The organism is Paenibacillus sp. DMB20, from assembly GCF_000987955.1.
GTDB lineage: Bacteria > Bacillota > Bacilli > Paenibacillales > Paenibacillaceae > Paenibacillus_AQ.
Genome location: NZ_LAZU01000028.1, coordinates 1 through 57671, shown reverse-complemented (window position 1 = coordinate 57671; position 57671 = coordinate 1). Strand labels below are relative to the sequence as shown.

The following is a 57671-nucleotide window of genomic DNA, read 5'->3' as shown; positions in this document are numbered from 1 at the left end:
ATCATCGGTCTGCGGCGGGTTTGCTCATAAAGGAACCGTCCCAGCGCGTCTTTTACGCTTGTTTTCAGGGACGCCCATTCGTTTACGTTCTCGCTCATCAGCTTCTGCAAGGTGCTGGAGACAATCCGGTTGCTCTCTTCCAAAAGTCCCTCGGATTCCCGCACGTATACAAATCCGCGGGAGATGATATCGGGACCGGATACGATTGCGCCGTTCTGCTTGCTAAGCGTAACGACGACTACCAGAATGCCGTCCTGCGACAGCAGCTTGCGGTCGCGCAGCACGATGTTGCCGACGTCGCCAACGCCAAGTCCGTCAATCAGAACGTTCCCTGCGGTAACCTTGCCGGCTTTGCGCGCCGATCCGCCCTGAATTTCAACAACCTCTCCGAGATCGGTAATAAAAATGTTGTCAGGATCCACGCCGACGGATTCGGCAAGCAGAGCGTGTCTGCGCTGCATGCGGAACTCGCCGTGTACCGGAATGAAAAATTTCGGTTTCATCAGGTTGAGCATAAGCTTCAGTTCTTCCTGGCTTCCGTGTCCGGATACGTGTACGCCGGAGTTGGAACCGCTGTATATAACGTCCGCTCCGAGCCGGAACAGCTCGTCAATCGTCCGTCCCACATATTTTTCATTGCCGGGTACCGGAGTTGCCGCAATGATGACGGTATCGCCCGGAAGAATATCCACTTTGCGGTGCGTCGAGCGGGCCATGCGGGTAAGCGCCGACATCGGCTCGCCTTGGCTGCCCGTACACAAAACCACGACGCGGTCCGCGGCCATTTTATTGACCTCTTCAGGTTCGATCAGCATTCCGTCCGGAATGTGCAAGTACCCGAGCTCCGAAGCGATGGAAACCACGTTAACCATGCTGCGGCCGATCACGGTTACTTTGCGCCCCGTAGATTCGGCTGCGTTAACGACCTGCTGAATCCGGTGCACGTTCGAAGCGAACGTGGCCACCACGACGCGCTGCTCCGCCTTGCGGAAAATGTCCTCCAAAACAATGCCGACATTTTTCTCCGATGGCGTAAAGCCCGGCTTCTCTGCATTCGTGCTGTCCGACAGCAGGGCCAGGACGCCCTTGCTTCCGATTTCAGCCATACGCTGCAAATCGGCATACTGGTCATTGACCGGAGTATGATCAAACTTGAAGTCGCCCGTATGAACCACGCTGCCTTCCGGCGTCTCGATGCATACCCCTACGGAATCCGGGATACTGTGGTTGGTCTTAAAGAACGTGGCTCTCATTGTGCTGCCCAGTTGAATCTCGGAGTCCGCATGAATAAGGATCCGCTTGGTTTCGCCCAGCAAATTCGCTTCCTTCAGCTTGTTCTCCACGAGTCCCAATGTCAGCTTCGTTCCATACACGGGAACGTTCAAATGCTTCAATACGTAAGGGAGGCCGCCGATATGGTCCTCATGACCGTGAGTAAGCACGATTCCTCTCACTTTATCACGGTTTTCCGTCAGGTAGGAAATATCAGGAATAACGATATCGATGCCAAGCATGTCCTCTTCCGGAAACTTCAAACCCGCGTCCACGACAACGATGTCGTTGGCATATTGGATGACATACATGTTTTTCCCGATCTCACCGACGCCGCCCAAGGCAAAAATCGATAGTTTATCGCTGTTTATTTTTTTTGACAAATGAATCTAACCCTCCTATGGTTTTGGACGTCGACCAATGTTATATTAAATTTCAAAAATATACCGCACCCAGTCACTTGAACCCATTATACATGATGAAAAACTGAAAACACAAGTCAGCCACCCGGTAGGCCTAGGATACCCCTATCGACCTACCTTTTATAATTTCCTATATACACAAAACGCCGCCGTCCCAAACAGGACGGCGGCGTTCATATCTGACTTCCGAATTATTTTGGATGGTGGCCAATCATGCCATTATAAACCGTTCAACACGTTTCGGATAAATTCGGCTTCGCTCTCGCTTGGGGAAAGGAGCGGCAGGCGGACCGATCCGACCCGGTATCCTCTTTCTTCAAGCGCAAATTTCACCGCGGACGGGTTGGGAAGAGGACTCGGGCACTCAAAAAGTCCTTTAAAGAGGGGAAACAGCTTCTGGTGCAGCCTTGAAGCTTCCGCCACATGGCCGTCCAAAAAGGACTGGATCATATCCTTCATGACGGATCCGGCAACATGGCTTGCCACGCTGACAATGCCGTAGGCACCAACCGACAGGGCCGGCAGAGCGGCAGAATCGTCTCCGGAGTATACGATGAACCCTGGGGGAGCCGCGGCTGCGATTTGGGTCACCTGATCCAATGAGGCGCACTCTTTGGTCGAAGTCACGTTCGGGATTTCAGCCAGCCGCAGCGTCGTTTCGGCACTTAGGCTGACCCCGGTTCGTCCGGGTACGTTATACAGCATAACCGGAAGCGAAGTGCTTTCGGCAATGGCTTTGAAATGCCGGTAAAGCCCTTCCTGGTTGGGCTTGTTATAATAAGGCGCCACGAGCAAAATTCCGTCCACGCCGCACTGCTCGGCTTTTTTCGTCAGCTCGATGGAATGTTTCGTGTCATTGCTCCCTGTACCGGCAATAATCTTGCATCTTCCGGCCGCCTTTTCCACCGAGAACGTAAACAGTTTCAGCTTCTCGTCCTCGCTCAAGGTCGGCGATTCTCCGGTCGTTCCCGCGATGACCAGGGAATCGGATTGCTGCTCATCAATCAAGTAGTCGATCAGCCTTCCGGTCTCGTCCCAGTTGATCTCGCCGTCGCGATCAAAAGGGGTTACCATGGCCGTAATCAATCTTCCGAAATCCACAATGTTTCCTCCTTGCTTTGTTCCGTTAAACCGGGTCCAAAGCCCGATTTACCGGTGAAGTTCAAATTTGCTGTGCAGCGCTCGCAGCGCTTGCGCCATGTCCTCTTTTTTCACCAGAACCCAAATCGTCGTGTTTGAATCCGCGGACTGCAAAATCGGAATATCGTGTTCGCTGAGCGCCTCGACAATTTTAGCCATGATTCCCGGAACCCCGTTAATGCCCCCGCCGATAACGGAAACCTTCGCACAGCCGGATTGGCTTTTCGGTTTCAAGCCGAGCGCTTGCAGCGCGGATATCGCTTTCTCCGAATCGCTGTCGAATACGGTGTACAGAACGCCGCCAGGAGTAACGTTAATGAAATCAACGCTGATCGAGTTATCGGCCATCGACTTAAACACTTGCAGCTGAAGCTGCTCCGTCCGATCGCATTCCACGGAGATTTGGGTAACATTGCTTACGTAGGCTACCCCGGTCACATACCTGTCGATAATTCCCGCCGGAACATCCCTGAAACCGTCCGGCTGGGTAACAAGCGTCCCCTCGCTGTCGGAAAAAGTTGAGCGTACGCGAACGGGCGTCAGCGACTGCATCGCGATTTCGACCGCGCGAGGGTGTATCACCTTGGCCCCCTGATGCGCCATATTGCAAATCTCGGTATAGCTTACATAACTGAGAGGTTTGGCATCTTCCACAATCCTGGGATCCGCCGTGAGGATCCCGTTCACATCCGTATAAATATCGACCATTTCCGCGTGCAAAGCAGCTCCCAAGGCGGTAGCCGACGTATCGCTTCCGCCACGTCCGAGGGTAGTCAAGTCCCCGGACTCCGTCTGTCCCTGAAAACCGGTTACAATCACAACCTGGACTTTATCAAGCTCAGCCAGGATTCGCTCGGGGTTGACATTCAGGATTCTGGCGTTTCCAAAATGGGTATCTGTTATAAACCCGGCCTGAGGCCCTGTCAGTACGGTAGCCGTTATTCCTTCGCGATGAAGAAGTCCGCACAGCGTTGCCGCCGATATGATTTCACCGCAGCACAGCAGTAAATCCTTTTCGCGCGGGGGCAGGTCACCGCAATGAAGCTCGCTCCAATCGAGCAAGCTGTCGGTTGCATAGGGCTCGCCTCGCCGGCCCATGGCGGATACGACGACAACGAGCCGATACTGCTGTTCCAGTTCACGACGGATATGGTCGATTACGCGTGCTCTTGCCTGTGGCGTTGACAATGAGGTGCCGCCGAATTTCTGAACCAGGATGCGCATGAGAATTCCTCCGTTTAATATCCGAAAGACTCAAACCAGGCGCCGAGCGGCTGAAACGGCAGGCGGTAGGCCTAGCCGTTTCGTTTGGAAGCGATGACTTCTGCAATTTGCACAGCATTCCAGCTGCGCCCTTAAGCAGGTTATCCGATACGATCCACATGTTCAAACCGCGCTTATGCGTAAGGTCGCGACGCAGTCGTCCGACAAACACGTCCGGTTTGCCGGCTGCGTCCGTTGCAAGCGGGTAAGACTGTGCCGAAGGATCGTCAACCAGCGTAATCCCCGGTGCGTTTTCCAGAAGGCGCTTAACCTCTTCGATTTCGTAATCATTCTTGAACTCCACATAGACGGATTCGGAATGACCATATACGACCGGGATGCGGACACAAGTGGCTGTAACTTCAATGGTTTCGTCGCCCATGATTTTTTTTGGTCTCGCGGACCATTTTCATTTCTTCCAATGTATATCCATTTTCTGTAAATTTATCGATTTGAGGTATGGCGTTAAAGGCGATTTGATGTTTCACGGGAAGCGAGCCGACAGGCAAAATGTCCGGCCGTACTTCATTCCCGGCAAGAACCTCCCTGCTCTGACGCAGCATTTCCTCTATCGCTTTATGTCCCGCCCCGGACACCGCCTGATAAGTCGACACGATAATGCGCGAAATTCCGAAAGCATCGTGCAGCGGCTTCAAAGCGGCTACCATTTGAATGGTGGAGCAGTTAGGATTGGCAATAATGCCGTTATGTTCGTCAATTTTTTCAGGATTTACTTCGGGTACGACAAGCACTTTATCCGGATCCATACGGAATGCATTCGTGTTGTCGATACATACTGCCCCGTGCCGTACAGCATGAGGAGCCAATTCCTTGCTCACGTCACCGCCGGCACTAAAGAGCGCAATGTCGATACCTTTAAAGCTGTCAGGGGTGGCTTCTTCTACGGTTACGTCCTGTCCTTTGAACTTAAGGACTTTTCCTGCGGATCGCGCTGAGGACAACAGCTTCAGCTCGGCAATCGGAAAATCCCGTTTTTCCAAAAGCCCCAAAATCTGTTCTCCTACCGCTCCCGTTGCTCCCACAACGGCCACATTAAACTTTTGCTCGCTCATCTGTCATGTCTCCCCTCATGAAATAAACTGGTTCTGTTTCTTTTTTTTGAACTGCGTCGGTTGGCAAAAATTATGCTGAATGAAACCGTTCAATAATCATGGGCTGCAGCTGCTTCCCTTCCAGAGCCGAATAACAAGTTTCCGGCACGAGCTCCATCCTGGCGACAAGCGAATTCGGTTTCTGCTGGGGATTATCCTGCCCGAAAGGAACAAAATAAATATTTTTCGTGACCAGCAGCTTGGCGATATTGGCAGCGTTCAGGCCAAGACCGTCATTCGTCGAAATCGCCAGTACAAGCGGCCGGCAGTTTCTCATTTGCGCTTTGGCTGCCATCAGCACCGGACTGTCCGTCATGGCGTTCGCCAGCTTGCTGATCGAGTTGCCTGTGCAGGGGGCGATGACCAGAACGTCCAGAAGCTTGGAAGGGCCTAGCGGTTCCGCCTCAACAATTGTAGAAATAATATCATTACCGGTTATATCTTTCAACTGTTTCTGCCAATTTTCCGATGTGCCGAATCGGGTATCCGTTGTCATGATCGTATGGGAAACGATCGGAACGACGCTTGCCCCCCCATCCTTAAAGCGTTTTATCTGAGGCATTACCTCTTCGAGCGTGCAGTGCGAGCCGGTCAAAGCATAGCCGACGGTCTTTCCCTTCCAGTTCATTTGACATCCCCCCGAATCCTGATTTCCTCCGAAATCAACTCCACCAACGTGTTGGCCATGATGATTCCGGCGGTTTTAGGCGCTACGATCCCAGGCAATCCCGGAGCAAGCATGGCTTTGATCCCTCTTTTTTCCGCATAACGGAAATCACAGCCGCCGGGAGCGGAGGCCAGGTCGATAATGACGGCCTGCCGGGGCATTTTGGATATGATCTGTGCCGTAACAATCATGGTCGGAATGGTGTTGAACAGCAGGTCAATGTCCGAAACCTCCGCTCCCAGATCTTTAATCATGAATGGTTTCCAGCCCATTTCCTCCGCCCTTGCAAAATGGTCGCTTTTCCGGACGCCCATTTTGATCTTGGCTCCGAGTCCCTGCAGGCTGCGTGCCATGGTAAAGCCGGTTCTCCCCATCCCGAGCACCATGCTGGTCGAACCGTGTATGGTGAAATCCGTATTTTGAATAGCCATCATCAGAGCACCTTCGGCGGTCGGAATCGAGTTGTAGATCGCAACGTCATCACGGTCAAGCAGCTCGACCAACTTAATGTTGTGCTTTTCGCACAAAGACCTGAGGTAGCTCTTGGCCATGCCGGTATACACAACCCCATGCTTCGGCATGGCCTTGATATGCTCTTCTTCCAGCTTCAGCGGTCCCTCTGCGAACAATGCGCCGATTCGGCCTTCGTCATCGCAGCCAACCACGGGCAAAACCAGGGCATCCGCTTCGGTGAGCAAATCCGCTGTGAGCGGTTCCCGGGTTACCCCCTGAAAGGAATCCTGCAATTTGTCAAAGCCGGCTATCGATACAGCGGCATCCATCTCGGCACATTTCCGTATCACCTCGATCTGCCGCGCGTCACCGCCGATAAAGACGGTCCGGACTCCTGTCAGCATGCAAGGCCTCGCTCCTTTCCCAACCAATGTATAGGACCATCTTATGCGGCGGCCCAAAAAGAGGTGAGCGGGGGAATGCAAACTTTTTTCTTTAGTTAGTCGGCGCACGAACTTTCATCCTGGAATGGCCACCATGCATGCTGGACGAACCTAAAAAAAACCGTTCCGGCTAATGCCGGAACGGTTAACAGGCTGTCGATATTGGTCTTATCTTCCGGTATGGCCGAATCCGCCAGCTCCCCGGACGGTGTCCGATAGTTCTTCCACTTGAACGAACTCAACCTTCGGAACCGTTTGAAAAACCATCTGCGCAATTCGTTCATTGCGCTCGATCGTAAACGGTTCTTGGCCCAGATTGATGAGTAGCACCTTGATTTCCCCGCGGTAATCGGCATCGATCGTTCCCGGAGAGTTCAGGCAGGTAATTCCATGCTTAAAAGCCAGACCGCTGCGCGGGCGGATCTGGGCTTCCAGCTCTCCCGGCATGGCAATGGCAAATCCCGTCGGGATCAGCTTCCGCTCTCCCGGCGCCAGCACCACCGGTTCCTCCACCGCCGCATGCAGGTCAAAGCCCGCCGCAAGCTCGGACATCTTGAGCGGAAGTTTTATATCCTCATTTCCGGATAATCTGTTAATTTGAACGTAATGCAACAAATTCGTCCCTCCTCATTCCTTGAAGCGCCTTGTCCGTCGTGCCCACCATGGCAAGTGCATACGGCACGGCAAACATGCGGTCAAGAACGGCGTCGATATGGCCCATCTCGACCTTTTCGATCCGCTCGATCATTTCATCCAAACTGTAATGGCGGCCGAGCATCAGCTCGTTTTTGCCAAGCCGGTTCATCCGGCTTCCCGTGCTCTCCAAGCTGAGAATAAGGCTGCCTTTCAGCTGCTCTTTGCCCTTTTTCAGTTCTTCTTCCGTCATGCCGTTTACGGCCAGATCGGACATGATCTCCTTCGTCAGCTCAAGCACGTCCTTGGTCTGCTTTGGAGCCGTTCCCGCATAAATCGTAAACATTCCGCTGTCCGCATGGGAACTGTGGTATGAATAAACCGAATAGGCGAGTCCCCGCTTTTCCCGAATTTCCTGGAACAGCCGGGAGCTCATGCCTCCGCCGATGGCATTGTTCAACAGCACCATCGCATACTGGAGTTCATCGCTGATCGAGCTGCCGGGGAACGATAGGCAAATATGGTTTTGCTCCGTTTTTTTTCTTCCGGTACACCAAGCCGTCATGAAACTCCGGGACGGTTAACTGTTGGCGGGGACCGCTGTTTTTGAAACCGCCGAAATGGCGTTCGAGCAGGTCGACGACACTTTCGTCAATGTTTCCGGCAAGCGCAATAACGGTGTTTTCGATGGTGTAATGATTTTCCATATAGGCTCTCAGCGTATCCGAATCCATCGCTTCCAGCCGCTCTTTCGTGCCCAATATCGGATAAGCCAAAGGATGGTTCCCGTAGGCGGAAAGAGACATCAGGTCATGAACGAGATCATCCGGCGTATCTTCATACATCGCGATTTCCTCGAGGATCACGTTTTTCTCTTTGGCCAGCTCTGCCGGCTCCAGCCGGGAATTGAAAAACATGTCCGACAATACATCCACGGCTATCGGAAGGTGATCGTCCAGCACCTTTGCATAATAACACGTGTATTCTTTTGAAGTAAATGCATTGACGTTACCGCCAATGGCATCGAATTGCTCCGCAATGGCCCTCGCATCGAACCTGTCCGTCCCTTTAAACATCATATGTTCGATAAAGTGCGTAATCCCGTTAATATCCGGCGATTCGTTGCGGGAGCCGGTCTTAACCCAGATGCCGAAGGAGACCGAGCGGCATGTCGGGATCTGTTCCATGACGACTCTCAGGCCATTGGACAGCTGTATTTTTTTCACGAAAGGCCCTCCTCACTGTGTTCCCTTGATTTCACCCATCTTGTCATGTTTTTTTCTTTTTAGAGGTTGTTCAAAAAGCGGTCAATTTTTGATCATGGCTTTTTGAACTCGCATATTTATGCCATCCACACATTGTAACAAACTTCATGAGGGGCCTCAACTTCCAGCCGGCAACATTCTTTCCGGCGATAATGTCTCGCTTACCGTACCGATGTGAAGCCCTTTCGCACGGATTCCACGAATCATCCCCTTCAACGCTTTGGAGGAGGAATCCGTGGGGTGCATCAATATTAAAAAGCCGGGCTCTGCCTTGCTCGTTATCTTTTGCACAACCGCTTCGGGCGCCGGATGGCGCCAGTCCACCGTATCCAAAGTCCATAACACGGTTTTTAGGCCGCGGGCATGGGCAATTTCCACCGTTTGTTGGTTAAAATCGCCGGATGGCGGGGCAAACCATTTGTTCGTAACGCCGAGGCTATCTTTTAGGAGTTCCTGCGTTTTGGCGATTTCCAATTCGGCTCGGGTGCGGCTCAGCCGGCTCATATTGGGATGGGAATAAGCATGATTTTCGACTTCATGTCCCCTTTTCAATATTTCCGAAGCCAGTTCCGGATTTTTTTTTCAACCAGCTTCCATCCAGAAAAAAAAGTGGTCTTGATGTTCTCTTCGTCCAAAATATCCAGCATCGGCTTGAGGTACTCATTCCCCCACGCCACATTGATCATTAGGGAGACCATGGGCTTGTTCGGATTGCCCCGGTATATCGGATGCTGTCCCAAATCATCCAGAGTGACCTTGGCCGGAATTTGGCGGTACACATAAGGAATCGGTTCGCCAGCCTTCCTCTTAAGTGCCCGCTTGTACGTCTCTTCAACGTCAATCTCCTGCCCGTTATAACCGGGGATGGCTTTCCAAACGGAATCGACCCTGGCGTCCACCGGCTCGATCCGCTTTTTGGCCGCCTCCGCTTCAATTTCACCAAGCAGCTGCACATCCGCTGCCGCGGGCTGCTGTTCCCCGTGAGCCGCGCTTTGGGCCTGATTAAGCTGCTTGATATAATCCCAGGAACCTGTCATTACTCCGATACCGGATACGAAAGCGACGCCGGCAACCGCCACTATAGCCTTTATTCCCTTCATGGGCGTTCCATCCCCTTTTAATTAAGCTTTGTCCCATTTTATGAGACGGGGGTGGGGATTATGTACTTGCAAAATCCCATGGGAAAATAGAAGCTTCAAGCGTTTTGTTTTTCTTTCGGCACAGGTGGAGGATTACAAGATGCTGCTGCGCTGATTCCATAAAAAAAAAGAGCCAGAATGTTCATTTCTGTCTCTTTCCTTCATGTAAAAAAATCGCTAAGTCGTTACTTCGCTTCGGCCGTTAAAACCGCCTTGCGGGAAAGGTTGATGCGCCCCTGTTGGTCGATTTCGGTCACCTTCACGGTAATGACATCTCCGATGGATACGACGTCCTCCACTTTGGCAACGCGTTCGGTCGATAGCTGCGAAATATGAACCAAACCGTCTTTGTTCGGCAAAATTTCAACGAACGCTCCGAATTTTTCAATTCGTTTTACGGTTCCCGTATAAATTTCGCCCACGACAACTTCACGCACGATGCCTTCGATAATGGACAGCGCCTTTTGGTTCATCTCCGCATTGGAAGAAGCGATAAATACGCGTCCATCCTGCTCGATATCGATTTTTACGCCGGTCTCTTCAATAATTTTATTGATGATTTTGCCGCCGGCACCGATAACGTCACGGATTTTATCCGGATTGATCTGCATGGTAATGATTTTAGGCGCATGCGGGGAGAGGCTTTCTCTTGGCTGCTGAATGACTTCCAACATTTTTCCGAGAATGTGCATGCGTCCTTCTTTCGCCTGATCCAGGGCTTCCTGCAAAATGGCACGGTCAATCCCGTCGATTTTGATATCCATCTGAATGGCGGTTACGCCCTCGGACGTACCTGCCACCTTAAAGTCCATATCTCCGAGATGGTCTTCCATGCCTTGAATATCGGTAAGGATCGATACATGGTCGCCGTCTTTAATCAAGCCCATGGCAACCCCCGCTACCGGCGCCTTGATCGGTACGCCCGCATCCATCATCGCCAGCGTACTTGCGCAGATGCTGGCCTGCGAAGTGGAACCGTTCGATTCAATGACCTCGGAAACGAGACGGATGGTGTAAGGAAAGTCGACTTCGGAAGGAATGACCTTCGACAGCGCACGTTCGCCCAGAGCCCCGTGACCGATTTCGCGGCGTCCGGGAGCGCGTAGAGGACGGGCCTCGCCAACGCTGAACGGCGGGAAATTGTAATGGTGCATGAAACGTTTTGTTTCTTCCAGGTCGATGCCGTCAAGAATCTGAACGTCACCCAAAGCCCCCAGGGTACATACGCTGAGCGCCTGCGTTTGTCCGCGGGTAAACAAACCTGATCCGTGCGTGCGCGGAAGCAGGCCCGTGTCGCATTCGATCGGACGAATTTCGGACAAACCGCGCCCGTCCGGACGAACTTTGTCATGGGTAATCAACCGTCTGACTTCTTCCTTGACGATATCGTGTAGAACCTCTTTGACATCCTTCAAAAGTTCCGGCGTTTCGATGTATTTTTCTTCAAATACAGTATAAGCTTCATCGTTGATCGCATCGATGGCATCCTGGCGGGCATGCTTCTCGGCAATGCGAACCGCCTCCACCAAACGCTCGGCGGCGAATTCGCGAACCTCGCGGTTCACCGTTTCGTTGACGGCATGGAGCTTCACTTCCATTTTTTCTTTGCCTGCAACGGCAACCAATTCTTCGATCTTGGCCACGATGTGCTTGATCTCGTCATGACCGAACATGATCGCTTCCAGCATGATTTCCTCCGGAACCTCATTCGCTTCCGCTTCCACCATCATGATGGCGTCCTTCGTACCTGCGACGACCAGGTAGATGTCGCTCGCTTCCTGCTCCGCGATGGTCGGATTCACGACGAATTTGCCGTCCACACGGCCAACAGCCACGCCGCCGATCGGTCCGTTAAACGGTACGTCGGAAATGCTCAGCGCTGCCGAAGTACCGATCATGGCCGCGATTTCGGGCTCACAATCCTGATCCACGCTCATGACCAAGTTCAAGACCTGAACATCGTTCCGGAAGCCTTCCGGGAACAAAGGGCGGATCGGGCGGTCCGTCAAACGGCTGGCCAGAATCGCTTTTTCGCTCGGTCTGCCTTCCCGTTTAATAAAGCCGCCCGGAATTTTGCCTACCGCATACAATCTTTCTTCATAGTTAACCGTCAATGGGAAAAAATCCAGATCCTTCGGCTCGCTGGATGCCGTAACCGTACACAGCACAGCCGTTTCGCCATAGCGAACCATCACCGCTGCGTTGGCTTGTTTCGCGAGTCTTCCGGTTTCCAGGACGAGAGGTCTTCCTCCCAGCTGCATTTCAACACGTTGTTCCATGTAATCCCTCCTCTTGAGGCTTTGATATTGGTTTTACCTGTTTTCCAGTATTGCCTTTAATTCGCTTGTTCATAAAAGACCGCCCGGCAAAACGATGCTTAGGCGGTTTTTTACCCGGGTCTGCAAACAGCCCGTTCTCACGCGTTTATTAAGACGGCTTGGCCCATCTTAAATGATTTGCCATTAAACGAAAAATATAAGAAAAATGTCTACCGGCGTACTCTCAAAGAAGAAAGATCGCTTCTAGGCGTAATTTTTCTTGCGATATCAGGGTGACTTTCCCTTGAAGTCATACGTTCTGATATCTAAAGAAAAACGTCTACCGGCGTACTTTCTCGGAAGACAGACCGCTTTTAGTCGTAATTTTTCTTGCGATATCAGGGTGACCTTCCCTTGAAGTCATGCGTTCCGATATCTAAAGAAAAGAAACGGACCTCTCTTATATGTACTTTTCGTTAGCTTCAAAAAAGAGCCCGGCTGCGCCGCTGTCGTTCCAAGAAGGACAGTGGACAACCAGGCTGCTTTCGGTACACCTTATGGATTATTAGCGGCGTAATCCAAGCTTCTCGATCAAAGCGCTGTAACGTTTAACATCCTTGTTTTTCAAGTATGCAAGCAACTTACGGCGTTGGCCGACCATTTTCAGCAATCCGCGGCGGGAGTGATGATCTTTCTTGTGCGTACGCAAGTGGTCAGTCAAGTTCGTAATGTTTTCCGTTAGGATAGCGATTTGCACCTCTGGAGATCCGGTATCGGATTCGTGAGTTTTGTGCTCGTCAATCAATTGCTGTTTACGTTCTTGAGTCAATGCCATCCTGTTCACCTCCTTCATTATAATCGCCGTTGGCCTCGTTACCGACGGTGAGATCGAACAACCAAGCCAAGGTTAATGATGCCGGTCGCCCCGGCAACCTCTAAGAGTATAGCATACTTTTCCGAAAAAAGAAAATGGGATCTGCAATATTTGTCCAATAAAATGATTCAACGTTTCAAAATGGTTCTCGATTCTTCAACATCGCGGTGGATCCGGTCGATCAGCTCATTCACGGAGTTGAACTTAAGCTCCTTCCGGATAAATTGCACAACGTCCACGATCATGGTCTGACCGTACAGGTCGCCGTCAAAATCCAGCAGATGGACTTCATAGACAGGCTCCTTCATCTGGTCATGAAAGGTTGGCTTCAAGCCTACGCTCATCACGCCCGGCAGCCATTGCCCGTCACCGGAGCAGCGTGCCCAAACGGCATATACGCCGAGAGCCGGTGTGACATAGTGCCCTTCAAGCTCCAGGTTTGCTGTCGGGAAGCCGATCTTGCGGCCGCGCTTTTCTCCGTGAACGACGGTACCGCGAATCCGGTAGTACCGGCCCAGCCAGCGGTTTGCTTCCTCGATCTGACCGGCGTACAAGGCGGCGCGGATCGAAGAACTGCCCACCTTTTCTCCATCGATCAGAAAAGGAGGCACGGTTACGACCCGCATGCGGCCCTGGCTCATGTCATGCAGCATGTCCGCGCGGCCCTCGCCTTTGAAGCCAAAGCGGAAATCGAAGCCGACAACCGCAGTATGAAGCTGAAGCGGCAGCAGCATTCCGGTGACGAAATCTTCCGGGCTGACCCGGGAGAAGTCCTCGTTAAAATCCACGACGTAAAGAATGTCAATCCCCATGTCCGCAAGCAGTTCCTGCTTGTCGGTCTGAGGTGTTAGATAGCCTTCGTAATTCCCTTTGCGCATAACATCCTTGGGATGCGGGTAGAAGGTGATGACCGCTGCCGGTATTCCTTCTTTCCGCGCAATATCCACCGCAGTGGAAATCACGCTGGCATGTCCCAGGTGAAGGCCGTCGAATTGCCCGATGGCAGCCACCTGCGGCTGGCCCAGTTCGGACTCTTGCTCCGGAGTTAAGGGATACGATAAGGAAACGATTTTCATGTGTTTCTCACCTGCAATTCACTTAGATAGGTCCACGGACTATACGGAGAATACTTTGACCGGAACGATGGCCCCGGTCTCTTCCTGCCTTCGGAATATCCCCAAAAACCGGCCTTCTCCATCGTACAAGCGTAGGTTGTCCGGATGCTCGACCGGCGGCGTGACGGCCCTTCCCGAAAGGCGCTGACCCTGAAGGGCCGCCGCTTTCTTCTCGTCCGACACCGTATGGGCCGGCAGATGCGCAATGGCTTCATCTGCAGGAATCAGCTTTGCACCAAGCGTCCCTTCTTCCATATACCGCTCAATTTGCTCCAGCGTCAAGCATTTGGACGAGGCGATTCCCGCAGACAGGGTACGCTCCAGCTTAACCATCACCGAGGGCAAGCCGAGCTTTCTGCCGATGTCTACGCACAGGGTGCGAATATACGTTCCTTTGGAGCAGAGCACGCGAAAGGAAATATCCGTATGGCTCCCCTGTTCATCAAACCCGGTCATTTCAATTTCATATATGCTTACCGAACGGCTTTTGCGCTCCACGGTTTTTCCCTCGCGGGCCAGTTCATACAGACGTTTTCCGTCCACTTTTACAGCGGAATACATGGGCGGCACCTGGGAAATCTCCCCCAGAAAGGAAGCAAGGGCTTCTTTCGCTTCCCCCTCCGTCACCGACACCTCGGATACCGATTCTACTACCGTACCGGTAATATCCTCCGTATCGGTTGAGAAACCGAGGCGGAGGACAGCACGGTATTCTTTCGGCAGCTCCTGCATGTACTCAACCACGCGGGTAGCTCGTCCCAAGCATAACGGCAGTACGCCCGTCACCTCCGGGTCCAGCGTTCCCGCATGACCGATTCTTTTCATTTTGACGAGACGGCGGACCTTCGCGACAATGTCATGGGATGTCCATCCTGCCGGCTTGTGTACCGCCAAAATTCCTTCGAGTTCTGTCATAACGCTTGTTTCACCCGCTCTATCACTTGAGGGATGATGGCCTCAAGTTCACCTTCGATCCGGCAGCCGGCCGCCCGGACGTGTCCGCCGCCGCCAAAAGCCTGGGCCAAATTGGCCACATCCACTTTCCCGGCAGATCTTAAACTCACCTTGACGGCGCCGGAATTCAGCGACTTGAACAAAATGCCGACTTCCACCCCCTGGATGTTTCGTGGGTAGTTTACGATTCCCTCCAGGTCCTCGTTTTCCGCACCGCTTTCCAGCATATGCTGAGGAGTAACGTATACCCAGGCTATCTTGCCGTCAGACGTCATCTCCAGCGTGTTCAGCGCCTGAACCAACACCTTCATTTGCGGAAGAGTCATTTCCTCCAGAAAGGTTTCCGCAAGCTCGGGACCGTTGACGCCGTATGAAAGGAGTTTTGAAGCTATCTCCATAACCTTCGGGGACGTATTGGAATAACGGAAGCCCCCCGTGTCCGTCAAAAGCCCGGTATAAACGGCGGTAGCCGCCTCCGCATCCCACTCGACATCAAACAGATTAATCAAGTCAAAAAGAATTTCCGCCGTAGCCGCAGCCTCGGGAAGAACCAGATTGACCGTGCCGTACCTGTTATTCGTAGGGTGATGATCTATGTTTACGATCATGGCATCTTCCGAAAATAGCTGCCGGGTGCGCCCCACACGATCAAAATCGGCGCAATCCACGCATATGATTTTGCTGAACTTGCGCTGCGGCCGCGTTTCCGACATATTGATAAGTTCTTCGGCATGCCAAAGGATTTTCATCCGCTTCGGGATGATCCCCTCATTGATCATGGTGAATTTTTTGCCCAAACGCGAGAGAAGCCAGCCCACCGCAAGGGTGGAACTGACTGCATCTCCATCGGGCTGAACGTGCGACACTATCAAGTAATCATCGTGCTCCAGCAGATATTGCCTGACCTGCTGCAGCTCCTGTTCATAGGTCTGCATTCGCCCTCTCCTTTATAAAACAATCTGTCTAACGGTCTTCCTGTTCGCCGATTTCCCCGAGCAGCTTCTCGATCCGGCTGCCGTATTCAATCGACTCGTCGAACTTAAAGATCAGCTCCGGTACGTGGCGTAGACGGATTCTTTTTCCAAGCTCGGAACGAAGAAAGCCGGTGGCTTTCTCCAGCCCCTTCAAGGAAGCTGCCTTCTGCTCGTCGTCACCCAGAACGCTGAGATAAATCTTCGCCTGTGACAGATCGTTGGTCACATCGACGCCCGTTACGGTAATAAAACCGATCCGGGGATCTTTCATCTCCGTCTGGATAAGCTGGCTGAGCTCTTTTTTAATCTGCTCGCCCACGCGGCCTGTTCGGATTTTTGCCATGTCTGATCACCTCTTTACGTTAGCGCTCTACCGTTTCCATGATAAAGGCTTCAATGACGTCTCCTTCTTTGACGTCACTATAGCTTTCCAAGGTAATGCCGCATTCATAACCTTGCGCCACTTCTTTTGCATCATCTTTGTAACGCTTGAGGGAATCGATCTTGCCTTCGTGAATCACAATGCCGTCACGGATCAAACGCACTTCGGCGTTACGGGAAACTTTACCGGAAGTAACCATGCAGCCGGCAATCGTTCCGACCTTGCTGACCTTAAAGGTGTTCCGCACTTCGGCGTGTCCGATGACGTTTTCTTTGTATACCGGATCCAGCATGCCCTTCATGGCCTGTTCGATCTCTTCAATGACATTGTAAATTACGCGGTGAAGACGAACGTCTACCTTCTCCTGCTCGGCGGTTTGTTTCGCCTGCGTATCCGGACGGACGTTAAAGCCGATTACGATGGCATTCGAAGCGGCTGCCAAAATAATGTCGGATTCCGTAATGGCGCCGGCGCCGCTGTGAATGATTTTTACGCGTACGCCTTCCACTTCGATTTTGCTCAAGGAGCCTTTCAACGCCTCGACGGAGCCCTGAACGTCCCCTTTAATGATGACGTTAAGGTCTTTGATCTCGCCCTCTTTAATATGTTTAAACAAATCATCGAGCGTGACGCGAGTGCTGTAATTCAGCTCGGACTGGCGCTGGGTGATCGCGCGCTTATCGGCAATGGAACGGGCTTTGCGCTCGTCTTCGAATACCATGAACGGATCGCCCGCACCCGGAACCTCGGTCAAGCCGGTAATTTCTACCGGTGTGGAAGGACCGGCCTCTTTCAAGCGGCGGCCCTTGTCGTTGACCATGGCACGGATACGTCCAAAGCAGTTGCCGGCCACGAAAGCATCACCGACTTTAAGCGTACCGTGCTGGACGAGGATGCGTGCAACCGGACCCCTGCCTTTATCCAGCTCGGCTTCAATAACCGTACCGCGGGCGCGTTTATCCGGGTTCGCTTTGTATTCGTTCACCTCAGCGACCAGAAGAATCATTTCCAGCAGATCCTCAAGTCCCATGCGCTGTTTAGCCGATACATTTACGAAAATGGTGTCTCCGCCCCACTCTTCAGGCACGAGCTCATACTCGGTAAGTTCCTGTTTTACTTTATCCGGATTGGCATCCGGCTTATCGATTTTGTTCACGGCCACGATGATCGGCAGGCCCGCAGCTTTTGCATGGTTGATCGCTTCAACCGTCTGAGGCATCACACCGTCATCCGCGGCAACGACGATAATCGTCATATCCGTTACCTGTGCACCGCGGGCGCGCATCGCCGTAAACGCTTCGTGGCCCGGCGTATCCAGGAACGTAATCTTCTTGCCGTTGATTTCAACCTGGTAAGCACCGATGTGCTGCGTAATGCCGCCGGCTTCGCCGCTGCTCACATTGGTTGACCGGATCGCATCCAGAAGCGTCGTTTTACCATGGTCGACGTGACCCATGATCGTAACGACCGGAGGACGCTCTTTCAGATCGGCAGGATCGTCCACTTCCTCCAGGGTTTCAAAGCGATCTTCCTCCACAGGAATTTTCACTTCGACCTCAACGCCGAACTCACCGGCCAGAAGCTGAATCGTATCGATGTCGAGCTCCTGGTTAATGGTGGCCATCACGCCGAGGAAAATCAGCTTCTTGATGACCTCGGAAGCGTCCTTATGAAGCAGCTTCGCCGTTTCACCGACGGTCATGTTGCCACGGACGATAATTTTCTTCGGCGTGTTGTCGATTTTCTCGCGAGGCGGTTGCTGCTGATTTTGATTCCGGCCGCGGTTATTTTTGCCTCCGCGGTTGTTGTTGCGGAACCCTCCTTGACGGTTGTTGTCGTCAAAGCGCTTGGAACCCTGGCGGTTATTGTTGTTATTATTGCCGTTTCTGGAACCGCCGCGGTTTCCGCCATTGTTGTTATTATTGGAGAATCCTGTGTTTCCGCCCGAACGCTGGTTGTCGCTGCGGCCTCCTTGAGGCTGATTGGACCCCTGCTGGGCACGCGGATTGCCCGACTGTCCATTGTTTTGCTGAGGACGGGAAGCGCCTTGCTGGCCGGAGCCTTGAGGCCCTCTGCCCCTGTTATTTTGCTGGCTTCCTTGGGAAGCGGTCGTGTTATGGTTTCTCCGGTTATCCTGTCCGCTGCCAGAACGCTGCGGGGAGCCGGATGCATTGGAGTTGTTTTGTTGATTTCTATTATTCATACCTACCTGCTTTTCCTGTTGTTTTTTGGGCTGTCCTTGTTCCTGCGATTGACCTGAGGATCGTTGACCCTGATTCCGGCTGCCGCTGTGCCCATTCCGGCCGCCTTCATTTCGTTTGGCAGGAGCGCTGCCTTCAGCGCTTCCCGACGGTGCCGTGCTGCTCGCAACGGTGACAGCAGGCTTCCGGTTATCGCTGCGCGACCCTTCCGAACCGTCCCGCTTGGCCGCAGCATTCGACTTGATGTCTTTGAAAAACTGCTCGACCTTGGAGACCGTATCGTTTTCCATCACGCTCATGTGATTGTTCACCGGAATGTTCAAACGCTTGAGTATCGTTATGATTTCCTTGCTGCTCATGTTCAGCGATTTGGCATACTCGTATACCCGAAGTTTATTGTCCTTGTTATCCTGTTTACTCAATATACTCCACCTCCGACATTATCTCCAGCTTCTTGGAGATCATTTCTGCGAATCCTTGATCCGTAACTGCCAGCACAACCCGTTCGGGCTTACCTACGCTTGTGCCCAGACTTTCCCGGTCAAATCCGATTACCAGAGGGATTTTGTAAGTACCGCATTTATCGCGGAACTTCTTTTTTGTATTATCTGAGGCGTCACCCGCCAGAATGACCATTTTCGCTTCAGAAGACCGGATGGCTTTGAGCACGATCTCATCGCCGGTAACCACTTTTCCCGCACGCATGGCAAGGCCTATATTGGACAGCGCCTTATTCGTCATCGGCACGATCCTTCGCGGCAAGGAATTCATCTTCCACTTTTATAAAATCCTGGGCCAACTGTTCATAAATCTCTGACTGAACATGGTGCTTCAAGGCGCGGTCAAGCGCCTTGTTCTTCTGTGCCAGCTTAAAGCAGGACAAGTTTCCGCACAAATAAGCGCCCCTGCCTGACTTCTTGCCGGTCAGATCGATAAGCACCGTATCTTCAGGCGTCTTTACAATGCGGATAAGCTCCTTTTTAGGCTTCATTTCTTGACAAGCCACGCACTTGCGAAGCGGTATCTTTCTCTGTTTCAAGTCCAGCCCCCCCGTCCTTTACATTAGTCGACGGAGACGGAATCCTGATGCATCTCACCCGTCAGGGTTTTCGGTCTGCCGTATTCCTGTTCCGCCTGGCTCTCGCTCTTAATGTCGATTTTCCAGCCTGTCAGCTTGGCAGCCAGCCGGGCATTCTGTCCTTTAATCCCGATGGCCAATGACAGCTGGTAATCCGGAACGATAACCCGAGCCATTTTCTCGTCCTCGAAGACCTGCACTTCAAGAACCTTGGAAGGACTCAGCGCGTTCGCAACATATTCTTCAACCTGCTCCGAATAACGCACGATGTCAATCTTCTCTCCGCGGAGCTCGTTTACGATCGTCTGTACCCGCATGCCTTTCGGCCCTACGCAGGAGCCGACCGGATCAACCTCTTCATTCCGGGAGTACACGGCGATTTTGGAACGGAATCCGGCTTCGCGGGCTACGGACCGGATTTCGACGACACCGTCGAAAATTTCCGGAACCTCAAGCTCGAAGAGACGCTTCAAAAGCCCCGGATGCGTGCGGGAGAGCATGATTTGAGGACCCTTTGTCGTATTTTCCACTTTCGTGATATACGCCTTGATCCGGTCCCCGTGTTTGAATTTCTCGTTAGGCATCAGCTCGGTGAGCGGAAGAACCGCTTCGATCTTGCCAAGGTCAATGTAAATGTTGCGCGGATCCTGGCGCTGCAGCGTACCCGTTACGATATCGTCTTCCTTGTCGATGAAAGCACTGTAGATCAGGCCGCGTTCCGCTTCGCGAATGCGCTGGGTAACAACCTGCTTTGCCGTTTGCGCGGCAATGCGTCCAAAATCTCTTGGCGTCACTTCGATCTCGGCGATGTCGTCAATCTGGAAATGCGCGTTAATGTCGCGTGCCGCAGGCAGCGAAATTTCCGTCCGCGGATCCAAAACCTCTTCAACCACCAATTTGCGGGCATACACCTTAATGACGCCGGTGTTGCGGTTCATATCGACCCGCACGTTCTGAGCGGTATTAAAGTTACGCTTGTAACTGGAAATCAGCGCCGCCTCAATCGCTTCAAACAATACATCCTTGCTTATGCCCTTGTCTCTCTCCAACTCATTCATGGCTTCAATAAAATCCATACTCATTGAAAATCGGTTCCCCCTTTCAAAACTTCCGTCAAGTAGAAACGGCTTCATCGTCCTTCTTAAGGACGATGAGCGTTTCCGCGTGAAATATAAGCCAAGTATAGATGGTATTTTATACTTTCTTATATTTTAGAAAATGATGGCCAATCTGGCACTGGCGACTTTGGGATATGGAATCACGTGCTGCTTCTTCCCGGACTGGACAATAAGCTCATCGTTCTCAAAGGATACGAGCTTGCCCTCAAACTCCTTCATTCCGTCCACGGCCTCGTAGACGGTAACAAACACGTTCTTGCCGACGGACTTGGCGATATCTTCTTTCTTCTTCAGCGGACGCTCGGCGCCGGGAGAAGAAACCTCGAGAAAATAAGCGGTTGGAATCGGGTCGTTTTCATCCAGCTTCTGGCTCAGGTATTCGCTGATCAGGCCGCAATCGTCGATATCGATGCCGCCCTCCTTGTCAACGAAAACGCGCAAAAACCAATTGCTTCCTTCTTTTACATACTCCACATCTACCAGTTCAAAGCCGTGCTGGTCCAAATACGGCTGCACCATTTCTTCCACGGTCGTTTTAATCTTCGGTGTGCTCAAAGAACATAACCTCCAACACTTCATTTCCTATACCAAAGAGTAAAGAGTGGGTTGCCCCACTCTTTACACAACGGTTTTATCTCCATGATTACCAAAAAAATTATAACATAGACTGGTAATACTGACAAGTATGAGTCCTTGACTGGTAAGGCGTTATCCACACGGCTTAAACGCTGTACCCGGGCCCGTTTTAAAAGAGGGAAAGCTGGTTGCTTTCCGGAAGGCCCCGGAAGCAACCCATCTGGGTAAGCAGTTCCACCGCCGTTTTACTTGCCTTGGATTTCTGCTGAAAATCCTCGATGGATAGAAACTCCCCGAATTCCCTTGCGGCGGCGATATTTCGGGCCGCGTTGTCCCCGATTCCCTGCAGCGAGGAGAAAGGAGGAATCAAGGAATCCCCATCCACCGTAAACCGAAGCGCATCGGAACGATACAGGTCGATCGTCTTGAAGGTGAAACCCCGAGCCGTCATTTCCAGAGCCATTTCGAGGATCGGCAGCATATTCTTCTCCTTCGTGCTAGCCTGGAAGCCAAGCTGCTCGATCTCTACAATCCGGCGGTAAATGGCATCATATCCTTGGCAGCACAGCTCGATGTCAAAATCCTCCGCTCGGACGGAGAAGTACGTCGCATAGTATTCAATCGGATGATACAGCTTGAAATACGCGGTACGGACGGCGGAAATGACGTAAGCCGCCGCGTGCGCCTTCGGAAACATGTACTGGATCTTCAGGCAGGAGTCGATGTACCACTGGGGAACCTTGCATTTCTTCATTTCCTCGATCCATTCCGGCGTCAGTCCCTTACCTTTACGCACGCTCTCCGTAATTTTAAACGCCAGTCCGACATCCATGCCGGCCTTGTAGATCAGGAACAGCATGATATCGTCGCGACAACCGATTACGGTTTTGATGTTGCAGGTTCCGTTTTTGATAAGCTCCTGCGCATTGCCGAGCCAAACCCCGGTTCCGTGGGACAGTCCCGAAATTTGAAGCAGGTCGGCAAAGCTTGAAGGCTGGGATTCGACCAGCATCTGCCGGACGAATTTCGTTCCCATCTCCGGCACCCCGTAGGTTGCCACCGGCGTCCGGATTTGCTCCGGAGTTACGCCAAGCGCCTCGGTCGAGTTGAACATGCTCATCACTTTCGGATCGTTCATCGGAATCGTCGTAGGATCGACCCCCGTCAAATCCTGAAGCATCCGCATCATGGTCGGATCATCGTGCCCGAGAATATCGAGCTTCAACAGGTTCGCATCGAAAGCATGGTAATCAAAGTGGGTGGTCTTCCACTCGGAATTGACGTCATCTGCAGGGTACTGAACCGGGGTGATATCCTCTACCTCGATATAATCCGGAACGACGACGATGCCGCCCGGGTGCTGTCCGGTGCTCCGTTTGACGCCGGTGCAGCCTGCCGCCAGACGGTTCAGCTCCGCTCCGCGCCAGTGCTTGTGATGCTGCTCTTCATACTTCTTGGCGAATCCGAATGCCGTTTTCTCGGCAACGGTGCCGATGGTTCCCGCGCGGAACACATTCTTCTCACCGAACATCACCTTCGTGTAGTTATGGGCATGAGGCTGATATTCACCAGAGAAGTTCAAGTCAATATCCGGGACTTTGTCTCCCTTGAAACCGAGGAAGGTTTCGAACGGAATATCCTGGCCTTCGCCTTTCAGCGGATTCCCGCATTCCGGGCAATCCTTGTCCGGCAGATCGAATCCGCTCGGGACGCTGCCGTCCAGGAACCACTCGCTGTGCTTGCAGTCCGGATTTCGGCAAATATAATGGGCCGGAAGCGGGTTTACCTCGGAAATGCCAAGGAAGGTCGCAACGACAGATGAACCGACGGAGCCCCGGGAGCCTACGAGATAGCCGTCATTATTCGACTTCTTAACCAGCTTCTCCGAGATGAGATAGTTTGCGGAGAAGCCGTATTTGATGATAGGCTCAAGTTCTTTCTCCAAACGGGCAACCACGACTTCCGGCAGATCCTCGCCATAAATGGATCTTGCCGTTTCGTAGCAGGTATTGCGGATTTCTTCATCCGCTCCCTCAAGAATTGGCGTAAAAAGCTTGTCCGGAAAGAGCTCCAACTCTTCGAAACGGTCCGCCAGTTCGTTCGTGTTGGTAACCACGATTTCGAAGGCTTTATCCTCGCCCAGATATTCGAACTCCTGAAGCATTTCCTCCGTGGTACGGAGATGGGCATCCGGCTTGCGGATGTCCTTGAGCGGGCTAAAGCCCGTGATCCCGTGAATCGTAATGTCCCGGTAGAGCTTGTCCCGCGGCTCCAGATAGTGCACGTTGCCGGTAGCGATAACCGGCTTGTTCAACTTTTCGCCGATGCGAATAACTTTGCGGATGGCCGTCTTGATCTCCTCCGGACTGCCGACAAGGCCCTTGTCCACAAGGTGCATGTACATGGTCAGCGGCTGTACCTCCAACACGTCATAGAACTGTGCAACCTCTTCCGCTTCTTCTTCGGTTTTATTGAGCACCGTCTCGAAAAACTCGCCCTTTTCGCAGCCGGACAGCACGATCAATCCGTCGCGCATTTCTTCCAGCTTCGATTTCGGAATGCAAGGCACCCTTTTGAAATAATCGGTATGCGACATGGACACCAGCTTGTACAAATTTTTCTTTCCCGTCATGTTCAGCGCATAAATGCCGCAGTGAAACGGCCGCGTATTACTCAGATCCGTCCCCACGTAATCGTTAAGCCGATCGAGCATCGCAATGCCTTTCAACTTGTCGACGTCGGCCAGAAGGCCGTTCAAAATACCGGCAAGCGCAACCGTATCGTCGATCGCCCGGTGATGGCTTTCGAGAAGCACCTTATATTTGTCCGCCAGCGTGTTCAGCCGGTGGTTTTTCATGCTCGGATGGAGCAAACGGGCCAATTCAAGGGTATCCAGATAAGGATTGTCCAGCGTCTCCATCCCCGCGTTTTTCAGCGATGCCTGGATAAATCCCATATCGAACCGCGCGTTGTGGGCAACCAGCACGGCATCTCCGGTGAATTTCACGAATTCCTTGAGCACGGGCTCCAGATCCGGCGCATCCTTCACCATATCATCGGTGATGTTGGTCAACTGCTGGATATGGTAGGGTATTTTTTCATGCGGGTTAACGAAGGTTGCGTACCGGTCAATTTCCTTGCCCTCGTGCATTTTGACCGCCGCCAGCTCCGTGATTTTGTTCTGCGTGATCGAAAGGCCCGTGGTCTCGATATCGAATACGACATACGTGGCGCTCTTGAGCTCGATCGGCTTTGCCTGCTCCACGACGTTGACCGCATCGTTTACGACGTTGGCCTCAATCCCGTAAATCATCTTGATTCCGTTCTTTTTGGCATGTTTAGCCGCATCCGGATAGCACTGGACGCCACCGTGATCGCTGACCGCAATGGCTTTGTGGCCCCAACCGGCTACGGTTTTCACGTACTTGTCGATAGGCGTGACCGCGTCCATGGTACTCATGGTCGTATGCAGGTGGAACTCCACCCGCTTCACCGGCGCGTTGTCCTTCCGGGAAGGAGGGGCCTTTACCTCGACCAGATCGGAAGGCATCATCACCAGCTCAGGCACCTGCATGAAGCGGTCGAACTCGACGCGCCCGCGTGCCTTGACCCATTTTCCGTCGGCCAGAAGGCTCAGCACTTTCACGTCGTCCTTGGTTTTGGCAAACATCTTCATCTGGAGCGAGTCCGTGAAATCCGTCAGGTTGAACATGAACAGAGTGCTGCCGTTACGAAGCTCCCTGCGGTCCAGGCCGAATATCGTGCCCTGAATCGTTATTTTCTTTTCTTCATCCTGAATTTCCTGAATCGGGACAGGCTGATCCTTGATTTCATAGCCGACCTGAAGCTTGATGTCGCCTTCCTCTTCTTCCGCCTCAGCCTCCGCTTCCATGCTGGTCATGAGCGCCTGGATGACTTCGCGTTCCTCTTCCCGCTTTCTTTGCTCAAACGCTTCGTACGCAGCCTGACCGTTATCGCCAACCTGCATTTTGACCCGAAGATTCAGCGCGAAATACTGGCTGAAAAACTTCATGATCGCCGCATCGATCTGCTTTTTCTTGGCCAGCTCCAAAGACATGCCGTCGGACATGGTCAACAGCAGCTGACCTTCTTCCACTTCATGCTTGGCCCGTGCCATCCAGCCGTTGACCGACGGGATTTCCCGGTGGACCCATTCCAAAAACAAGCCCCAGTATTCCTGTACGATGTCGGCATCCTTTACCGAATCCCGGTATCGGAACAAAAATTTGATTTTGGCGATATGGTTCATTTTTTCCTGAATTCTCAAACAGAACGTCCGATAGACCTCGGAAGGGACAAGCGTTTCCTTGATCAGGGTAATCAGCCATTCCTTGCTGTCGCGGCGGATTTCCACCTGCTCGATCCAGCCGTCCAAAAAATAGGGGTCTACCAAACTTGCCGGGACTTCTCCCTGCTTCATCAGCAGCTCAAACCGCTTTCTCTTCTCTTCCGCTGTGCCCATGGTTTCCTCCCTGCTATACCGAAACAATCCAACAAGTTAAAACAAACTCCGTCGTCCAATGAGATGGTCGGTGGCGTTTTACGCGAGAAATATAAGTCCCGTATGGATGAATCCTGCGCTTTTCTTATATTTCAAACGAAAAGCTTCCGGGGCAGCACCCATTCGTCCTGTTGCCCACAGAGCGTCATGCCATCCAGAAGCTTTCCGGAATATGATTATCTTTTTCGGATGCCGACCATTCCAATAGACTACTTTATCACATTAATAGGCTCTTGCGAATAGAACGGTATGTTTTGCCTTCTCGCCGCAAACGAGGCAAGACGTCTTCTCTTCGTCGGCTTCAAATGGGATATTCCGGCTTGTCGCGCCGGTTTCCTGTTTCACGGTATCTTCGCAGGCAGCCGATCCGCACCAGCCGGCGAGCGTAAAGCCGCGCTTCTCTTCCATGCTTTCCTTCATTTGATCCAGCGTATCGACGGAATAGAAGTGATCCTCCCGGAACTGCTTCGCACGATCATACATTTCCTGGTGAACCTGTTCCAGCATGTTTTGAACCTCCTCAACCAGGTTCGCCTGCTGGACAATCTTCTTCTCGCCTGTGATGCGGGATACCAGAACGCATACGCCGTTCTCCATATCGCGCGGACCGATTTCGAGGCGTACCGGCACGCCCCGCATTTCGTACTCGTTGAATTTCCAGCCCGGACGAACGTCCGTATTGTCATCCACGCGAACGCGGATACCAGCCGATTTCAACTCGCCGTACAGTTCGTCCGTGCGCGCAACGACCGCATCCCAGGTCTTAGGCGGGCCGATCGGTACCATAATGACTTGGGTCGGAGCCACTTTTGGAGGCAGTGCCAGACCGCGGTCGTCGCCATGAACCATGATCAGGGAACCGATCAGACGCGTGCTTACTCCCCATGAAGTCGTATGGGCAAACTCCAGCGTATTTTCGCGGTTCAGGTATTGGATTTCAAAAGCCTTGGAGAAGTTGGTTCCCATGTAGTGGGATGTGCCGGCCTGCACGGCGCGTCCATCCTTCATCATCGCCTCGATGGAATACGTGTCCACAGCGCCCGCAAATTTCTCCGACGGCGTCTTCTGTCCTTTAATGACCGGAATGGCCAGATAGTTTTCAACAAAATCGCTGTAAATGTCCAGCATTTGCATGGTTTCTTTGCGGGCTTCCTCTTCGGTCTCGTGAGCCGTATGGCCTTCCTGCCACAAAAACTCGCTGGTCCGCAAGAACGGAAGGGTCCGCTTCTCCCATCGGACGACGTTGGCCCACTGGTTAATCAATACCGGAAGGTCCCGATAGGACTGGATCCACTTGGAGTACATGTGCCCGATCATCGTTTCGGAAGTCGGGCGAATCGCTAGACGCTCCTCCAATTTCTCGCCGCCGGCTTCCGTCACCCAAGGCAGCTCCGGATTAAAACCTTCCACATGCTCTTTTTCCTTCTGAAAAAAACTTTCCGGAATGAAAATCGGGAAATAAGCGTTGCGGTGTCCCGTCTCCTTGAAGCGGCGGTCAAGCTCTTCTTTGATATGCTCCCAAATTTCGAAACCGTCGGGCTTGAATACGATACACCCCCGGACCGGCGAGTAATCCATCAGGTCCGCTTTTTTTAATGACGTCTATGTACCAGCGCGAGAAGTCCTCTCCCTGCGGCGTAATTTCGGTCACGAATTGTTTATCCTTAGACATAAGAATACTTGTCCTCCTATACGAAAACATCAAAGTATGAAGCAAGATCGGCTGTAAGGTATCTTGAATCCCCTACCGGTCCATGGCCTTACGAAAAAAAAATTACGGCCCGCGTGCGGCTGGCGCACCGAGCCGTAAATCTTCAGTCAGTTAACCGTTAATCAAACGCAAAATGTCGTTATATGTTACGGCAATCATTAACAGAAACAGCATCGCGAAACCGATAAAATGAACCATGCCTTCCCGGTTCGGATCAATCGGCTTGCCCCGCAGCGCCTCCACCCCGAGGAAAATAAGCCGGCTTCCGTCCAATGCAGGAACCGGCAGAAGGTTGAATATCCCCAAATACAGACTGAGAATCGCTGCCCAGTATGTGAGCTGCTCGATGCCCTGCTTGGCGATTTGACCCGTTACCTCAAAGGTTCGTACGGGGCCCCCCAGATCGTCCATGGAAAACTTTTGGATCAGCTGGCTGAAGCCTTGGAATATGATATTCGTCGTATCCACCATCGCCGTTCCCGCACCGGTTATGGTTTCAACCACCCCGGCCGAACGGCTTGGAAGCTCAGGCACGATTCCGACTTTTCCGCCCTCCTGACCTTCCATCGAGCGCGGGGTTAGGGTTACGTTGAATACCTGCTCTCCGCGCCGCACGGTCCAGTCCATGGGCTTGTCCTTGGAATCGGCGATCAGCTGTATCATTTTCTTGTAATCGGCACCGATGGCGGTACCGTTTACCGTTTCGATGATGTCGCCTTCTTGAAGCTTGGCTTCATCGGCAGGCATGCCTTTCGTGATCTCTCCGATCTGCACGTACGACGGGTTCTCAATCGGAATCCCCGCCATTTGAATGTGCAGAGCGAATAATACGAAGGCCAGAATAAAGTTCATAACCGGACCCGCAAAGATCGCCAAGGCCCGCTGGCCGACGGTTTTGCTGCCGAACTGGCGGTTTTTCGGGGCGATTTGGGTTTCCGTGCCCTTGGAAACCATCATGGCCTGGGGATGAACTTCATACTGCTGAAACTCCCCGTCCACGTCCAAACGGAGCGACAGGCGTTCTTCCAGATCGATAAACTGCACTTCCCCGCGAATGACGTTCTTGCGGTTATCCAGTTGATCCAGGTAAATTCGCTTAACCTTATTGTCGCTGTCCAACCTGACGGCTATCGTCTGTCCCGCCTGGATCTCGATCAGTTCCGGATCCTCACCGGCCATGCGCGCATATCCGCCGAATGGAAGCAGCCGAAGCGTGAATTGAGTTTCATTCCGTTTATACGAGAACAGTTTCGGGCCGAAACCGATCGCAAACTCACGAACCAAAATACCCGCACGTTTGGCGAAGTAGTAGTGCCCCCATTCATGCACCGTCACGATGACAAAAAACATGAGCACCGTTAAAAAAAACAACCTGCACCATTTCCAATATTGACATCCCCCTTTTCTCCGAGAACGCAGTATGTCCTTATAGATTATCATTATTCTCCTGTCGGTCACAAGAGAATCACATGCTGTCAGCTTTTTTCAGGGAGATTTGTGATCGTTACGGATTCCTAAAGGCGCGAGGCCAGTTCGCGGGCTAAGCGGTCGCTTTCCTCAATAACCTCCAAAGACGGTTCCGGCTTGTTGTCATGTCGGTTCAACACTTCTTCGATAATGTTTTCAATTTGGAGAAACGATATTTCCCGATTTAGAAAACGAGCAACGGCCGTTTCGTTGGCAGCGTTAAACACGGCAGGAGCCGTCCCTCCCATTTTACCACATTCGTAAGCCAGCCTTAAACAAGGAAAACGGTCAAAATCCATTTCACGAAAATGCAGCTTTCCCGCTTCCGCAAGCGATAACTTCGGAGAACTGGAAGGCCAGCGTTCCGGATAGGTCAAAGCGTACTGTATAGGTACTCTCATATCGGGATTTCCGAGCTGTGCGATGATGCTGGTATCCTTGAACTGAATGAACGAATGAACAATGCTTTCAGGATGTAGCAGCACTTGGATTTGTTCGTAAGGAAGGCCGAACAACCAATGTGCTTCCATGACTTCCAGCCCTTTGTTCACCATCGTCGCCGAATCGATCGTAATTTTTGCCCCCATGGACCAGTTCGGATGCTTAAGCGCATCCTCAACCGTTACCTGCTTCAATTGATCCCGGTTCAGGTCCCGGAACGAACCGCCGGAAGCCGTTAGAGTAATAACATCGATATCCTTTCGGCGCTCGCCGTTCAAGCATTGAAAAATGGCCGAATGCTCGCTGTCGATCGGAAGAAGTTTCACGCCTTTTGCCTCGGCCCGTTTCGTTACGAGATGTCCTGCCGTAATCAGCGTCTCCTTATTCGCAAGCCCGATCGTCTTGCCGGCCTCGATGGCCGCCAAAGTTGAAGGAAGCCCCATGCTGCCCATGACGGCGGTTACGACCATCTCGGCTTCCGTTCCGGCCGCGATTTCGATTAATCCTTCGGTGCCGTAATACAACTGGGTGCCGGCAGGCAGATCCTCTCGAATACGGTCAGCCAATTCCTTGGTAGCCACGGAAACTTTTTTCGGTTTGAACTCCCTTGCCTGTTTAAGGAGCAGATCCGTATTGCTTCCTGCGGCCAAGCCTTCAATTTGAAAAGCTTCACGGTAGTTGGATACCACATCCAAAGTTTGTGTTCCTATGGAACCCGTCGAACCGAGCAAGCTGATTTTTTTCATATCTGCATCTGTCCTTTCCTCAATATGGCAGCAGGCCTATCATATGTACAAAAGGAAACACGATAATCCAGCTGTCGCACCGGTCCAGAATGCCGCCGTGTCCCGGCAGCAGATTGCCGGAATCCTTTACGCCGAAAATTCGTTTATAGGCCGACTGCACAAGATCTCCGAGCTGTCCGGCAACGGCGCTGGCAAGCCCGATAAGAACGGCATTGCCAAGCGGGAGCAATCCGCCTGAAAACAGCGAAAAAACAATTGCGGTCAAAACGGCAATCAAAACGCCACCGAGCGCCCCTTCCACCGTTTTGTTCGGACTGATGGCGGGCCATAGCTTCATGCGTCCAAGCTTGCGCCCGACAAAATAAGCACCGGCGTCGCTGGCCCAGATCGATGCCAGCAGCAGGAATGTCCAAAACAGCCCGTTGCCGTCCGGCGTATTCCGGGATTCCGCAATGGAGGAAAACCCGACGCCGACGTACACGGCTGCCAAAAACAGTAAAGAAACCTGCTGGATGGGAACCCTGTTTTTGCTGGCAACGGTCACCAGCAGAAAGAGCACCATCACCAGCCAGATCACCTGCTCCCAGGACAGGACGAATGAGACGTCCGTCAGCCTCCACGGAAACACAAACGCGAGAACGCCCAGGTAACCGATGATCGCCGTTCCGCCGAACGGTGACATCTTCGCCATTTTGGCAAATTCGTAAAAGCCGATCAGGGACATGGCCAGAACCAGAAGATGATACCAAAGACCGCCCATGAAACATAATCCCAAAAAGACCGCTCCCGCTATAATTCCGGTAATCAATCGCTGTTTCATTACGTCCCATCCTCCAAGCTTAAGTCAAACCGCCGTAACGGCGGGTTCTGTGTTGATATTCGGCAACAGCTTTTTCCAGATGTTCCCTGGTAAATTCGGGCCATAGGATATCGGTAAACCATAATTCGCTGTATGCGAGCTGCCACAGCATAAAATTGCTGAGCCGCAGCTCTCCGCTCGTTCGGATCAACAGATCCGGATCAGGCAGATCGCTCGAAAGAAGCCGTGAACCGATCAATTCTTCGGTAATATCCTCAGGCCGAAGGGTCCCCTCACGAATGTCGCGTCCCATCGATTTAAGACATTCGGTGATCTCCTTGCGTCCGCCATAATTCAACGCAAAATTCAAAACAAGCCCGTCATTATTCGCCGTCCTCGACACCGCTTCTCTCATGGCATCCAGCGTATGCGAAGGAAGATCTTCCGGATGGCCCATCATGGTTACCCGGACATTTTTCTCGATCAGTTCCTCCAGCTCAATCGCCAGAAACTCTTGCGGAAGCTTCATCAGGAAATCGACCTCATCCTTGGGACGCTTCCAGTTTTCCGTTGAAAAAGCATACATCGTCAATATTTTGATCCCCAATTCATCCGCCGCAATCGCCGCTCTCTTGACCGCCTTCATCCCGTTTTGATGGCCCAAAATGCGCGGAAGCCCGCGCTTCTTCGCCCATCGTCCGTTGCCGTCCATGATAATGGCGACATGATGCGGAATATTATCCGGAGAGAGCCGGAACCCCTGCTGACTGTCCTCCTGATTCAACCACGATCGAACCCGTTTGATCATTCCATTTCCTCCAGGCATCACTCTGCTTGAAGAGACCAAAACCCCACCGAAGACGGAGGGGCCGAAGTCTCTTATACTTCCATGATCTCTTTTTCTTTAGCAACGAGTACTTTGTCGACTTCCGCGATAAATTTATCGGTCGTCTTCTGGATATCTTCCTGATGTCTCCGGGACTCGTCCTCGGAAATATCGGTTTTCTCCATTTTTTTTAATGTCATCGTTGGCATCCCGGCGAATGTTGCGGATGGCCACTTTCGCTTCCTCGCCGAATTTCTTCGTCATTTTCACGAGTTCGGTTCTGCGTTCCTCCGTCAACGGTGGAATGGACAGACGGATTTGGTTTCCGTCGTTTGCCGGCGTCAGTCCGAGATCCGATTTCATGATCGCTTTTTCTATATCCCCCAATGAGGATTTGTCCCAAGGCTGAATCATCAGCGTACGGGAATCCGGTGTCGTAATATTGGCAAGCTGGTTTACGGGAGTCGGGGCTCCGTAATACTCCACTTGGATCCGGTCGAGCAGCGACGAGCTTGCACGGCCGGCACGCAGGGTAGCGAGATCGCGTTTTAAAGACAGAATCGCCTTCTCCATGCGTTCTTCAGCATTCTTTTTTACCGATTGCGGCATTAGTCAACACTCCCTTTAACGATCGTTCCGATTTTTTCTCCCAAAACGACACGCTTGATATTCCCTTGCTCTGTTATCGCGAATACGATAAGCGGAATGTTATTGTCCATACACAAGGAAGAAGCAGTGGAATCCATAACACCCAGGTTTTTGTTCAGAACATCCAGGTAAGTCAGCTGTTCGTATTTCTCGGCAGTCTCGTCTTTGAATGGATCCGCTGAGTATACGCCGTCGACTTTGTTCTTAGCCATCAGAATGACTTCAGCTTCAATCTCGGCAGCTCTCAGCGCAGCGGTTGTATCCGTTGAAAAATACGGGTTGCCCGTGCCTGCGGCGAAAATGACGACACGGCCCTTCTCCAGATGGCGAATCGCTCTGCGGCGAATATACGGCTCGGCGATTTGCTGCATCGAAATCGAGGTTTGAACCCTTGTCGGTACGCCGATTTGTTCCAAAGCATCCTGCAGCGCCAGCGAGTTCATCACCGTAGCCAGCATGCCCATATAATCGGCCGTAGCCCGGTCGATGCCGTTCGCGCTGCCGGCGATCCCCCTCCAAATGTTCCCGCCTCCGCATACAATCGCAACTTGAACGCCAAGGTCTACGACCTCCCGAACCTGTTCGGCAATGGAAGTAATGGTATCGGCGTCGATGCCGTAACCGTTCTGGCCTGCAAGAGATTCCCCGCTGACCTTCAAAATAACACGTTTAAATACAGGCTGTTCCAAATGTATACCCTCCACTTTAAGACGGCGCCTTCTGAAAGACGCCCGTTTCAAAAAACGATAGACAGACGCAAAGCTTCTTGCTTGACGGTAAAAATAAATCGGAGCAAAACACCCGTTTCGCCGGAAACGTCTATCGGCACTCTCTTCTAAGAAAGCAGACCGCCTCTTGAATGAAGTTGTCCTGCGAGATAAGGGTAGTCTCTACTCCGAATTTTACACTTTCTTATCTCAAAAGAAAAACTTCTGCCTGCAGCATCGAAAAGTCAACTGCAAACGGTGGGAGTTTTTCTTGATCTAAGGCTACTGTCATATATTTTTAAAAAAGAAGGAACACAATGTGTTCCACTCTTTTGGCAAGACTATGTCAGCCGCTATCGGCTTACTTTTTCACCTGGGACATAACTTCTTCAACAAAGTTGTCCTGTTTCTTCTCAAGACCTTCGCCCAGCTCATAACGGACAAAACGACGGATGGAGATGTTCTCGCCAATCGTGCTGATTTTTTCGTTAAGCAGCGCGTCAATTGTTTTATCAGGATCTTTGATAAAGGCTTGCTCAAGCAGACAGTGCTCTTCGTAGTATTTGTTGATGCGGCCTTCAACCATTTTTTCAACGATTTTTTCAGGCTTGCCTTCGTTCAGGGCTTGAGCTTTCAAAATTTCTTTTTCCTTCTCGAGCTCTTCCGTAGGAACTTCCTCGCGACGAACGTATTTCGGGCTTGCCGCCGCTATGTGCATGGCGATATCGCGCGCGAACTCCTTGAACTGGTCGGTTTTGCCGACAAAGTCGGTTTCGCAGTTGATTTCTACCAGAACGCCGATGCGTCCGCCGCCGTGGATGTAGGATTCCACAACGCCTTCGGTTGCGATCCGTCCCGCTTTGCTTGCCGCTGCGGACAAACCTTTTTCACGAAGAAGCGCGATCGCTTTGTCGATGTCGCCGTTTGTTTCGTCAAGTGCTTTCTTGCAATCCAGCATACCTGCGCCTGTTCTTTCACGAAGCTCTTTTACAGCACTAGCTGATACTGCCATAGATATTCCCTCCAATGTGTGAATTGACTTTATAGTCCTGTTTTTCCAATCATTCGTTGCATTTCTGACCTTAAAAAAAGGGCAGTGAGAGGTTATCCACCTACCAACCACCCTTTTCATTTAATTCATTCTTTATACATCAACCTGATATTAGGCTGTTGTTTCTTCGCCTTGGTGAGCTTCCACAACGGCATCGGCCATTTTGCCGGTCAGCAATTTAACGGCGCGGATCGCGTCGTCGTTGCCCGGGATAACATAGTCGATTTCGTCCGGATCACAGTTGGTGTCCACGATACCCACGATTGGGATGCCCAATTTGCGAGCTTCGGCAACCGCAATACGCTCTTTGCGAGGATCGATGACGAACAAAGCGCTTGGAAGGCCCTTCATGTTCTTGATGCCGCCCAGGAATTTCTCGAGGCGGTCTTTCTCTTTGCGGAGAATGATAACCTCTTTCTTAGGCAACACTTCGAACGTGCCGTCCTCTTCCCATCTTTCCAATTCTTTCAGACGGTTGATGCGTTTTTGGATCGTTTCGAAGTTAGTCAGGGTTCCGCCGAGCCAACGTTGGTTGATGTAGTACATTCCGCAACGTTCAGCTTCTTCCTTAACGGAATCTTGAGCTTGTTTTTTCGTTCCTACGAACAGGATTGTTCCGTTCTCAGCGGCGACGCTTTTTACGAAGTTAAAAGCTTCTTCCACTTTCTTGACCGTTTTTTGCAGGTCAATGATGTAAATACCGTTTCTTTCAGTGAAGATATATTTGTCCATTTTTGGGTTCCAGCGACGAGTCTGGTGACCGAAGTGTACCCCAGCTTCCAAAAGCTGCTTCATGGAGATTACTGCCATCTTCACGCACCTCCTAAATTTGGTTTTTGTGTGCCCTCCGCCAAGGTCATTTCCCGCTAAGACTTCCATTTCGGAAGCACCCTTAACGAAATCACTCTGGCGTGTGTTTTAACACCGTCAATTACTATATCATAATCAAAGGGCGGATGCAATTATTTTTGTGCGCTGCAAAACAGCTTCAACATATCATGTATGTACGGCTGCCGGCCGTTATGGACTACGGCACACCAAGCAGAAACCCTCCCTACGTCCTTTGAAAAAAGCGTTGGCTTGTGCCTCTAAAATATTTCGAAAAACCGCCTCGCTGGCCTAATGGCTACTTGGACGGTTTTTCCGGCGGTTTCGTCGATATTTTGGATATGATGGAGTTTGCATCCTCGCCAGGAGTAAAGTAGAAGGTGCCCTGCTGGATGAATTTATTAATCCCTTTAGCGGTTGCCGCTTTAATAAACGCCTCTTTATCCTTGATGATACCGGCATTCTGCAGTCCCTTCGCCACATCCGCCAAATTTCCGCGCTTGATCACATAGGCGATCTCCGCAGGCGTCGGATCTTTCGGAACTGAAGGCTTCTTGGCATCCGGCGAATCCGCCGGAGACTTTGATTCTTTCGGCGACACGGGTTTTTTGGGCGAATCCGGCGTGCCGGCATCGGACGGCCGGGATGGTGATCCGTTAGAAGTTCCCTGCGATTCTCCGTTCTTGCTCTTCCTTTTCTCCTCCCACTGCTCCTCGGTCATCAGCTCGTCCGAACTTTCAACGACTTGAAGATTTAGAGATTCGGCCGCCTTGACCACCTGCTCCTTGCTCCATTCCCGCTCTTCTCCGGATGTCATGCTGCGTTCGCCCACCAGCATCAGCTGCAGCAGCACCGCCCCGAGCACGAGACCTGCACCGAGCCCCATCATAAACGTACGGTTCTTGATCACGGCGATTCCTCCTGCTTGGCCAGTTGAAAGATCAGTTGAACCTCACCGCGCTGCATTCCGGCTGCCTTGGCAATCATATCGATGGATTTTCCTGCTTCAAACATCTGAAACAGCTCGTAGTAACGGTCTTTAATGGAGGGAATCGGTTGGGGCTTCGGTTCCTCCCCGGCAGCTGCAGATGAGGATCCGGCCGAGATTTCCGCCACTGCCGTCGATATCGATTTTTCCGCTTCATTTAAGCGCTGTTCAACCGCAGCAAGCTGCTGCTCCGTGGAGAGCAGACGCTGCCTGATTTCATTCAACTGCTCCTGCTGCGCAGTCTGCTTGGCCGCCTGCTCCTGCTTCATCTGGCCGACGAGCTGCAGAAGCTGTTCGTTTTCCAGTTGAATTTCTCCCATATACTGCTCCAGGGTAGACTCCATTTCCTTGACAAGCTGATCGCTTGCAGCCGATTCCTCGCGACGTTTGGGAAGCAAAAGCGCATATAGCAGCGCGGCGATTCCTAGGAGGACGATATAGATCCATGGGTTCAAAGCTGTTAACTCCTTTGTGTGCCTTTAATTTCTGCAATCGTTGCCGTCTGTTAAAAGTGCGTGTTCTTCATGCCAGATTTTATGAACTCAAGATCCGACTTCAGGTTCCTTTCATAACTGCCCCTTAAAGGGATATGTCGAAGTTTCGGCCTTTGTACGGATGCTCCACAGGCTGTTCCGGAGCCCGTTCTTTTTTGTCCGTGACCGTCTCCGCCCTGTTCGGGCGAATGCCCGGATCCGCCATCCCGGACCGCGGATTCCGCCGTTTCGTCGATCTCCGTACTCCTCTGGGCAGCCTGTCTGCTCTGCTTGATATGTTCCCCGGCCAAGAACGACTGGTCCTGGGTCGGACGCTGATGATGCTCTTGTTGGATTCTGCTCGCCTCACTGGTCCGCGGCACCGCAATTTGCATTTCCACCGATTTCAAACTCAATGGAATCACCCCGTCCTGTTGTAATGGTTGTGTCCGGCTTGATAATAATAAAAAGGCGATCTACAGCATAGGCACCATCGTGATGTCACCCTCATGATAATAAAAAGAAACCCGTTGTGTCGGATCCTTGATGAAACGGGTGTATCTTCCAATCACGATTTTCGCCCCGCCGTATATCGTTTTGATGATGTCCACTTTGGCTTTTCCCGTATCCTCCAGCATACGCTCAATTTCAAGCATGCGTTCCCGGGTTTCTTTCTGTTCGGCCATATTGGATTTTTTTGGTGGCATTCAGCTTGATGCGAAGCGCGAGCTTATCCGGCGGCAGTTGTCCCGACGCGGCCAACTGGTTCAATAGATAAAGCGCTTTATCCGTTTTGTCCATGCTTTCCAGCTGCTGCTTTAATTTGACCCTCAGCTCGCCCAATTCGTTCCGGAGCTCGGGCAAAACGCCTACTTCGATGACGGTCGTCGTCGACGTGCTGTTTCCGACCGTGCGCGCAACCACTCTCTCCCCGGCTTGAATGCTCCCGCCGACGATCAATCCCTTTGTACCGTTGCAAAAGACGTTTTGGCCCGCCCGGACATTCGAATGCATGATGCTTTGGGAAACGTTAACGTCGGCTCCCGCAATGACGTTGCCGTCCTGGACGAACGCGCTTTTGACGTTATGCCCGGCTTTGACGTAACCCTTGTTGTAGCCGATGATTCCTCCGGAAATATCAATCGAGCCCTCCGCTTCCAGCTCCGCGCCTTCCACGAACCCGGTGATCCTGATGTCCCCGGCCGCTTTTATCCGGAAGCCGGATAATACGTTTCCACGAATCACCACGGTCCCTACAAAATCGATGTTGCCGATGCTGTAGTCAACATCCCCGTTGATCTCGTAAACGGGAAACACGTTGATTTTGCCTTTTTCCGTTTTCGTAAGCAGGCCGTCAATGGCGGCGTACATGACGTTTTGTTCCGGATCGACCACCACGTTTTTACCGATTTTAAATTGGGCCTCTTTACCCGGTTTGCATGGGATTTCTTCCCCGGTAACGGCTGTGCCGGGAACGCCCGGCTTTGCCGGAATGCGCACGGCGAGAAGCTGTCCTTTTCTGACATTGTTCAGCCTGGTAATTTCCTTGTAGTCGACCTTCCCGTCTGCCGTCTCCAAGGGACGGGATGTCTCTTTGTCCCCAAGGTCCACCTTAAACTCAATCCGGCCGTTTTCCCCATGGACAGGTTCCGTCCCCATTGCTACAGGCGTCCTGCTGTATTGGTATTCTTCCGCATGCCCGGCGATCCGGTTAATCGCATCATGCTGGATCCCGTACTTGATTCCTCGTTTCCGAAGAAACTGCTCGAGTTCCTCCGGCTCGCAGCCAAAGCCTTCTTCCCAATCGGAAAGCTGCACGTACGCAACGGTTTTATCATCCGAAAACGTAACTTGAAAAAATTTCTCCAACGCATAATCTACAGACAATTCATGGAACCCCCTTCCTCGAATGACCGAATTCAATCATTCTGCATCAAAAGATCCTTGTCCTTTTCCAGAGCAGCCCTCAGCCTTAATATCGCTTTCGAATGAAGCTGCGATATCCGGGACGGCGACAAGGACATGACCTCGGCTATCTCGCTGAGCGACAAATCCTCGTAATAAAGCAACGAGACTACCGTTTTTTCCTTCTCCGTCAGCTTGCCGATTCCCTTGACAAGAGCTTCCTTAAGATAAAATTCATGTACCTTATGGTCCGGATTTTTCGCTTTCTCATCCACCAAGAGCGACATGCGGGTCTCCGATTCCTCTTCGCGGATCGGATCCTCCAGCGAATTCAGCGTCATGACGGCCACTTCCTGCAGCATATGCCTGAACTCCTTTTCCGAAACCTGGAGGTATTCGCTCATCTCTGAGTCGCTGACCGTCCGTAAATATTTTTGTTCCAGCTGCTGGTATGCGGTTTCGATTCTTTTGGCTTTTTCGCGGACGGAACGCGGAACCCAGTCCCCCTGTCTCAGCGAATCCAGGATAGCGCCCCGAACCCTCCATGAAGCATAGGTTTCAAATTGCAATCCGCGTTTATAATCAAACTTCTCAATGGCATCAATCAGACCCATTACTCCATTGCTGGCCAAATCTCCCTTGGAAACATTTCGGGGAAGTCCAATTGCCAAACGGCTGGAAACATAGTCAACGATGTGCAAATGATTTTCGATCAGTTTCTTTTTTCGCTTCTTGGTCTCCATTTTCCTTCCATGCAGTCCACAAATCCGCATGATTCAGGGGAGAAGCTTTACGCTCGTCCAATTGCCTTCACCATCCTTATTTTTCTGTCAGGTGACGAACGGCCTTGGCCAGTTCTTCGGGATTCTTGTTTGAAACCAGCTTGGGCGGGTCTAATGGAACAAATGCGCCGCCCTCCGGCTTGTTCTCAGGTTCCTGTTTTAAAAGATTCATTAATTCTTCGTCATCTTGAGACGGCGTCGTCATGTCGAACCTGGCGCCTACCTGTTCCTCGGGCCCCGCATCCGTTACGTTTTGCTTTGCTGAAAGATCGGCAGGCGCAAAAGCCAGCGTAAATACCCATCTCAACAGGTATGCGAGCAGAAACCACGCGGCAAAAGCTATAATTGCCCGGTTCAGACTGGTTAACCAAAGGTTATTGCGAATGGAGAAAAGAAACGTAAATATGAATCCGGCCGCGCCGGCCCACAAGTTATATCGAAGTTTTCCTATCATGGCTACAATTCCTTTATGCCCTTTTGTACGCTGCGTATGATAAAATTACCCGTTGCGCAGTCCAATTCCACAGTCCGTCCGTAATTTCCGCCGGTATCTTCGCCGATGAGCGGAATCCGCAGTTGTTCCAGCCCGGCCTTGCAGGACTCCACGTTGCGCGGGCCGATCCGCATGCTGTCGCCCGCGCCGGCGAAAGCAAACATTTGGGCTCCTCCGGCCATTTTGGCCACGAGCCTTGCTTGTGAAGCGCCCATGCTCTTAAGCTTGTTCAGCAGCACAGGAATAGCCGTATCCGCATACTTGGCCAGGTTCAGCTGTCCCTCTCTGGCGATGGAAGAAGACGGAAGCATGACATGAGCCATGCCGCCGATCTTCAACAGCGGGTCGTACAATGTCAGACCTACGCAAGATCCAAGTCCTGTTGTACGTAAAATCCCGCCGGGACCCGCGACGTTTAAATCCGCCATCGCCACTTTTACCACACTTTGTTCTTCAATCATTCCCAAGAGGCACTCCCAAAGCTTCGAATATTTGAGCAAAAGACTGGGGATCCGGGATCAGGAAAAATTGACCCTCCACTTCGTGTTGCCCTTCAAGAAACGTCGTGTTGATCAGCAAGGCATCGTCCCCCATTTCTCCAAACTGCAGAAGTCCGTAACTCAGGATGGCTCCCGCCATATCCATCGCCAATCCCGGAACGGTTGGCGTCATCGAAAGCTTGGTGAAGTCCGCCAGAGACGACAGATAGGACCCCGCCAAAATGTTGCCGATCTCATTGATGGCAGACTGCTCCATTTCCGTAAAATCGCCGTCTTCCGATACTTCAATTCCGGCGAGGCGCTGAAGCAGATTTTTTCCGGCCTCCGGACTCATGATAAAAAACAAGTTTCCCGGCGCATCCCCTTCAACCCGCAGAAAAACGGCAAGTACGATACGCTCGGCTCCGCCAACGCTTTCGGCAATTTCATCAAAAGTCAGCAGCTGAACCTTCGGAACCGCCATATCGATCGGTTTGTCCAGCAGTCTTGAAAGGGCGGTAGCGGCGTTGCCCGCCCCGATGTTCCCCACCTCTTTGAGGACGTCCATTTTGAAGTCCTTGCCGTGCTTAAACAGCTCCACCGCCTAGTCCTCAAGCCCTTCGAGCTGGATAATTTCGCTTTTGTTAAGCACTTCGGACAGGTTCAGCATGACAAGCAGCCGTTCCTCTCCGATTTTCGCTACGCCGCGCAGATACTTCGCTTTAATGCCCCCGACCACTTCAGGAGGAGAATCGATATTGTCGCTGTCCAAATCGATGACGTCGCTCGCCGAGTCCACAATGAAGCCGACCTGCATTTCATTCACGGCAACGATAATAATCCGCGTCTGGTCGGTATGCTCCACTTCCGGAAGACCGAAACGACCGCGAAGGTCAATGACCGGAATGACGACTCCGCGAAGATTGATAACCCCTTTGACAAACGCAAACGTCTTGGGCACCCGCGTAATCGGCATCAGCCTTTCGATCGTCTGCACCTTGTCCACTTCGATTCCGTATTCCTCGTTTCCGAGCTTAAAGACGATAACCTTGATTTCTTCACCCATGTTAAACCCTCCCTATGTGTTCACACCTTTTGGAAACAGGTGCCGCTAGCTTTGACAAACGTTACTTGATAAAGGCATTCGGATCGAGAATAAGCGCCACTTGACCGTCGCCGAGAATGGTGGCGCCCGATACGCCCTGGATGGCCGGCAAATATTTGCCCAGGTTTTTCAGCACGATCTCGTTTTGGCCGATAAAATCGTCAATAGCCAGAGCCGCAAGCCGGTCTCCTTTTCGGATCACGACGATTTCGGTTTCTTCTTCGGTCGATTCGTCAAAATCGGGAACCTCGAAAATGCGGCTGAGTGAAATGATCGGAATATGCGTCTCCCGGAACTGGATCATCCGGTTTCCGTGAACGGTACGGACTTGCCCTTTCTTTACAATTCCGGTTTCCACGATGGACGTCAACGGTATCGCATACTTCTCGGAGCCCATTTTGATCAGCATGGCGGCAATGATGGACAGCGTCAGCGGGAGCTGAACCGAGAAGTTCGTGCCTTTGCCCGGAGTGGAGTATATGGTCACGTTCCCGCCAAGCGCATTGATTTTTGATTTGACCACGTCAAGGCCGACGCCGCGCCCGGAAACGTCCGAGATTTTCTCGGCCGTGCTGAAGCCCGGCGCGAACAACAGCTGATGCGCCTCTTCGTCGGACATGGCCGCCGCCTGCTCTTCGGTGACGACGCCCTTCTTGATCGCGCTCTTCACGATGTTCTCACGGATGATTCCGCGTCCGTCGTCTTCGATTTCGATAAACACATGGTTGCCGCTGTGAAAAGCGCGCAGGTGAACGGTTCCCGTTTCCGGTTTGCCTGCGGCAATCCTGTCGGCAACCGGCTCGATCCCGTGATCGACCGAATTCCGGAGCAAATGGACAAGCGGGTCGCCAATTTCGTCAATGACCGTCCGGTCCAGCTCGGTTTCCGCTCCGGTAATGACCAAGTCAATCTTTTTGTCCAACGACTTGGCAAGGTCGCGAACCATTCTTGGGAAACGGTTGAATACCGTATCCACCGGCACCATCCGGAGCTTCAAAACGATGTTCTGCAAGTCGCTGCTTACGCGGCTCATATGCTCTACCGTATCCGTCAGTTCCTGATTCTTCGCATCGCTTGCAAGCTGTTCCAGCCGTACCCGGTCGATCAAAAGCTCACTGAACAGATTCATGAGGACGTCCAACCGCTCGATGTCTACCCGAATGGTTCGGGATGGTGCAGGGGCGCCGGAAGTTTTGGCCGGGCTCTTGGCTCCGCCGGCTGCAGCCGATTTCGGTCCGGCTCCTGCCGCAGCAGGGGAAGGGGACGCTGCCGTTTCGGATTTTTCCTCTTTAACCGCCTCGGCCGTCGCAGCGCTTTGCTGAACCATCTGCTGGAGGGATTCGTGATCAAGAGAAACAACCGTTACGGTATCGATCTCGGAGATGTTCATGATTTGCGTTTCCATGTCTGCCGCTTCTTTTTGCGTTATGAAGTAAAGCGAGAAAGAGGATTCAAACTCACCCTGCTCGATATCCTGCACGTCCGGGTGCGTTTTGACGATTTCGCCGGAGCGCTCGAGCAGCTCAAAAACCATATAGGCGCGAACAGCCTTCAGCTGGCAGTCATCCCGGAGTTTAACCTGAATGTAAAGCACCTTGTGGCCTTCCGTAATCGATTGATCCAGCACGGAAAGTTGAAACTCGTCCAGTTCAATTCCCGCCATGGCCGGAACGGCCTCTGGCTGGGCGGAACCGGCGGATGCCGCAGAATCTCCAGCACCTTCTCCCCGAACGATGGCTTGCAGCGAGGCTACGATGGGGGAAACATCGGCCTTTCCCTCTCCCCCCTGAACAATGTCCTGAACCATGGATTCCAGCGCGTCCAAGCTTTTAAATAGAGTATCGAAAATAAAATCCTGCATCTTCAGCTTTTCATTCCGAACCAGGTCCAGCACGTTTTCCATTTGGTGGGTGAGCGACGCAAGGTCCTCAAACCCCATCGTTGCCGCCATCCCCTTCAGGGTATGGGCTGACCTGAAGATCACCTGTACAATCCCCAAATCGCTGGGGTCGCTCTCCAGTTGAAGCATGTTTTCATTTAATGATTGCAGATGATCATTCGACTCATCAATAAACATGGTTAAATATTGATTCATGTCCATCGTGAGACACCTCCTCCATGAGTTCACTTTCCGTTATTTACTGCTTGAACCAATCGCCCTGCAATTTGCTGCAGAGGAAGTATATGACTTACGCAGCCAAGCTCAACGGCCGTTCGCGGCATTCCGTATACCACGCATGTTTCTTCGCTTTCCGCAAACGTCGAGGTTACCCCCGAGTCGTAGAGTTTTTTCATCATCCTCGCTCCGTCGCCTCCCATCCCCGTCATAAGCACGGCATGGCGTTTCAGTTCCGTAAGCGGCAGCAAGGATTCGAACAGCACATCCACGGAAGGACGATGGCCGTTGCAAGGGTCCCCCTTGGAAAGCGTGATGCGGTATTCCCCCGTATTGGAGCGGTCGACCGTCATATGGCTGCCGCCTGGGGCGATGTACGCGCAACCGGGCTGCAATATCATGCCATGCTCCGCTTCGGTTACGTTTAGCGGACTGAAGGAATGGAGACGCTGGGCAAGAGATTTGGTGAAGTTTGGCGGCATGTGCTGCACGATGACCACGGGAGCCGGAAAATCCGCCGGCAAACTTTCCAGCAAGGCTTTCAACGCCCGCGGCCCGCCGGTGGAGCAGCCGACCGCAACAAGTTGGTCATAATCGGAGCCGGTCCGGGAACTTCGGATGTGAGGAATTTCCTCCTGGGCCGAAACGCGGACCGGCCGACTTGTTTCAAGCTTCATTTTCGAAGGCGGTTTAACCGCTTCAATATTAACGCGGCCTCGCATGGCGGTACCCGTACCGGCTTCCACCTTTGCGTTCTCCTTGTTCTTATCGGCAGGAGACGGCTTGTCCTTCTTCGCCTGAACGGAAGGGGGAACGGCGTCGTTCCGCTTCGTCCCGGCAACGCATGGTTTTCTTTGTGAGCTTTTTTTTTTGAAGATTTCCATGTTCTGCTCCGGGCCGACCCGCGGCTGACGATCCGAAGGCCTTGGCGAAAGAGGAATCGTTTTTGCGGTTTCCCGGCGCTTTTGCTCTTCCTCCTCCCACAAGGCCCTCCGTTCCTTGGCCTGCATCGCTGCATTCAACTGCTTGACCAGTTCCCGGCCAACCTGCTCAATATCCTGGGCATTGGATATGGAAGGCTTGCGGATAAAATCGAAAGCGCCCGTTTCCAAAGCGATAATCGTTTCCTTCATCCCCTGCTCATTGATGCCGGACAGCATGATGACGGGTTTCGGCCGCTCGCTCATAATCATTTTTAACGCTTCAAGTCCGTTCATTTCGGGCATTTCGACATCCATCGTAATGATATCCGGATCATATTCCCTGCACTTGGCAACAGCTTCCGTGCCGTTGTTTGCCGTGCCGACGACTTGGAACCGAGGGTCCCTTTCGATCAAATCCGAAATAATTCTGCGCATGAATCGAGAATCATCGACCACCAGAACGCGATGTGGCGTCATTGCTGTCACCTCAGTTCCCCATTAGTTCAAAAAGAATCCTATGTTCTTTTGAGCAAGCGCTGCATAAATCCTTTAATTCCCATATGGGACGCGCTCTCGGCCGAAGCCGGAACGGCCAGGTAGCGAAGGGCGAGCCGTTGAACGTCGCGGGCCGCTTCGCTTCTGGGATAAGCGAGATAGAAAGGATACTGGCGTTTAACGGATTTCACCACATGGATATCTTCCCGTACAAATCCCAGCATCCGAATGTCCAGTTCAAGAAACCTTCGGGCCGTCAGTATGATCTTATCGGAAGCCTGTCTCGCTTCCGACTCGTCCCCCGCACGGTTAACGACCAGCGTGAAAGGAACCTCCGGATGGCTTCCGTGAACGACTTTGATCAAGGCGTAGGCATCCGTAATCGATGTCGGCTCGGGAGTTGTCACCACGAGGCAATGATCGGCTGAAGTGATGAACTTCATATTTTCCCTGGAAAGACCGGCCCCTGTATCGAAAAGGATGTAATCCATCCCCTCGGAGATCCGTTCAATTTGGGCTACAAAATAGTTCAAATCTTCCTCGGATAATGCGAACATCTCCGCGATCCCCGATCCTCCGGCTATGAAGGGCAGCCCATTCGGTCCGTACTGAATGACCTCTTCGACGCTTTTTTCCTTTCGAAGCAGATGGTACAGACTTAGCTTTGAGGATACCCCGATCAAAACATCGATGTTGGCCATCCCGATATCCGCATCAAACACCAGTACTTTTCGTCCCAAGGATTTAAGCGCCAAGGCAAAATTCAAAGTGAAATTGGATTTGCCGACTCCTCCCTTGCCGCTTGTAACCGTAATGATCTTCGCTGTCTTTTTCGCGGGATCGGATGGTCTTTCCGATCTGGCATAAACCAGTTGTCTAAGGGATTGGGCCTGGTCCGTCATAGCCGTGTTTCTCCAATCAGAAGATCCGTCAGCATCCCTGAATCGGGCATTAGAAGATCATCAGGCACATTTTGTCCGTTCGTCATATACGAGAGCATTAACGGATGGGCATCCAGAAGATCGAACATGGGCCCGTAACTTCCCGTCTCGTCCAGCTTCGTAAAGATCACTTTGTCCAGGCCGAATTTGCTGAAATGTTCCGTGATCTCAATCATGTCGCTGCTCTTCGAAGTAAGGCTCAGCACCAGATAGGTTTCGCTGCGGTCCCTTGGCAGCAGCAGGCTTTGCAGCTCGGAGACAAGCAGTTCGTTCCTGTAATTCCTTCCGGCGGTATCCATGAGAATCAAATCGCACGCTTCAAGACGCTGCATGGCACGCTGCATATCACCCGGGGACTGCACCACCTCAAGCGGAACATTAAGAATCGAAGCATAGGTCCGCAGCTGATCTACCGCAGAGATCCGATAGGTGTCCGATGTGATGAAACCGACCTTTCGGCGGTATTTGAACAGCTGCTCTGCCGCCAGCTTGGCGATCGTGGTCGTCTTTCCGACACCGGTCGGGCCCGCGATGTAAACAATGCGGGTTTCCGCCTGCAATCCCCCGCCAAATCGTCCTTCAAGAAACGATTCCACCTGTTTAGTGAAGGAAGCCCGAATCTGTTCGTCGGACCAGGACATCCCGCCGGCGCTCCATTCATCGACTGCGGCCGAGAGCCAACGATCCGCCAAATGCGGCGAAACATCCTGGCGGATCAGCCGCTCACGGATGGAGTCCAAAGGCCCCGGAAGCTCTCTTTTCTGCAAGTTTTGCCGCGAAAGCCTGGCGATCCACTCCTTCATCTCCCGCAGCTCTTCCAGCATTTTTTGTTCCGACGCCATTCTTGCCGTCGAAGAGGAGGAGGCTGTTTCGGCCGGAGACGTGCTGTATTCGGCCTTCTCCTCTTTCACGAGCGCATGACCGGGAGCCGGATCTGGCACAATCAACCGTTCCGCATTCGCATCGGCCTTCAAGGATTCTGCGGCTGCCGCCTGAGCAAAAGCAGCGGCAAAATCACTGGCGGCCTGTTCCCGTTCCGGCGTTTTTCCGGATTCGGGTTCCTTGATGGTCATCGCTCCCTCGGTTCCGGGCTCCCTGCTTTCCGGCGGCTTTGAGCTTTCGGCTGTTTTTTTAATAGGCCTGCGGCACCGAGCTTCTCGGTACAGGTGCCGCAGGCATGGCAGAAGGGGTGTTTTTGGGCTTTTCCTCTTTTTCGACGGCCGCGATGACCTCGATTTTTTTCTTTGAAAACAAGCCCATAAATCCGCCTACTTTTACTTCCTTGGAGCTCAGGATCACGGCATCGCCGCCAAGATCATTTCGTATGTGCTGCATCGCTTCCGGCATCGTGTCGACAATATACCGTTTCACTCTCATAGGTTCACCACTCCGACGCTCTGAATTTCGACATTAGGCTCCAGCTCGCTGTAGGAAAGGACCGGAATGTCCTGCATGCTGCGCTCGATCACCTGGCGAAGATACATCCGGATGGCCGGGGACGTCAGCAGCACAGGCTGCTGGCCCATTTGAATCAGCCGGTTCACCTGCTCGCCGAGCTTTTGGAAAATGCTTTGGGTAGATACCGGATCCATCGCAAGGTAGCTTCCCTGATCGCTCTGCTGCACGCTTTCCGCAATTTTTTTTCTCCAAAGCCGGCCCGACGGTAATGACTTTCATGGCTTCGCCTTCCTGGGCATACTGTTGGGTGATTTGGCGCGACAGAGCCTGTCTTACGTATTCCGTTAGCACGTCAGGATCCTTGGAGTACTGTCCGTAATCAGCAAGGGTTTCAAAAATGGTGACCAAATCCCGGATCGAAATTTTCTCCCGCAAAAGCTTGGCCAGCACCTTCTGAACATCGCCGATCGTAAGAACCGACGGAATCAGGTCGTCGACAAGCACAGGATAATTTTCCCGGATATTGTCGACAAGCGTTTTCGTCTCCTGACGGCCGAGCAGCTCATGGGCATGACGCTTGATCAGTTCGGTTAAATGCGTGGCAACGACGGACGGAGGATCGACAACCGTATAACCGGCGAGCTCGGCACGTTCTTTACCCGCCTCGTCAATCCAAAGGGCCGGCAGGCCGAAAGCCGGTTCGGTCGTTTCAATTCCGCTTACCGAATCGTCTTCATAACCCGGACTCATGGCTAGGTAGTGATTTAATAATAATTCACCGCCGCCGACGGCATTCCCTTTAATTTTGATGACGTATTCGTTCGGTTTTAGTTGAATATTGTCGCGAATCCGAATGACCGGTACGACAAGGCCCATTTCAAGCGCACATTGTCTCCGGATCATGATGATCCGGTCGAGCAGGTCCCCGCCCTGCTGGGTGTCGGCCAGCGGGATCAGCCCGTAGCCGAATTCGAATTCGATCGGATCCACCTGCAGCAGGTTGATGACGCTTTCCGGGCTCCGAACCTCCTCGATCTGCTGCTCCTCCTCCATCTGCTCGACCTCCACCTGCCTCCGGTCCAGGTTGCTCTGCATCCGTCTGGCGGCAATGAACAGCAGGATCGCGATCGGGAATGTCGTAATAAAGTGAATCGGCGTGAACAACCCGAGCAAAGTTACGGTTGCCGCAACGATGTACATCAATCTCGGATAAGAGAAGAGCTGCCCGGTCAAATCCTCGGACAGATTGCCTTCCGAGGACGCACGGGTAACGATCAGGCCGGCGGCCGTCGATATCAACAGGGCCGGAATCTGGCTGACGAGACCGTCGCCGATCGTAAGGATCGAGTAAGTGCTCATCGCGTCCTCGAAAGGCATGCCGTGAATCGATATCCCGATAATAAAACCGCCGATCAGGTTGATGATCAGGATGATGATCGAGGCGATGGCATCCCCTTTAACGAATTTGCTGGCACCGTCCATCGCTCCGTAAAAATCGGCCTCGCGCTCGACTTTGCGCCGCCGTTCCCGGGCCTGGGTTTCATTGATCATGCCCGCGTTCAAATCGGCATCGATACTCATCTGTTTCCCCGGCATCGCATCGAGGGTGAAGCGGGCCGCGACCTCGGCCACCCGCTCGGAGCCTTTCGTGATGACGATAAACTGTACAACCACCAGGATCAGGAACACGATAAAACCGATCGCGATCTCGCCTCCGGCGATCCAGCTTCCGAATGTGGCGACCACTTCGCCCGCTTCTCCCTTGGATAAAATCAGCTTCGTGGTGGAAATGTTCAGGGACAAACGGAATAAAGTCGTTATTAATAGAAGAGAAGGAAAAATGGAAAAGTCCAGCGCTTCCTTCGTATTCATGGCTACCAGCAAAATGATGAGCGCCAGCGAGATGTTGATGACAAGCAGCACATCCAAGAGCCAAACCGGGATCGGAAGGATCATCATTAACACGATACCGATGACACCCGCTAAAACCGATATTTCTTTTATTTTCACTGCTTTCGGCCTCCGATCCCTTGTTATTTCGCCTTACCTTTTAATTTGTATACATACGCCAGAACCTCGGCCACAGCCTGGAACAGGTCACCGGGAATGGAATCGCCGATTTCCGTTCTTTGGTACAATGCCCGTGCCAGCGGCTTGTTTTCCATCGTAATCACGCCGTTTTTCTTGGCGATTTCCTTGATTTTCAGAGCCATGTAATCCTGGCCTTTGGCAATCACTTGCGGCGCCTCCATGGAGGAGCCTTCATATTTTAGCGCCACGGCAAAGTGCGTAGGGTTCGTGATGATGACGTCGGCCTTGGGAACCTCCTGCATCATCCGTTGGAGTGCCATGCGCCGCTGACGCTCGCGAATCTTTCCTTTGATCAGCGGGTCGCCCTCCATTTTTTTTGTACTCGTCCTTGATGTCCTGCTTGGACATCCGAATGTTTTTTTTCATATTCGTATTTCTGGTATATATAATCCAGCGCGGCCAGAACGATAAGACCGACGCCGATCTTTATGCCCAGGGACAGCGTGACGTCCGCCGTGAAATGGTAAATGGCCTCCGGACTCATCTGCGACAAGGAGGACAAGCCCTGCCTCGCGCTCCATAAAGAGGTATACACCAGATAACCGATGATCGTCAGCTTAAAGATCGACTTTGCGAATTCCACCAGAGAACGCATGGAGGCAATGTTCTTGAAACCTTTAATCGGATCAATTTTACTGAATTTCATTTTCAGGGCTTCACCCGACAACAAAAACCCGACCTGCATGTAGTTGACGGCCAACCCGATGACAAACACGCAGATAAACAACGGCGCGATCAGCATCAAAATCTGAATTCCGTATTCGCCCAGCAGCATGACCACATTGTCCACGGTGACCTCCATGGAAAGACGGTTTAAAAACACATCGGTAAACAGTCTCACGACGTGATCCCTGATATAACCGCCGAAAGTCATCAGGCATAAAAAAGCGGCCATCAAAACGGATGCCCCTGACAATTCCATACTTTTGGCAACCTGGCCCTTTTTCCGGGTGTCCTGCCGCTTCTTCGGCGTGGCTTTTTCCGTCTTTTCGCCGGCAAACAGCTGCAGGTCTACACGGTATTTCAAATGCACGCCGATCACTCCTTAGCCTCATTACGCCGGTCTTCGGCCGATTACGCCCAGCAGTTCCTGCAGCGCCGTGAACATTTTGTCGAACAAATGATCAAACAAAGCAACCAGTCCCGGCATAAGCAGAAGCAGCAGTATCAGACCTACAAGCATTTTCAAAATGATTCCTATTACAAATACGTTAAACTGCGGTGCCGTTCTGGCGAGAAAACCCAATCCCACATCGGTGAGAAAGAGTGACGCGACGAGCGGCGCAGACATTTGAAGCGCCAACACGAACGAATAGGCAAAGGTGGTAACCAGAAAATCGGTCACGCTGCCATCGCCGATTTTGGCAAACACATTGCCGGTTACCGGCATCCACTCGTAACTGTACATTATGGCATCAAGCAAATAATGATGGCCGTTCATGCTCAAAAACACCAGAAGGGCCAGCATGTATTTGAAATTGCCGATGAGAGGCGTGGACACGCCCGTAAACGGGTCGATGACATTTGCCATGCTGAATCCGATTTGGATGTCGATCAACGCGCCGGCCGTCTGAACGACAGCCATCATCAAAAATGCGGTAAAACCCAGCAGCAGTCCTACCAATACTTCCTGTACGATCAGCATCACGTAGGATATGCCTGCGGAACCGGTTGGCTGAAGCCAAAAAGTCAAAAACACCAGAACCGATACCATGAATGAGATGCCTATCTTAAAGGAAGACGGGACCCCGCGGGACGAATAAATCGGCGCAACTACAAAAAAGGATGTTATTCGACAAAAAATAAGCATAAAGACAGGAACACTTTGCTCCAACCATTCCATGGACACTCAGCCTATCCGATATATTTGTAGAGATTGTCCAAAATCCCGTGCGTAAAATCCACCAACGTCGTTAATATCCAGGGACCGAACAGCAGAAGCGCGAGCAAAACAATAATGATTTTCGGGACAAAGGCAAGCGTTTGCTCTTGGATCTGCGTCGTCGCTTGAAAAATACTGACAACCAATCCAACCACCAGCGCAAGCACCAGCATTGGCGCGCTCACTTTCAGCACGATCAGCACGGCCTGCCCGGCCAGGCCGATTATAAATTCAGCACTCACGGCGAGTCCTCCCGTTTTGAATTACTTGCCGCTAAGGATTGAAACTCATTAACAAGGACTTGACGACCAAATACCATCCGTCAACAAGTACGAACAGGAGTATTTTAAACGGCAGCGAAATCATGACCGGCGGCAGCATCATCATCCCCATAGCCATCAAAACACTTGCAACAACGATATCTATGATGAGAAAAGGTATAAAGATCATGAAACCCATTTGAAAGCCGGTTTTAAGCTCGCTGATGGCGAACGCCGGGACCAATACGGTCAGCGGGATATCCTGATAGGTTTCAGGCTTCTCTTCTCCCGTGTACTTCATGAACAACAGCAAATCCTTTTCCCTCGTGTGTGAAAACATGAACTTCTTCATGGGCTCCTGGGCTTTCTGGAGCGCCTCCGTCTGACTGATCTCTCCCTTGAGATAGGGCTGAAGCGCCGTCTCATTCATGGACGAAAAGGTCGGAGCCATCACAAACAAGGTTAAAAACAGTGCCAAGCCGATGAGCACCTGGTTAGGAGGAGTCATCTGGGTTCCCAGCGACGTCCTTACGAAACCGAGGACAATGACAATCCGCGTAAAACTTGTCATCAGGACAAGGATGGCGGGGGCCACACTCAGAATCGTGATCAAAAGGATCAGCGAAAGCGAGCTTGTGCCCGGCTTATCCCCGTTGTTGCCGATTTGAATATCTATGTTCGGGATCGGATCCGCCCAGGCGGAAGACGCCAGCGCCAGTCCGATCAGCAAAATCATCATGACAGAGAATGCGATCTTTTTTATTCATGAATCCTTTTGATCCTCCCGCAGCATTTCTTCTACCTTTTGTTTCCGGTTCGGTACGCTGCGCAGCTTGGATTCAAACACCTCGTGAAAAGATGATGTATCCTCGAGTTCAATATCCTCAGGCGGATGGTCTTTGCGAAACCTCGCAGCAAGTTTGCCGATAAAAGGCGGCAATGTTCCCGCGGCCAAGCTTTGCTCCTGACCGAAAGAGGCCTTTAGCAGCGCTATTTCAGCCGGATCGGTAATTTTATCTATGAGAGAGATGTCTTCACCGACGCCGACCAAATAGATGCTGCTCCCTACCTCAATCAGCTGTATGGATTTATTCGGGCCTATTCCAACCGCTCCAAGCGTCCTGATGGAACGGCCCTGCATCCAGCTCTGATTTTTCCGGCCCAAAAACCGGATCAGAAACACAATTGCTGCAACGATTATGGCAAGCACGATAAACACGTAAAATAACTGAAGATAATATCCCGTCGTATCCGACCTTATATCTCCCGAAGCAGCTAACATAGCCTGCCTGCCTTAGACGCCAAGCGTTTTATTGATTGCTTCGATTACCCGATCGGATTGGAATGGCTTCACGATAAAATCTTTGGCTCCCGCTTGAATCGCATCGATGACCATCGCCTGCTGTCCCATGGCCGAGCACATGATGACCTTTGCATTCGGGTCCGTTTTCTTAATCTCTTTCAATGCGGCGATCCCGTCCATTTCGGGCATCGTGATATCCATTGTAATCAGGTCAGGACGCAATTCCTTGAACTTTTCAATTGCCTGCGCTCCATCTTGAGCCTCTCCCACAACCTCGAAACCATTCTTGGTTAAAATATCGCGGATCATCATTCTCATAAATGCAGCGTCGTCCACAATCAGAATTCGGTTAGCCATTGATTAAAAATCCTCCCTAAATATGTGCTATTGTATTTTTTGTATCCGGTCCCATTGGCTTACGATATCCGTTACCCGAACCCCAAAGTTCTCATCGATGACGACAACCTCGCCTTTGGCGATAAGCTTGTGGTTTACCAAGATGTCCACCGGTTCGCCGGCAAGCTTGTCCAATTCAATGATCGAGCCTTGAGACATTTCCAAGATATCCTTAATTTGCTTCTGGGTCCTTCCTAATTCTACGGTGACTTTAAGGGGAATGTCCATCAGTAAGTTCAGATTGTTTTCATCCACCTGGGTGTACGGCGCATTTTGCAGATTCGCGAATTGGACAGGCTGTACGTTGACATTGCGGTTCGGAATGCCCCCATACTGCTGCGGTGCGTGCTGGTACGGCATCTGCGGCTGTCCGTACGGCATCTGCTGCGGCATCCCGGCGGCCATCATCCCCTGATTGTTGCCATAGCCGGGCTCCTGGGCGTACCCCTGAGGCGGCATTTGCTGATCCATCGGCATTTGCTGCGCAGGCGACGACTGCGGCATGGCCTGATGATCCGATGCTATTGCCGGGGTTTCCACCGCAGCGGCAGACTCCTGTGCCGCCGTATCCGGCTCATCCGTCCCGTTAATCAGGGTGTGAACCATATCTTTGGCAAACTCAATCGGAAGCAGCTGCATAATGCTGGAATCGATCAGATCCCCGATGATCAGCCTGAAAGAGATTTTGATCAAGGTTTCATCTTCCGGCAGCTTGTTGACCCCGTTTCCGTTGGACATATTCAAAATGTCTATTCCCGGAGGGGAGATATTTACGAAACGATTGAATATGGTCGACATGCTGGTAGCGGAGGAGCCCATCATTTGATTCATGGCTTCCTGAACGGCGCTGATATGAATCTCGTTGAGCTCTTCGTCCTGCGGATTCCCTTCCCCTCCAAGCATCAGATCCGCGATAACCTGAGCGTCGCGGGTTTTGATGACAAGGGAATTGATGCCCTCAAATCCGTCGACGTAGGTGACGTGTACCGCTACATGGGGCTTAGGAAACTCTTTTTCAAACTGGTCTCTGGTAATAATCGATACCTTGGGTGTCGTAATATCCACTTTTTTGCCGAGAAGCGTGGACAATGCCGTAGCTGCACTGCCGAATGTGATATTGCCGATTTCGCCCAAAGCGTCCTGTTCCAATGGTGTCAATACATCATCGACGCTTAACACCGAAGGAGAGGAGGATGATGCCATACCCGACTGCTTCAACAGGGCATCTATCTCTTCCTGGGATAAATAATCTTTACTCGTCAAGTTCTTCAGCTCCTTCGCTGACGATTTCATCGATCTGTACGGCTACCCGATCCTTCAACGTTCCCGGACTACCGATGTATTTCAGCTTTTCTCCTACTTTGATAGACAGTCCAGCTTGGACAGGTTTATTCAACGTAATGACATCGCCCACGTTCAGTCCCAAAAATTCCGATACCGTGATCTGGGACTCTCCCAGTTCGGCGATAATGGGCAGCTTTGCTTTGCTGACCCGTTGTTTCAACGCATCCACTTCTTCCGGAACAGCCGATTTCTTTTCGGATATAAACCATTGATGTGCCGAAAGCTTGGACATGATTGGTTCAAGTACGACATGGGGGATACAAAGGTTAATCATACCCGTCGTATCTCCGATTTTGGTGCTGAGCGATATGAGTGCAATGGTTTCGTTGGGAGATACAATCTGCATAAACTGCGGATTGGTCTCCAGCGCCTCCAGCCGAGGCGAAATATCCAGAACGGTTTTCCAGGCTTCCTGAAGGCTGTCGAAGGCTCTGCTGAAAATTCGTTCCATGATGATGGTTTCGATCTCCGTCATCGAATTGATCTTGGATGGGGCAACCCCTGTCCCCCCCAGCAGACGGTCAAGCATGGCATAGGCGATGTTCGGATGAACCTCCAGCACCATCCGCCCAACCAACGGTTCGGCCTCGAATATGTTAAGGACCGTCATTTTGGGTATGGAACGAATAAATTCGTCGTAGGGAAGCTGCTCCACCTGAACCACGCTGATCTGGACAAAGGTTCTCAATTGCGCAGAAAAGTAAGTCGTCAAATACCGGGCAAAGTTTTCGTGTATTCGGGTTAAGCTGCGAATGTGATCCTTGGAAAAGCGAACCGCTCTCTTAAAATCGTAGGAACGGATCTTCTTCTGGGTATCTTCCTTCTTCAGTTCTTCGGCATCCATTTCTCCGGATGAAAGAGCGGCCAGCAGGGCGTCAATCTCATTTTGCGATAAAACATCAACCAATCATCTCACCCCCTTACAAATTCCAAGATCTTGTTATCCATTTCAGAATGAGGCTTCATAGAAGCTGCATCAATAGACGTTTTTTCATTACAAACCGGTAATGATTTTATTCGTAATGTCTACCTGAATCAGCTGCCCTTGATTCAAACTTTTATTGATTTGATCCATAAGTTTCTTGGTCAGCTGTTCCACGCCCTTCGAATCCTTCAAGCTTTCCGGTTTGGTATCCATAAGAGTTTTGATGATGATCGGTTTGATTTTGATGTCTTTGATCTTCTCGAATTCTTCTTTGGCTTTTTTGTCGTTCAGCTGAAAGGCAAAGCTCATCATCGCGATATAATCCGGGTCGGCCATGTTGGTTTTGATATCGGTGATTTCCGACGTCACTTCCACGATCTGGTCTGCCGTCATGTTGTAAGTCGGAACAGGGAGCTGTGACGCCGCAACCTCTTTTTCCTTACCGCCAATCAGTTTGTCAGAGAGTAAAAATATGGCGACTACGATCAAGGTGATGGACAATAATATCGTAATCAACCAGGGTAGCATTTTTTTCATGAAGGTTCCTCCATCTGCTGCACTTTAATGGTTGCCTGATGCATGCCGACCCCATGATGATAGGATTTAACGGCCTCCACAACTTCCTCCGCCTTTTCCAGCACGATCAGCCGTTTTCCGGTGGTCAGCGTAATGTAAGTGTCCGGAGTCTCTTCAACCATTTCAATCAGCAATGCGTTCAGCCACATTTGCTTGCCGTTTAACCTCGTAACCGAAATCATTGAATGCCTCCTTCATATGCGGGAGGGTCAAGCCCTCCCCTTGTCATTCGTTATTACCGCTTCAGATTAACGACTTCCTGCAGGATTTCGTCAGAGGTTGTAATGATCCGGGAGTTGGATTGGAATCCGCGCTGCGCCACGATCATTTCGGTGAATTCGCCGGTCAGGTCCACGTTGGACATTTCAAGCTGGCCTGCGATAATGGCGCCGGTACCCGCTTCAACATTGTTCGCCGGATTCCCCATATCTTCAGCATCTCCGTCTTCGCCCAGGGCATTGGCAGTCACACGGTATAAATTGCCGCCGATTTTCTCAAGGCCTTCGGGGTTGACCACCTTGGCAACGCCGATCTGGACGGCGTCTTCCGCGTCTCCGCCTTCAGTTAAAATCGAACCATCCTGCCCGATGGAAAAAGCCGTTACCTCTTCGCCCAGCGTGATGATTCCTCCTTCCACATCCAGGACGAACATCCCGTCGGAAGTAACCAGGTTGCGGTTGCCGTCAATATGGAAATCCCCCGCTCTGGTCAGGAAGGGAACATCCTGATCCTCGGACATCTTAACCATGAAAAATCCGTCACCGTCGATGCGCAGATCCGTAGGTTTGTTTGTCGTTTGCGCACTGCCCGGCGTATGAACGGTATCGATCGAACCGATCGTACTGCCAAGACCGATCTGCTTCGCATTTACCCCGCCTTGTTCATCGGTCGGTGCGGTCACCCCCGAAACGGTCTGGCTTAAGATATCCTTAAACATGACGCGGCCTGCTTTAAAACCAACCGTATTCACGTTGGCAATGTTATTGCCGATGACATCAAGCTTGGTTTGAAAGCCTCTCATTCCGGAAACGCCCGAGTACATTGATCTTAACATTAAGTTTTTTCCTCCCTTGTAGGACCGCTTCAGTCGGTCTGCGGTCATTTCGGCTTCCTTGCGGGCCAGCCGGTTCGTTTTATAGATGGAGTTCTATATCTCAAGAAAACCTACTTTGTATACGCGGCCGTTCATCCTTGAAATGGCCTATGAAATGACGACGGCGCTATCGATTTGGGTAAACACGTTGTTTTTCATCGTTCTGTCATCCATGGCCGTGACAACGGTCCGGTTTTGAACGTTAACGATAAATGCCATGTCCTTCATTAAAATCAATGATTCCTTGCTGCCTTTTTCCGCTGCCTGATCCACCGCCGAACTGATTTTCGCAAGCTGGTCGCTTCTCAGCTCAATACCGCGCTGCTCCAGGCGTTTGGCTGCATGGTTGCTGAATTTGAGAAGATTCTCATCAAGCAGCTCCTTGAACCTGCCGGGCGGCGAGTTAACGGCCGTGCCGGCGTTTTGACGCTCTCTCTGCAGAGACGCGGGGTGCAGCTTGCCGGGATAAAGCTGTCCGATTCTTACAATCTCATTCATGCGGTTCCCCCGCTCTCTTCACCGCTTGGGGCATCCGGCTTGGAGCTTGTTTCCCCTGCGCCGGAGCCGGGGTCAGTTGTTCCGCCCCCTGTTTCCCCTGCGCCGGAGCCCGGGTCAGTT

Annotated in this window: 46 protein-coding genes and 10 pseudogenes (1 of these 56 running past the window's edge); all 56 read right to left on the bottom strand. The window is 51.9% G+C overall.

What is annotated here, in order from left to right:
- Positions 1 to 1655 carry the 5' portion of a ribonuclease J gene (locus XI25_RS13345; RefSeq protein ID WP_046679041.1) on the bottom strand. It extends 25 nt beyond the left edge of the window, so 1655 of the gene's 1680 nt are visible here — the first part of the coding sequence; it begins with the start codon at positions 1653 to 1655; its stop codon lies beyond the left edge, outside the window.
- A gap of 258 nt (positions 1656 to 1913) precedes the next feature.
- Positions 1914 to 2798: a 4-hydroxy-tetrahydrodipicolinate synthase gene (dapA, locus tag XI25_RS13340; RefSeq protein WP_268794513.1), complete on the bottom strand. Its 885-nt coding sequence runs from the start codon at positions 2796 to 2798 to the stop codon at positions 1914 to 1916.
- A gap of 45 nt (positions 2799 to 2843) precedes the next feature.
- A complete protein-coding gene (gene dapG / locus XI25_RS13335) occupies positions 2844 to 4058 on the bottom strand; it encodes an aspartate kinase (RefSeq protein WP_046679039.1) in 1215 nt (404 codons plus the stop codon).
- A 71-nt stretch (positions 4059 to 4129) separates the two neighbouring features.
- Positions 4130 to 5170: pseudogene (locus XI25_RS13330) on the bottom strand (aspartate-semialdehyde dehydrogenase).
- Positions 5171 to 5240: 70 nt separating this feature from the next.
- Positions 5241 to 5837 carry a dipicolinate synthase subunit B gene (locus XI25_RS13325; RefSeq protein ID WP_046679038.1) on the bottom strand — a complete coding sequence of 199 codons (597 nt, stop codon included), beginning with the start codon at positions 5835 to 5837 and terminating at the stop codon, positions 5241 to 5243.
- Entirely contained in the window at positions 5834 to 6733 is a 900-nt protein-coding gene (dpsA, locus tag XI25_RS13320) for a dipicolinate synthase subunit DpsA (RefSeq protein ID WP_046679037.1), read from the bottom strand. Before dpsA ends, XI25_RS13325 begins: the two co-directional genes overlap by 4 nt.
- Before the next feature lie 207 nt (positions 6734 to 6940).
- Positions 6941 to 7387 (bottom strand): dUTP diphosphatase, encoded by a 447-nt coding sequence (gene dut / locus XI25_RS13315; RefSeq protein WP_200901420.1) that lies wholly within the window; start codon positions 7385 to 7387, stop codon positions 6941 to 6943.
- Positions 7365 to 8631 (bottom strand): annotated as a pseudogene (locus tag XI25_RS13310) (M16 family metallopeptidase). The gene dut and the pseudogene XI25_RS13310 overlap by 23 nt, the downstream one beginning before the upstream one ends.
- Positions 8632 to 8787: 156 nt before the next feature.
- Positions 8788 to 9770: pseudogene (locus XI25_RS13305) on the bottom strand (polysaccharide deacetylase family protein).
- Positions 9771 to 9994: 224 nt separating this feature from the next.
- Positions 9995 to 12088: a polyribonucleotide nucleotidyltransferase gene (gene pnp / locus XI25_RS13300; protein ID WP_046679036.1), complete on the bottom strand. Its 2094-nt coding sequence runs from the start codon at positions 12086 to 12088 to the stop codon at positions 9995 to 9997.
- A 544-nt stretch (positions 12089 to 12632) separates the two neighbouring features.
- The gene (rpsO, locus tag XI25_RS13295; RefSeq protein WP_006211281.1) at positions 12633 to 12902 is read right to left on the bottom strand and encodes a 30S ribosomal protein S15; all 270 of its coding nucleotides are present in this window, start codon (positions 12900 to 12902) and stop codon (positions 12633 to 12635) included.
- A 167-nt stretch (positions 12903 to 13069) separates the two neighbouring features.
- Entirely contained in the window at positions 13070 to 14017 is a 948-nt protein-coding gene (locus tag XI25_RS13290; RefSeq protein WP_046679035.1) for a bifunctional riboflavin kinase/FAD synthetase, read from the bottom strand.
- Between the two features lie 39 nt (positions 14018 to 14056).
- Positions 14057 to 14971, bottom strand: coding sequence for a tRNA pseudouridine(55) synthase TruB (gene truB / locus XI25_RS13285; RefSeq protein ID WP_046679034.1), 915 nt, complete (start codon positions 14969 to 14971; stop codon positions 14057 to 14059).
- Positions 14968 to 15945: a DHH family phosphoesterase gene (locus XI25_RS13280; RefSeq protein WP_046679033.1), complete on the bottom strand. Its 978-nt coding sequence runs from the start codon at positions 15943 to 15945 to the stop codon at positions 14968 to 14970. The genes truB and XI25_RS13280 overlap by 4 nt, the downstream gene beginning before the upstream one ends.
- A 28-nt stretch (positions 15946 to 15973) precedes the next feature.
- A complete protein-coding gene (rbfA, locus tag XI25_RS13275) occupies positions 15974 to 16327 on the bottom strand; it encodes a 30S ribosome-binding factor RbfA (RefSeq protein WP_046679032.1) in 354 nt (117 codons plus the stop codon).
- 19 nt (positions 16328 to 16346) lie between these two features.
- Positions 16347 to 18989 (bottom strand): translation initiation factor IF-2, encoded by a 2643-nt coding sequence (infB, locus tag XI25_RS13270; RefSeq protein ID WP_046679031.1) that lies wholly within the window; start codon positions 18987 to 18989, stop codon positions 16347 to 16349.
- A complete protein-coding gene (locus XI25_RS13265) occupies positions 18982 to 19338 on the bottom strand; it encodes a L7Ae/L30e/S12e/Gadd45 family ribosomal protein (protein ID WP_046679030.1) in 357 nt (118 codons plus the stop codon). Before XI25_RS13265 ends, infB begins: the two co-directional genes overlap by 8 nt.
- Positions 19298 to 19606 (bottom strand): RNase P modulator RnpM, encoded by a 309-nt coding sequence (gene rnpM / locus XI25_RS13260; protein ID WP_046679029.1) that lies wholly within the window; start codon positions 19604 to 19606, stop codon positions 19298 to 19300. Before rnpM ends, XI25_RS13265 begins: the two co-directional genes overlap by 41 nt.
- 23 nt (positions 19607 to 19629) lie before the next feature.
- On the bottom strand, positions 19630 to 20727 hold the full coding sequence (gene nusA, locus XI25_RS13255; RefSeq protein ID WP_046679028.1) for a transcription termination factor NusA: 1098 nt from the start codon (positions 20725 to 20727) through the stop codon (positions 19630 to 19632).
- A 129-nt stretch (positions 20728 to 20856) separates the two neighbouring features.
- Positions 20857 to 21318, bottom strand: a complete 462-nt coding sequence (gene rimP, locus XI25_RS13250; RefSeq protein ID WP_046679027.1) for a ribosome maturation factor RimP — start codon at positions 21316 to 21318, stop codon at positions 20857 to 20859.
- 190 nt (positions 21319 to 21508) lie between these two features.
- Positions 21509 to 25822, bottom strand: coding sequence for a PolC-type DNA polymerase III (locus XI25_RS13245; RefSeq protein WP_046679026.1), 4314 nt, complete (start codon positions 25820 to 25822; stop codon positions 21509 to 21511).
- A 261-nt stretch (positions 25823 to 26083) separates the two neighbouring features.
- A pseudogene (proS, locus tag XI25_RS13240) lies at positions 26084 to 27533 on the bottom strand (proline--tRNA ligase).
- 150 nt (positions 27534 to 27683) lie between these two features.
- A complete protein-coding gene (gene rseP, locus XI25_RS13235) occupies positions 27684 to 28922 on the bottom strand; it encodes an RIP metalloprotease RseP (RefSeq protein ID WP_046679168.1) in 1239 nt (412 codons plus the stop codon).
- A 164-nt stretch (positions 28923 to 29086) separates the two neighbouring features.
- Positions 29087 to 30226 (bottom strand): 1-deoxy-D-xylulose-5-phosphate reductoisomerase, encoded by a 1140-nt coding sequence (locus XI25_RS13230; RefSeq protein WP_046679025.1) that lies wholly within the window; start codon positions 30224 to 30226, stop codon positions 29087 to 29089.
- 19 nt (positions 30227 to 30245) lie between these two features.
- The gene (locus XI25_RS13225; protein ID WP_046679024.1) at positions 30246 to 31046 is read right to left on the bottom strand and encodes a phosphatidate cytidylyltransferase; all 801 of its coding nucleotides are present in this window, start codon (positions 31044 to 31046) and stop codon (positions 30246 to 30248) included.
- Between the two features lie 19 nt (positions 31047 to 31065).
- Positions 31066 to 31833: an isoprenyl transferase gene (locus XI25_RS13220; protein WP_046679023.1), complete on the bottom strand. Its 768-nt coding sequence runs from the start codon at positions 31831 to 31833 to the stop codon at positions 31066 to 31068.
- Between the two features lie 71 nt (positions 31834 to 31904).
- Positions 31905 to 32460 (bottom strand): annotated as a pseudogene (gene frr / locus XI25_RS13215) (ribosome recycling factor).
- Complete coding sequence (pyrH, locus tag XI25_RS13210) at positions 32460 to 33188, bottom strand: UMP kinase (protein ID WP_046679022.1); 729 nt, start codon at positions 33186 to 33188, stop codon at positions 32460 to 32462. Before pyrH ends, frr begins: the two are co-directional and overlap by 1 nt.
- A gap of 379 nt (positions 33189 to 33567) precedes the next feature.
- Entirely contained in the window at positions 33568 to 34218 is a 651-nt protein-coding gene (gene tsf, locus XI25_RS13205) for a translation elongation factor Ts (RefSeq protein ID WP_046679021.1), read from the bottom strand.
- A 150-nt stretch (positions 34219 to 34368) separates the two neighbouring features.
- Positions 34369 to 35067 (bottom strand): 30S ribosomal protein S2, encoded by a 699-nt coding sequence (gene rpsB, locus XI25_RS13200; protein WP_046679020.1) that lies wholly within the window; start codon positions 35065 to 35067, stop codon positions 34369 to 34371.
- A gap of 316 nt (positions 35068 to 35383) precedes the next feature.
- Entirely contained in the window at positions 35384 to 35995 is a 612-nt protein-coding gene (locus XI25_RS13195; RefSeq protein WP_046679019.1) for a hypothetical protein, read from the bottom strand.
- The gene (locus XI25_RS13190; RefSeq protein WP_046679018.1) at positions 35992 to 36528 is read right to left on the bottom strand and encodes a hypothetical protein; all 537 of its coding nucleotides are present in this window, start codon (positions 36526 to 36528) and stop codon (positions 35992 to 35994) included. The genes XI25_RS13195 and XI25_RS13190 overlap by 4 nt, the downstream gene beginning before the upstream one ends.
- 50 nt (positions 36529 to 36578) lie before the next feature.
- Complete coding sequence (locus XI25_RS13185) at positions 36579 to 36962, bottom strand: hypothetical protein (RefSeq protein ID WP_235439861.1); 384 nt, start codon at positions 36960 to 36962, stop codon at positions 36579 to 36581.
- Between the two features lie 60 nt (positions 36963 to 37022).
- Positions 37023 to 38433 (bottom strand): annotated as a pseudogene (locus XI25_RS13180) (DUF342 domain-containing protein).
- 32 nt (positions 38434 to 38465) lie between these two features.
- Positions 38466 to 39255: pseudogene (locus XI25_RS13175) on the bottom strand (FliA/WhiG family RNA polymerase sigma factor).
- 15 nt (positions 39256 to 39270) lie between these two features.
- On the bottom strand, positions 39271 to 39687 hold the full coding sequence (locus tag XI25_RS13170; RefSeq protein WP_046679017.1) for a hypothetical protein: 417 nt from the start codon (positions 39685 to 39687) through the stop codon (positions 39271 to 39273).
- 2 nt (positions 39688 to 39689) lie between these two features.
- Positions 39690 to 40187, bottom strand: coding sequence for a chemotaxis protein CheD (locus XI25_RS13165; protein ID WP_046679016.1), 498 nt, complete (start codon positions 40185 to 40187; stop codon positions 39690 to 39692).
- Positions 40180 to 40773, bottom strand: a complete 594-nt coding sequence (locus XI25_RS13160; protein WP_442950392.1) for a chemotaxis protein CheC — start codon at positions 40771 to 40773, stop codon at positions 40180 to 40182. Before XI25_RS13160 ends, XI25_RS13165 begins: the two co-directional genes overlap by 8 nt.
- A gap of 36 nt (positions 40774 to 40809) precedes the next feature.
- Entirely contained in the window at positions 40810 to 41271 is a 462-nt protein-coding gene (locus tag XI25_RS13155; RefSeq protein ID WP_046679014.1) for a chemotaxis protein CheW, read from the bottom strand.
- 61 nt (positions 41272 to 41332) lie between these two features.
- Positions 41333 to 43411, bottom strand: a complete 2079-nt coding sequence (locus XI25_RS13150; RefSeq protein ID WP_046679013.1) for a chemotaxis protein CheA — start codon at positions 43409 to 43411, stop codon at positions 41333 to 41335.
- Between the two features lie 23 nt (positions 43412 to 43434).
- Positions 43435 to 44826, bottom strand: coding sequence for a protein-glutamate methylesterase/protein-glutamine glutaminase (locus XI25_RS13145; RefSeq protein WP_046679012.1), 1392 nt, complete (start codon positions 44824 to 44826; stop codon positions 43435 to 43437).
- 38 nt (positions 44827 to 44864) lie between these two features.
- Positions 44865 to 45746 (bottom strand): MinD/ParA family protein, encoded by an 882-nt coding sequence (locus tag XI25_RS13140; RefSeq protein ID WP_046679011.1) that lies wholly within the window; start codon positions 45744 to 45746, stop codon positions 44865 to 44867.
- Positions 45743 to 47162 (bottom strand): annotated as a pseudogene (gene flhF / locus XI25_RS13135) (flagellar biosynthesis protein FlhF). Before flhF ends, XI25_RS13140 begins: the two are co-directional and overlap by 4 nt.
- A pseudogene (gene flhA, locus XI25_RS13130) lies at positions 47159 to 49193 on the bottom strand (flagellar biosynthesis protein FlhA). The pseudogenes flhF and flhA overlap by 4 nt, the downstream one beginning before the upstream one ends.
- A gap of 23 nt (positions 49194 to 49216) precedes the next feature.
- Positions 49217 to 50301: pseudogene (gene flhB / locus XI25_RS13125) on the bottom strand (flagellar biosynthesis protein FlhB).
- A 27-nt stretch (positions 50302 to 50328) separates the two neighbouring features.
- Positions 50329 to 51117 (bottom strand): flagellar biosynthetic protein FliR, encoded by a 789-nt coding sequence (gene fliR, locus XI25_RS13120; RefSeq protein WP_046679010.1) that lies wholly within the window; start codon positions 51115 to 51117, stop codon positions 50329 to 50331.
- A gap of 11 nt (positions 51118 to 51128) precedes the next feature.
- The gene (fliQ, locus tag XI25_RS13115; RefSeq protein WP_046679009.1) at positions 51129 to 51398 is read right to left on the bottom strand and encodes a flagellar biosynthesis protein FliQ; all 270 of its coding nucleotides are present in this window, start codon (positions 51396 to 51398) and stop codon (positions 51129 to 51131) included.
- 31 nt (positions 51399 to 51429) lie between these two features.
- Positions 51430 to 52155 (bottom strand): flagellar type III secretion system pore protein FliP, encoded by a 726-nt coding sequence (fliP, locus tag XI25_RS13110; protein ID WP_046679008.1) that lies wholly within the window; start codon positions 52153 to 52155, stop codon positions 51430 to 51432.
- Positions 52156 to 52179: 24 nt separating this feature from the next.
- A complete protein-coding gene (locus XI25_RS13105) occupies positions 52180 to 52698 on the bottom strand; it encodes a FliO/MopB family protein (RefSeq protein WP_046679007.1) in 519 nt (172 codons plus the stop codon).
- Between the two features lie 12 nt (positions 52699 to 52710).
- Positions 52711 to 53076: a response regulator gene (locus tag XI25_RS13100; RefSeq protein ID WP_046679006.1), complete on the bottom strand. Its 366-nt coding sequence runs from the start codon at positions 53074 to 53076 to the stop codon at positions 52711 to 52713.
- A gap of 27 nt (positions 53077 to 53103) precedes the next feature.
- Positions 53104 to 54378, bottom strand: a complete 1275-nt coding sequence (gene fliY, locus XI25_RS13095) for a flagellar motor switch phosphatase FliY (RefSeq protein ID WP_046679005.1) — start codon at positions 54376 to 54378, stop codon at positions 53104 to 53106.
- Positions 54368 to 55366, bottom strand: a complete 999-nt coding sequence (fliM, locus tag XI25_RS13090; protein ID WP_046679004.1) for a flagellar motor switch protein FliM — start codon at positions 55364 to 55366, stop codon at positions 54368 to 54370. The genes fliY and fliM overlap by 11 nt, the downstream gene beginning before the upstream one ends.
- 87 nt (positions 55367 to 55453) lie before the next feature.
- Entirely contained in the window at positions 55454 to 55921 is a 468-nt protein-coding gene (locus tag XI25_RS13085; RefSeq protein WP_046679003.1) for a flagellar basal body-associated FliL family protein, read from the bottom strand.
- Positions 55918 to 56142 (bottom strand): flagellar FlbD family protein, encoded by a 225-nt coding sequence (locus XI25_RS13080; protein WP_046679002.1) that lies wholly within the window; start codon positions 56140 to 56142, stop codon positions 55918 to 55920. The genes XI25_RS13085 and XI25_RS13080 overlap by 4 nt, the downstream gene beginning before the upstream one ends.
- A 53-nt stretch (positions 56143 to 56195) precedes the next feature.
- Entirely contained in the window at positions 56196 to 57014 is an 819-nt protein-coding gene (gene flgG, locus XI25_RS13075) for a flagellar basal body rod protein FlgG (protein ID WP_046679167.1), read from the bottom strand.
- Between the two features lie 147 nt (positions 57015 to 57161).
- Complete coding sequence (locus tag XI25_RS13070; RefSeq protein ID WP_046679001.1) at positions 57162 to 57551, bottom strand: TIGR02530 family flagellar biosynthesis protein; 390 nt, start codon at positions 57549 to 57551, stop codon at positions 57162 to 57164.
- Positions 57552 to 57671 lie beyond the last annotated feature (120 nt).

Excerpts from the sequence above, each read along its gene's own strand:
- XI25_RS13165 (WP_046679016.1), bottom strand. The coding sequence starts at position 40,187 with ATGATTGAAGAACAAAGTGTGGTAAAAGTGGCGATGGCGGATTTAAAC.
- rbfA (WP_046679032.1), bottom strand. The coding sequence starts at position 16,327 with ATGGCAAAAATCCGAACAGGCCGCGTGGGCGAGCAGATTAAAAAAGAG.
- XI25_RS13220 (WP_046679023.1), bottom strand. The coding sequence starts at position 31,833 with ATGATCAAACGGGTTCGATCGTGGTTGAATCAGGAGGACAGTCAGCAG.
- dapG (WP_046679039.1), bottom strand. The coding sequence starts at position 4,058 with ATGCGCATCCTGGTTCAGAAATTCGGCGGCACCTCATTGTCAACGCCA.
- XI25_RS13085 (WP_046679003.1), bottom strand. The coding sequence starts at position 55,921 with ATGAAAAAAATGCTACCCTGGTTGATTACGATATTATTGTCCATCACC.
- XI25_RS13140 (WP_046679011.1), bottom strand. The coding sequence starts at position 45,746 with ATGACGGACCAGGCCCAATCCCTTAGACAACTGGTTTATGCCAGATCG.
- fliR (WP_046679010.1), bottom strand. The coding sequence starts at position 51,117 with ATGGAATGGTTGGAGCAAAGTGTTCCTGTCTTTATGCTTATTTTTTGT.
- rpsO (WP_006211281.1), bottom strand. The coding sequence starts at position 12,902 with ATGGCATTGACTCAAGAACGTAAACAGCAATTGATTGACGAGCACAAA.
- XI25_RS13145 (WP_046679012.1), bottom strand. The coding sequence starts at position 44,826 with ATGACGCCACATCGCGTTCTGGTGGTCGATGATTCTCGATTCATGCGC.
- XI25_RS13080 (WP_046679002.1), bottom strand. The coding sequence starts at position 56,142 with ATGATTTCGGTTACGAGGTTAAACGGCAAGCAAATGTGGCTGAACGCA.
- tsf (WP_046679021.1), bottom strand. The coding sequence starts at position 34,218 with ATGGCAGTATCAGCTAGTGCTGTAAAAGAGCTTCGTGAAAGAACAGGC.
- rpsB (WP_046679020.1), bottom strand. The coding sequence starts at position 35,067 with ATGGCAGTAATCTCCATGAAGCAGCTTTTGGAAGCTGGGGTACACTTC.
- dpsA (WP_046679037.1), bottom strand. The coding sequence starts at position 6,733 with ATGCTGACAGGAGTCCGGACCGTCTTTATCGGCGGTGACGCGCGGCAG.
- XI25_RS13280 (WP_046679033.1), bottom strand. The coding sequence starts at position 15,945 with ATGCAGACCTATGAACAGGAGCTGCAGCAGGTCAGGCAATATCTGCTG.
- XI25_RS13170 (WP_046679017.1), bottom strand. The coding sequence starts at position 39,687 with ATGATAGGAAAACTTCGATATAACTTGTGGGCCGGCGCGGCCGGATTC.
- XI25_RS13150 (WP_046679013.1), bottom strand. The coding sequence starts at position 43,411 with ATGGACATGAATCAATATTTAACCATGTTTATTGATGAGTCGAATGAT.
- XI25_RS13105 (WP_046679007.1), bottom strand. The coding sequence starts at position 52,698 with ATGTTAGCTGCTTCGGGAGATATAAGGTCGGATACGACGGGATATTAT.
- rseP (WP_046679168.1), bottom strand. The coding sequence starts at position 28,922 with ATGTTTTTTGTCATCGTGACGGTGCATGAATGGGGGCACTACTACTTC.
- XI25_RS13265 (WP_046679030.1), bottom strand. The coding sequence starts at position 19,338 with ATGAATTCCTTGCCGCGAAGGATCGTGCCGATGACGAATAAGGCGCTG.
- XI25_RS13070 (WP_046679001.1), bottom strand. The coding sequence starts at position 57,551 with ATGAATGAGATTGTAAGAATCGGACAGCTTTATCCCGGCAAGCTGCAC.
- flgG (WP_046679167.1), bottom strand. The coding sequence starts at position 57,014 with ATGTTAAGATCAATGTACTCGGGCGTTTCCGGAATGAGAGGCTTTCAA.
- XI25_RS13155 (WP_046679014.1), bottom strand. The coding sequence starts at position 41,271 with ATGGGTGAAGAAATCAAGGTTATCGTCTTTAAGCTCGGAAACGAGGAA.
- XI25_RS13290 (WP_046679035.1), bottom strand. The coding sequence starts at position 14,017 with ATGAAAATCGTTTCCTTATCGTATCCCTTAACTCCGGAGCAAGAGTCC.
- truB (WP_046679034.1), bottom strand. The coding sequence starts at position 14,971 with ATGACAGAACTCGAAGGAATTTTGGCGGTACACAAGCCGGCAGGATGG.
- fliP (WP_046679008.1), bottom strand. The coding sequence starts at position 52,155 with ATGATGATTTTGCTGATCGGACTGGCGCTGGCGTCTTCCGCCTGGGCG.
- XI25_RS13230 (WP_046679025.1), bottom strand. The coding sequence starts at position 30,226 with ATGAAAAAAATCAGCTTGCTCGGTTCGACGGGTTCCATAGGAACACAA.
- XI25_RS13225 (WP_046679024.1), bottom strand. The coding sequence starts at position 31,046 with ATGAAACAGCGATTGATTACCGGAATTATAGCGGGAGCGGTCTTTTTG.
- XI25_RS13100 (WP_046679006.1), bottom strand. The coding sequence starts at position 53,076 with ATGGCTAACCGAATTCTGATTGTGGACGACGCTGCATTTATGAGAATG.
- XI25_RS13245 (WP_046679026.1), bottom strand. The coding sequence starts at position 25,822 with ATGGGCACAGCGGAAGAGAAGAGAAAGCGGTTTGAGCTGCTGATGAAG.
- nusA (WP_046679028.1), bottom strand. The coding sequence starts at position 20,727 with ATGAGTATGGATTTTATTGAAGCCATGAATGAGTTGGAGAGAGACAAG.
- XI25_RS13325 (WP_046679038.1), bottom strand. The coding sequence starts at position 5,837 with ATGAACTGGAAGGGAAAGACCGTCGGCTATGCTTTGACCGGCTCGCAC.
- XI25_RS13160 (WP_442950392.1), bottom strand. The coding sequence starts at position 40,773 with ATGGACGTCCTCAAAGAGGTGGGGAACATCGGGGCGGGCAACGCCGCT.
- pnp (WP_046679036.1), bottom strand. The coding sequence starts at position 12,088 with ATGGAACAACGTGTTGAAATGCAGCTGGGAGGAAGACCTCTCGTCCTG.